Here is a 57,671-nt window from a genome sequence, read left to right as displayed (position 1 = left end):
TCGACGAAGAGTTCTATCGTCATGTCGGCGAGTGGGCCACCTGGCCCGGGTACTCCGATGGTGAACGCGTCGCAGCGGACTTCGCCCATCGATTCGCGACCGATCACATAGGTCTGCGCGAAGACGAGCACTTCTGGGAACGGTGTTGCACCGTCCTGTCGGACGAACTGGTCGTCGATCTGGCGTTGTCGTGCGCGTTGTGGCTGGGTCAGGGACGCGCCCTCCGCGTTCTGGACGTGGGCCAGGCGTGCCGATTGTCGATCTGACCGCCACTGTGCCCGATCGCACCGCCCGGTAGCCTCACCACCATGAACGATCAACAGTGGAATGCGTTCGAGGTCTCGATCTCCGAGTTCGTCGCGGAGGTGACCTTGACAGGGCCGGGTAAGGGCAACGCGATGGGGCCTGATTTCTGGCGCGAACTCCCCGAGATCTGTGCGCAGCTCGATCGTGACGACGACGTGCGCGCGATCGTCCTGACCGGAGCGGGATCTCACTTCTCCTACGGTCTCGACCTTCCGGCGATGGCGGGCGACCTCGGAACGGTGCTCGCCGAAGGCGCCAAAGCGCGTCCGCGGACCGAGTTCCACGACATGGTGCGTCGCATGCAGGGCGCGATCTCGGCCGTGGCCGACTGCCGCAAGCCCGTCGTGGCGGCGGTGTCGGGCTGGTGCATCGGTGGCGGCGTCGACCTGATCAGTGCAGCCGACATCCGGTATGCGGCTGCCGACGCCAAGTTCAGCGTGCGCGAGGTCAAGGTGGCCATGGTCGCCGATGTCGGCAGCTTCGCACGCCTGCCCCAGATCATCGGCGACGGACATCTGCGTGAACTCGCGCTGACCGGCAAGGACATCGACGCCGATCACGCGTTGCGGATCGGACTGGTGAACGATGTCCTACCGGATCGCGACGGCGTGCTGGCCGCGGCGCGAGCGACCGCAGCCGAGATCGCCGCGAATCCGCCGTTGGTGGTGCAGGGCGTGAAGTCGGTGCTCGATCACAGCCGGCGCCCGGCCGTCGACGACAGCCTCCGGTACGTCGCGGCGTGGAACTCTGCCTTCCTGCCGAGCGACGACCTCACCGAAGCCATCAGCGCCGTGTTCGAGAAGCGGCCCCCGGAGTTCCGGGGCGCCTGAGCGCGGAGCCACCGTCCGCCGCGGGTCTCTCCCCGGCGGGCGGTCCCGCACCCGCATCAGACCAGAGCGACCGGCTCGAGCAGGAAGACCGGGATCTCACGCTCTGTTCGTGCGACGTAGAGGTCGAAGTTGGGCCAGACCTCGACCATCCTCGCCCACGCCTTGCCGCGTTCGTCGCCGTCGAGCTCGCGCCACGTCACCGTCTCGTACTGCCCATGATGGCCGACCTCGGCGGTGTCCGCGGAGCGCAGATTGAAGACCCACTGCGGCATACGTGGCCCCCCGAAATACGATCCGGCGATCAGCCAGCCGTTCTCGGTCGGCACCGCCAGCAGGCGGGTCGACCGCACCACCCCACTGCGTCTGCCGGCGACCCGCAGCGTGATGTTCGGCAGTCCACCGATGTCGAGCAAACCGTACTTCTGGCCGGTGATCCGTTGCACCGCACTGTCGACCACGACGATCTGCGGTAGCAGTCGTGGCATCCAACTGATGGAACCGATCTTGATCGCCAACGGCGTGAGGGCGCCCATGCCCCAAGTGTTGCATTCGACCGCCGCTGCTTCACCTCGGCGTGCCGCGCCACACCCATATCCACAGGCCGCGAGACCTGTGGATGGCCGATCTCACATCCGTGCCGGGCGGTGAATGATCGCGGCATGACACATGACAACTCTGCGCGACCCGACATCAGTACCGCCCACGATCCCATCTACACGGCCGTCGACCTCCACCGACGCTGGCGTCTGCTGATGGAGCCGCTCGGCTTCTCCGAAGTCCTGTTGTGGTTCACGTTCATCGACGCCGATCACCTCCAGGCGCCCGCACTGAACCAATTGCCGATTCCCACGAGTCCTGACCCGTTTCTCTCCGACATCCTGATGAGCCGTCTGGCGGAGACACTCGCAGAGATGCCGGATCTGTCCGTCGCCCTGCTGCTGTCCCGGCCGGGCAGCGACGGTGTGACCGATGACGACATGGCCTGGGCACGCGTACTGACCGACGACGCCGTCCGCCATGGCGTGACCCTGCACCCGATCCATCGTGCGAACGACGTGGAGCTGGTCCCGCTGACGGTAGCCACCGACTCGGCTGCCTGACGCGCAGTCGCCGGCCGTTGGAACGGGCCTGCAGGCCGGGTAGCTTGACCCGTGAGTGCCGGTGACCCGACACCGGCACAAAGCCACACGGAGATCGGACGGTCATGGCACGACGTATCCTGCTCGACGGTGGGCAGACCGGGACTCGCGTGCGGATCGTCGGTCAGACGTCGAGCACCGATCACGCCGCGGGACCAATCCGGACCGACCGGCCGGTGGTCCCGCAGATCGCCCGTGCGGCAAGCGAAATACTCGCTGCGGCAGGAAGTTCGGTGGACGAATTGGCGGCAGGCGTCTCAGGGCTCACCCCGGACGCGACGCGCCCGGAGGAGCTTCGAGACGCGGTGGCCGACCTCGGCATCGGTTCGGTCGCGCTGGCCCACGACTCGGTGTCGGCGTACCTCGCGGCCAACGGCCTGTCGCTCGGCGCCGTGACGGCGGTGGGCACCGGTGTCGTCACCCTCGGGGTCGGCCGGTCCGGCACCGCGCGTGTGGACGGCTGGGGCCACCTGGTCGGCGATGCCGGGAGCGCATATTGGATCGGACGGGCAGGTCTCGAGGCGGCCCTGCGCTCCTTCGACGGCCGAGGGCCCGAAACCCGACTCGAGTCGTCGGCGCGCGAACGGTTCGGACCGCTGCCCGAGCTCTACATGGCGTTGCAGGGAGACAGCGATCGGGTGCGTCGTACCGCCGGATTCGCCAAGGCGGTCGACGATGCGGCCCGCGCCGGTGACCAGGTCGCTCTCGCGATCAACGACCGGGCGGCCGCTGAGCTGGCCGCCTCGGTCTCGGCCGCACTGCGCCGCAGCGGGCACCGGCGCGACGAGCAGGCGCGGGTCAGCTGGATGGGTCAGGTGCTGACCCGCAACGAGCAGATCCGAACACGGTTCGTCGAACTGCTCGGCGGCGCAGTGCCGGGTGTCGCCGTCGAGGCGCCGCATGGCGAACCACTCGACGGCGTCGGGCTGCTGCTCGACCTACCGTCGGGACATCCGCTGACCGGCCAGGTGCACCGCGCGTAACGGGGTCCCGGCCGGTCCGCAGGTCTGAGCCCTCAGGACGCGGAACCGAGCGACTCGGTCAGTGTGCCTGCGAGCAACTTGGCGAACTCGGCCGGATCGCCGAGCTCACCTCCCTCGGCGATCACCGCCATTCCATAGATCAATTTCGCTGTCGCAGTGAGGGGCTCGTGGTCGTCGGAGGACCGGAAGGCGTCGTTCAAACCGGCGATCAGCGGATGACCCGCGTTGATCTCGAGGGCCCGCTTCGTCTTCGGTAGCTCCTGCCCCGACGCACGATAGAGCTTCTCCAGCTGCGGCGACATCGAGAACGTGTCGCCGACCAGGCATGCCGCCGACTCCGTGAGCCGGGACGAGATACGAGCCTCGTTGACATCCTCGGAGAGGGTCTCGGCGAGCCAGTCCAGCAGGCCCGAGAACTCCTCGGCCTGCTTTTCCTTGTCCGCCTTGGCTTTTTCGGTGTCGGCGTCGTCGGTCGACGCGGCATCGACATCGTCGAGGTCCACCGCACCCTTGGCGATCGAGGTGAAGGACTTGCCCTCGAACTCCAGACCGCTGGTCACCCACATCTCGTCCACCGGATCGGTCAGCAGGAGGACCTCGATCCCCTTCGCACGAAACGCCTCGATGTGCGGTGAGTTCTCGATCTGCTGGCGGGTCTCGCCCGTCATGTAATAGATGGTGTCCTGCCCACCGCGCAGCCGCGCGACATAGTCGGCCAGCGTGGTGAGATCCTCAGCGGAATCCGTCGACTCGAACGACGACGCCTTGAGGACGGCATCTCGATTGTCGAGGTCGTTGACCAGCCCCTCCTTCCACACCCGGCCGAAGTTCTGCCAGAACGTGCGGTAGTCATCCGGCCGCGAGCCGCGCATGTCGCTGACCGTCGAGATCACTCGCTTGGTGAGTCGGCGACGGATCGCCCTGATCTGGCGGTCCTGCTGCAGGATCTCTCGCGAGACGTTGAGCGACAGGTCGGACGCGTCGACCACGCCCTTCACGAAGCGGAGGTACTCCGGGATGAGCTCCTCGCAGTCGTCCATGATGAAGACGCGCTTGACGTAGAGCTGAACGCCCGAGGTCCGTTCCCGCATGAACAGGTCGAAGGGCGCCTGCGTCGGGATGAAGAGCAGCGCCTGGTACTCGAAGGTGCCCTCCGCCTTCAGCGTGATGACCTCGAGCGGCTCATCCCAGGCGTGACTGACGTGACGGTAGAACTCGTGGTACTCCTGCTCGGTCACCTCGTCGGAGGATTTGGCCCACAACGCCTTCTGCGAGTTGATGGTCTCGCTGACGATCTCGGTGGTCGGCTCGGCCTCGGTGTCGTCGTCACCATCGGTCTCCGGCGCGGGGACCGTCTTCTCCACGTCCATCCGGATCGGCCACGCGATGAAGTCCGAGTAGCGCTTGACGAGCTGACGCAACTTGGCCGGGTCGGTGTAGTCGTACAGATGATCGTCGGTGTCCACCGGCTTCAGCGCGAGGGTCACAGAGGTCCCCTGCGGTGCGTCGACCACCTCGTCGAGCGTGTACGTGCCGTCGCCTGTCGATTCCCATCGGGTCCCGGTGTCCTCGCCGGCGTGACGGGTGACCAGGGTGACCCGGTCGGCGACCATGAAGGTCGAGTAGAAACCGATGCCGAACTGTCCGATCAACTCCTCGGAGGCAGCCGCATCCTTGACCTCGGCCAGCTTGCGCCGGAGCTCGGCGGTGCCGGAGCGAGCGAGCGTGCCGATCAGTCCGATGACGTCGTCGCGCGACATGCCGATGCCGTTGTCGCGCACCGTGAGGGTGCGGGCTTCCCGATCGGCGTCCAACTGAATGTGCAGATCGGAGGTGTCCACCTCGAGGCTCTTGTCCTGGAGCGATTCCAATCGGACCTTGTCGAGCGCGTCGGATGCGTTGGAGATCAGTTCACGTAGGAAGCTGTCCTTGTTCGAGTAGACCGAATGGACCATGAGATCCAGCAGCTGCCGGGTCTCGGCCTGGAACTCGCGAACCTCTGTTTGACCACTCACGATTACCTCCGCGTCAGAGTCATTGTCGGAGCCGCATATTACCGATCAGCCGATTGGCTACTCTGAAGTGGGTCGGCCCACTCACCGGCCGTCCGCACACTGCCGGAAGTCCCGCAACAGGAAGACAGGTGCATGGCTCCTCCTCGTCTGTTGTTCGTGCACGCGCACCCCGACGACGAATCGCTGTGGACCGGCGGCGCCATCGCCCGCCACACTTCCCGAGGGGGCGACGCCGACCTGGTCGTGTGTACCTGGGCCGCGGGCACCGGACGGCACACGGAGTTGGTGGAGGCCGCCCGAACACTCGGACTTCCGCGCCCTCCGATCATGCTCGGTTATGCCGATGACCGCGTGCCCGACTCCGCACCGGATTCCGTGCGATTCTGTTCGGCACCCCTCGACGCCCAGGTACGGACGCTGGTGGAGCACATCCGGCGCCTACGCCCGGACGCCGTCGTCACCTACGACGCGATCGGCGTCTACGGCCACCCCGATCACGTGCACGCACACCGGCTCGCCACCGTGGCGGCCGACGCCGCCGCATCAGGCGGGCTGTACCGATCAGCGGGCGAAGCCTGGCGGGTGCGTTCCATGTACTTCGTGACGATCGCCCAGTGGATGGTCGACGACGTGCAGCACGATCTCTTCGCCGACCTGCCGCCGAAGTATCTGCCGGGCACCCCGGAGGACGATGTCGACCTGGTGCTCGACGTCTCGCAGTGGCGCGACCGCAAGGCGGATGCCATTTTCTGTCATCGAACCGAACTCGACCGCAGCCGGACGATGAAAGCCCTGATGAGCCTCCCGCCCGAGCGGCGCAGCCGCCTGCTGGGGACCGAGTGCTTCCTACGTCGTGACCTCGTCCCCGGTGGCGTCGACCTCGAGTGACCGCACCTGATCAGGTCGCTTCGGGCGCCTCCACGACCCGGATCGGTGACCGCAGCCCGCTGGCACGCTGCACACGACGCGCGACGGCGGCGGCCAGAATCTCCGGAGACCCGACGATACGGACCCGTCGTCGAGCGCGGGTGACAGCGGTGTAGAGCAACTCGCGGGTGAGCAGTTCGGACCCCTCCGGCGGCAGGATGACGGTCACACCGTCGAACTGGCTGCCCTGGCTCCGGTGGATCGTCATCGCATACATCGGCACCGCATCCGCGAGTTGAGTCGGATGCAATGCGAAGATCTGCGCGCCGCGCCGGAACACGACCTTCAGCGCATCGGTGTCCGGCTCCGGGGCAGCAAGGGTTCCCTCGGCACGGCCCGTCCGGACCACCACCCCACTGTCGCCGTTGAACGTGCCCGCCTGCCGGTCGGTCGCGGTGACCAGAATGGGCTGACCGGCCTCGCGTGATGTCGAGTCGAGCGACAGATGCGGTGGGTGGTCCGGGACGTCCGCCAGCCATTCGACGACCCGGTGCGACCATCCCTGGACGCCCCAGACACCCTCCCGGTGTGCACACAGCACCCGGTGCCCGTCGAGGGCGTCGAGCGCACCGTCCGCATCGGCCGCCATCGCGGCGGCGCGCAGGGCGGTTCCCCAGGCCACGACATCGGTACGCACCTCATCGAGGTCATCGGCTGCGACCAGGGTCACGTCCGCGAGGGACGGATCGCCGACCAGGTCGAGAACGGAGTCCGTATCTCCGCGGTTGATGGCCGCGGCCACCCTGGCTATGCCGCCCCCGAACCGGTGCCCCCGACGCAGCGTGACGACACCGCGTTCGACCCGGTCGCGGTCGGAGATCGTCGACATCACGTCCTCGTCGAGAACCCCGCGCGGAATCGGAGTGGGGGCCGCCGCGTCATCACGATCGACGAGATCGGCAAGGACCGCGCCCGCCTCGACCGACGCGAGCTGATGTGGATCGCCGACCAGGATCACCCGGGCGTCCGGGCGCACCGCGTCGAGCAGTTTGCTCATCGCAGTCATCGACAACATCGAGGTCTCGTCCACCACGACGACATCGTGTGGGAGCTTGTTGCCTCTGCCGAACCGTGGAGCCGATCCCGGACGCCAGCCCAGCAACGAGTGCACGGTCACCGCGTGCACCGATCGCGGCGCGGCCTCGTCGGCCGACACCGCCGCCTGCAATTGAGCCGCCGCTCGACCCGTCGGCGCGCAGAGCCCGATTCGGGCACTTCCCCCGGCGAGCCGATCCAACACCGCCAGGATCCTGGCGACCGTGTATGTCTTGCCTGTGCCCGGCCCACCCGCGACCACCAGTGTCCAACTGACGGCAGCCATCTGGGCCGCGATGCGCTGTAGATCCGCGTCGCCGGGATCCGCCGGGCCGAAGACCGCTTCCACAGCCGACGTCACGTCGGACACATCGACATCGGGGCGGGACGCACGGCGTTCGCCCAGCACCGAGCGGATCAGTTCCTCCTGGCGAAAGTACTTCCGCAAGTAGAGCAACGGACCGTCGTCTGAGGTGGCGAGGACCAGCGGCCGCAAGGGTCCGGTCTCGCCACCGCGAACCAGGACACAGTCCACCAACGCTCGTTCCAGCTCGTCGGGCGACGGCAGCACCTCGGCGACGGCAGCGTCGTCGGCGCCGATCTCCGGGACCCGTCCGATGGCCAGGCACGTCGACCCCTGTCGCACAGCCCGCACCGCCAACGCCGTCGCGATCTGCGCGGCGTCGCTCACGTGTCCACCACTCAGCAGCACGAGGCGTCGGGTGACATGGACGTCCGCGGCGTCGAGCACACCCCGGGAGTTCAGGAGTCCCAGCGTGCCATCTCCTGAGGCAACCGTCCGGGGATCGGACGTGGTGCGGACCGGCCGCGACCCCTCTGGGTCCCGTCCGCTCGTTCCGTCGGACTGCGTGATGGTCATGCCGTCCCCTTCGCGAGCAGGTCCGAGAGCTCCTCGACCAACCGGGCCGGGACCTTCCATTCGAAGACACCGCACCCGGGCGGGGTGTCGGGACCGACCATGCCCCGGACGAAGTGGTACTGCACGGGCCCGAGATGTTCTGCGGCGTCGTAGCCGCGCAGTCGCCACCGCAGATATCGATGAAGCGCAACCGAATACAGCAGAGCCTGAAGCGGATAATTGGCGCCCATCATCTCTGCGGCCATCGCATCGCGGTCGAAGTCTTCTGCGGCCAGGTCGCCGGGCCGCAATCTGTTGGTCTTGTAATCGACCACCACGAAGCGGTTGTCGGGGGTGCGCAGCACCGAATCGATGCTCCCGGTGAGGAAACCACGTATCCGTTGCGGTGGCATCTCCCGGAGCCGCGCACCGTAGTCGACGAGGGGGTCGTCGGCGGGGAGGTGACGGTCCATCAGATCGGCTATCGAGGCCATCGCGACGCCGGGCGGAGGCGTCGCCGTCGCCGATTCGGCCGTGAGGGGGAACTCGAAGTCCAGCTCGGCCAACCGGTCGACGGGGCGGACCTGCCAGAGATCGCCGAACCCCAATGGCGTGGTGAGCACGCCCACCAGCGCTGCCGTCAAGCGGTCGACATCGACGTCGACCATCCGAGCCTCGATCGCGGCGGTACAGAGTTCGCGCACGTGCGCGCTGATGTCGGCGGCATCGGTGTCGACGTATTCGAGTACCTCATGGACCAGGGTGCCGAACGCCGCACCGAACGGCATGCCGTTCATCAGAGATGCAGTGCCCTCGACCGGTTGTGCGGTGACCGCAGTGCCGTCCACCGCCTCCGCCGGTTCGTCGGCGATCAGACCGTCCGCCGCCTCGCTACCGGACGCCAGCGCCGGTTGATGGGCGTGATGACCGGCGGCGGCGACGATCGCCGAATACGAAGTGCGACGCCAACTCTGATCGATGGCACGGTCGAACAGGGCAACGGCCAATCCGCTCCGCGGACGCGCGGGTGGGCGCTGTGCCGCGGAGTCGGCGCCGTCGCGGCCCGCCACCTCCACCCGGATGAGGCCATCGGCACCACCGTAGCCGGTGAGTACACGACCACATGTGTCATCGTCAGGGACATCGAAGCTCTCCGGCACGGTCGCGGTATCCGGCTTGCGGCCGAACAGGAGCCGATGCAGTGCCGAGTTCTTCGTGAAGTACGCAGGCGCCCACCAGATCACCACTTGCGACTGCGCACGGGTGAGCGCGACGTACAGCAGGCGTAGCTCTTCACCCGCCGACTCGCTCTCGTGCCGTCGCCACCGCGCCTGATAGCCGGGCGCTTCCTTGCCGCCCACGTCGAGGATGCGGGCGCCCGAATCATCGTGGTAGGTGAAGGTCGCACGGTTGGAATTCCGTGTGCCGTCCCAGGCGAACGGCACGTACACGATCGGGAACTGCAATCCCTTGCTCCGGTGCACCGTCATGATCTGCACGGCCTCGGTGTCTCGGTCGAGCCGTCGGGTCTGGTCCTCGTGCCGCTGCCACCGGGTGGTGTCCGCGATCCGGTCGGCGAGCCATTCGATCAACGCGCTCACACCACACGAAGTCTCCATGACCTCGGCGTTGCACAGGGAAGCCACCTGGAGGAGGTCGGTCAATGCCCGTTCGCCGTCCTCGGCCGCGAGCACCCGCTCGGCAACCCCCATGCGATTCATCAGACGTTGTGACATCGCGGCGAATCCACCCTCGTCGAACACCCGGCCGAGCCCGTGCAGGGTCTCGGCCAATGCGGCGGTGTCGGATCCGTCGTCGGCGGACAGGTCCTCGGGGGCTCGGCCGACCAGTGGGCTGAGTGCGGCCAGCCGGACGAGGTCGGCGCGGGCCGGCTGTTCTATCGCCCGGATCACGGCGAGCCAGTGCCGCGCGGCCGCGGTGTGGAAGACGCTGGTACCGGACCCGATGACCGCTGCCACCCCATGATCCTGCAGATGGCGTTGCAGAGGCTCGATCGTCTTGTTCAGCGTGACGAGCACCGCGATATCGCCGGGTTCGACCGGGCGCACCACCCCGTCGACCTCGATGGCCGTGCCCGAGGCCAGCAACCCGGCGATATCCCGGGCGACATCGGCGATCACGCGGTCCCGCACGGCCCCGACCGCCGCGAACCCGCTGCGTCCGGTGACCGGGAATGCCTTGCGCGGGAACGCCCTCAGCCGGACCGGCGACATCCCGTCGATCCGGCTGCCGGAGCGGTCGGCACTCACCGGACGAACCACGATGTCGCGATGCCCCAGTTCCGCACCGCCGTACAAGCGCCCGAGGGCATCGACCAGATCACCGTCGGAACGGCGGTTCACATCGAGCGCACGAAGGGTGTCGGCCGAACCGACCGCCTGCAGATAACTCAGGACCTCGGCACCGCGGAATCCGTAGATCGACTGCTTGGGGTCACCCACCAGCACAAGCGTGCGATGACCGTGGAAACACCGCCGGACGATCTCCCACTGCTGCGGGTCGGTGTCCTGGAACTCGTCGACCAATACGGCCTCGAAAACCGACCGGATCCGTTCACACGCGGCCGGTCCCACCACCGGGTCGGTGACGATCCGGAACAGGATCATCTGGAGATCGTCGTAGGTGCGTAGACGCGACAACCGCTTGCGGTCTTCGATGATCTGCCGCACGCGGGCCGCGAACCGCACGCGTCGGGTCGCGACCGTCGCCTCGTCTCCGGTTGCACCGCCGAGGTCGTCGACCGTCGGAGCCAGGGCGGCGGCCGGCTGACGAACCGCGTCACGCGCGATCGACCTGGCGTCGGCGAGCGAGATCTCCGGGCGATCGGACCCCGCATACCCGCGGATGTAGGTATCGAGGGCGGCCTCGTCCACGAGATCGTCGACGTCCTCGACGATCTCGTGGACGAGTTCGCGTTCGCCGAGGAATCCCAAGGCGTCGAGCATCCGGTTGCAGAAGGTGTGTGTGGTCGCGATCGTCGATGCGTCGAAGTCCGACAGCGCCCGCACCAGACGCTCCCGACGCACGGTCACCTCGGCGTCGGTGCCGGCACCCAGATGACGAACGAGCGGATCGTCGGCCGTTCGACACCGCGTCGGATCTTGAAGCGCCCGAACGAGTTCGGCGACCCGCTCGCGCATCCGTTCGCGCAACTCCGCGGTTGCCGCACGGCTGAAGGTGACGAGCAGCAACTTGTCGATCGGCACGCCCTCGGCGATGAACCGCGCGCCCAAACCCACGATCGCAAAGGTCTTCCCGGTTCCGGCGCTCGCCTCCAGAACCGTGGTGCCGTCCGGCAACTCAGCCGTCACATCGAATGCGGTCGGTGCCGGCGTCATGTCATCGTCTCGTGATCCATGAGGGGCTCCCACACCCGCCGGGCGAGTCCGGCGAACACCGGATCCCCGACGTCGCCCGGCAGCGGTAGATCGCACCACCGGTGATCGCCCTGGAACACTTCGTCGGTCAGGACACCGAAGTCGACGGCCGCCGTGACGTCCCCGGTGTACGCCAACCGCAGGTACCGGTCCCGTCCGGCACCGAAATCGCCGTCGAAAGCCTTGCGGGCGGCCGGGAGCGCTCGGTCGACGCGGCCAGTTCGACGGTGGTGATCGGCGAAATCCGCGGCCGGGTCCAGCGGCAGCGGCAGCACCCGACGCAAACCCACATCCCGTATGGCGATCAGGTCGACGAGAACGGCAAGCGGGTCGTCGGGAACGGCGAACAACGACCGGGCGACGCCTCCCGACCGCCCGGTCCGGCGGGCCACCACCACGGCGGCCCGCATCGGAGATCCCGACTCGTCGCCGTGGTCCGCCGCGGCGAGGGCCAGGAGCCGTATCCAGGCTCCGAGCCGCTGCTTGGCCCGGAGTTTCGAATAGGTGGCGGTGACCGTGGTACCCGCGAAGATGTCGCCGACGGTGCCGTGGAGCCGGCGACCGTCCGGGAGGGGCACCACCACGTCGGTCGTCTGGGACTGGCCAGATCTGGCAGCGGAGGCGGCGTCGAAAACGGCCTCGACGTCCGCGGAGATGGCTTGCAACTCACGGGTCCCGAATGCGAACGGCGGCAACGTACCACGCCGGAGCTCAGCAGCCTGACAGTCTGCCAGATCGCTCCCGGCGAGCATCCGGGACAGGAACCGGTCGCCGATCCCCCAGCGGTCCAGGGCAGCCAGCTCGACGTCGAGTTGGTCGGCGTGGGGTCGTTCCTCGTCGGGAACCCGCACGCCGAGTCGTTGCCGGACGAATCCTTCGATCGGGTTGGTCAGGAAGCTGACGAGTGTGTCGAGGGCGATGTCGTCGGGTTCCGTCGTCTCCAGTCTGATGTCCGAGATCCGTCGCGCGGTCACCGGCGCGGCCCCCAGGGCACGCGCACCATCGAGGAGCGCTCGGTCGTAGGAGAACGGCCCGTCGACACCGGCGATCGCGCCCGGCACGAAATTGCGCTCGTCGAACCCGTGGAGCGTGTGCAGGCGGGTACAACCGGTCGCGTCGTCGGTGGCGGTACCGGTCGTGAGGGTGTGCACCGCGTCGACGAGCTCGCTCACCACGACGGCAGGCGGAACCCGTTGGCCGGAGACGGGATCGGCGCCCGTGTAGAAGAGCAGGAGGTTCTCCTGCGCGGCGCAGATGGCGTCCAGGAACAGCTGGCGGTCCTCGTCGCGCGGATTCCGCTCGCCCAGCAGGGGCGACCGACCAAGGATGTCGTCGCCGTCCGTGCGCTGCGCCCGCGGGAAAGCGTCGGCATCGACTCCCAGCAGCACGATCACGCGGTGCGGTACCGACCGCATCGGCACCATCGAGCAGACGGTGAGTTCACCGGTTCGGAAGTTGGAGCGGGTCGGCGTGGCGGCCACCAGCCCCGCCATCAGATCCCGGACATCGCCGAGACGCAGCGTCGTCGGCGTGTCATCCCGATCGGCACGCGGGTCGTCGAATGCGGCCGTGATCGATCGGATCGCCTGTGCGCGTTGCCATTCTTCGTCGAAGTCGGTCGCCACCAGGGCGTCGACGATGCCGATCAAGATGTCGACCCACCGCTGCGGGTGGTGGGTGCCGGCCAGATCGTGCAGCGTGGTCGACAGGCGGGTGACGAACTCCGCGAAACGCCCGGCGAGGTCGATCTCGGTGCTCTCCACACCCGCGAGCGGGAGGGCCGTGTCGAGCCACTCGCCGTCGGCCTCCTCGGCGACCGCACCGAGGAGAATGCGGTCGAGGCCGGCCTCGAACGTCCCCTGGCCGAAACCCGACAGCCCGAAGCGCGACCGCTGCGTGTCGTCGATCGCCCACCGGACATTGCTGCCCGTCAACCACTCCCGGACGATCTCGAGGTCGTCGTCTGACAACTCGAAACGCAGCCGGACCGGTGGTCGCCCGAGCAGGTCGAGGACGGCGCCCGCCGAGACACGCCCGGCGGCGAGTTCGACCACGGCAGCCACCACGTCGAGGACGGGATTCGTGTGTCGGAGACCACGATCGGCGAGCCTCACCCGCAACTCGAAGGCGGGGTGTCCCAGACCCGGCTGGCCGAAGGCACCGCGGATGAGAGGCGCGAAGTCCTCCACGTCCGGACACATGACGAGGACGTCACGGGGTTGCAGCGTCGGGTCGTCGGCGAAGAGATGGAGGAGCCGGTCCCGCAGGACCTCGACCTGACGTTCTGGTCCGTGGCAGGAATGTATCTCGACCGAATTGTCGAGGGGAACCACCCCGGCCTCGAGCCGGTCGTCACGGATCCCGGCCTGGAGCGCCGCCAGAACCGTGCCCTGCGCGGTGTCGGAAACCGGCCGATGGTGCAGGACATGATCGGCCGCCGGAGCCACCCGGCGCTGGAGTTCTTGGACGTCACGCGACAGGCTGGCGAGCAGTGGGTGCGCGAGGGCAGGCGGCCGGTGATCGGCACGTCGCGAGCTTGTCGACGGACCGGCCGCGTCGGCCACTGCCGCCCACAGAGCCGGGCCGGGGTGCGGGACGAACAGATGGACGTCGCGGTGGACGGCCAGTGCGCCGAGCACGTACAGCAGCGATTCGGCCACCCGGGTCGGCCCGAACACCGACAGCCGTTCCGGCAGCCCCGTCGCGTCCGCATCCTCGCGCACCACCGCGCAGACGTCGGTCAGCGATTCCGACGGATGCCGCTCCCCGATCTCGGCGCGGACCGCCCGCCAGAAGTCGGGCTGCCAGGCCAGGTCCGCGGGGAGCGCTGCTCCCATGCCGTCGGTGTCGTGGCCCACCGCCCAGGCACTCAGCATCGCCGGACGTTGTCGCCCGTAGTCGTCGAACAACTGCGCGATCTGCCGAGCTGTCGCAAACCGCCGGCCGCGGCGATGTTCATCGGCGCTGTCGCGGCCGTCCGCGCCGACATGCCGCGCGAGCACCGCGAGACGCGGATCGTCGATCATCTCGTCGAGTACCCGCAGCACCGGCCATGTCAGGGCCGCCGGACGCCAGCGTTCGCCCGCAATCGACCGACCCCTCTCGCGTGCCACCGGGGCCAGGCCGGCCCGGGCCAGCCCGTCGTCGATGACACGGTCGGTCAGTACCGCCGGCGACGAGAAGTCGATGTTCGCCGCCACGCCGTCGCCGTCGGGTCCCGATGTGCCCAGGCGCATTGCCAGACGCTGCTGCAGCCAGCGTTCCACCCCGGGCGCCGGCACCGACACGATCTCCGTGGCCATCGGATCCGCGAGCGGGGTACGCAACAGGTCGGCGAGGGCATCGGCGAGCGCATCGGTGCGTTCGGCGCGGTGCAGGTGGAACATGTGTCGCCCTCCAGCCTCCGGTCAGGTTCCGGTCAGGAGCGGACCGGCATCCCGGCGCCGACGACGAGTTGCCCTTCGAGGATCGACCGCACCGTGTCGGGCACCGGGGTCGGCCGACCGGTCTCGGGGTTCACCGAGACCATCGTCGTCTCGGCGACCGCGCACGTCGTCCCGGCCGGATCGACCAGCGTCAGCGACAGTGTGAACGAGGTGTTCCCGATGCGGCTCACACAGGAGCGGACGGTGACCGGGTCGAGCGAGTACTCGAGGACGGCGGTGTACACGATGTCCTGCCGTGCCACCAGGACCGAGAAGCCATCGGGTCGCTCGGGCAGCCATGTCGCGAACGACCGCACCCGGCACTCCTCGAAGATCCGGGCGAACTGCACATTGTTGATGTGATTGTTGATGTCCATGTCGCCGAAGCGCAGCTGGATGGGAACTTCGAGGTATTCGTCGGCCACGATCGCAAACCCTAACGCGTGCCTCCGACGGTGTGCCCGACGGACAGACGTTCGGGCGTCCGAACACGCCCGTGCACTGCGCCCACCGGGCGGCAGCGGGACCGTACACTCTCCGATGGGCAATGCAGGCGAGGGGGAGATCGTGATCCTGGAGACGGTTCGGCTACGGCTACGTCCGGTCGCGATGCACGACGTCGACTCACTGGTCGAGCTGGACAGCGATCCGGCGGTGATGCGCTTTGTCAGCGGAGGGATGCCCACGCCGCGCGAGGAGATCGAGGACTGGGTCTTGCCCCGCGCCCAGGCCGAGCACCGGGCCCACCGGACCGGCATCTGGACCGCCGTGGACCGCACCACATCGGCCTTCCAGGGCTGGTTCGCGCTCCGCACGCCCCGTCACAGCAATCGATCCGAGGTCGAGCTCAGCTACCGTCTCCGCCGCGACGCGTGGGGCCGGGGGCTGGCGACCGAAGCGGCCCACGCGCTGGTCACCATGTCGTTCCAGGAGATCGCCGCCGACCGCGTCTTCGCCAGCACGATGGCGATGAACACCGCGTCGCGGCGTGTGATGGAGAAGGTCGGCATGCGACTGTCGGCCATCCGCATGTCCGAGGACGGCGTGATGTTCCCGACGAGTGGCGGTGAGGTCGAGTACGAACTTCTGCGCAGTCACTGGGAAACACTCACGATGCGCTGGTCAGAGCCCGCCCTGCGGCCCTGGTCGCCGACCGTTCCCGCGGGGTGGACACACCGTCACGCCGGGGTCCCCGACCTGACGGCCTGACGACCTCCCCCGGCCGCGACGCGCCCCGGGGTCCTCATCGCGACCGGACTCCGAAGATTGACTACCGTTGTAGGTGCGCGGCAGCAGCCGACCTCCCAGCGACAGGAGATGTTCTCTGATGAGCAGCCCCACTCCGACCTCGGCGCGACCCCACGTGGTGATCGTCGGCTCCGGCTTCGGCGGACTCTTCGCGGCCCAGCGTCTGGCGAAGTCCGATGTCGACGTCACCCTCATCGCCCGGACCACCCATCACCTTTTCCAGCCGATGCTCTACCAGGTGGCCACCGGCATCGTGTCCGAAGGCGAGATCGCGCCGGCAACCCGCGTGATCCTGCGCAAACAGAAGAACAGCAAGGTGCTGCTCGGTGACGTCTTCGACATCGATCTCGAGGCGAAGACGGTGTCGTCCAGGCTGCTCGAGCGGATCACGGTCACCCCGTTCGACAGCATCATCATCGCGGCAGGCGCAGACCAGTCCTATTTCGGCAACGACCACTTCGCCGAGTACGCGCCGGGCATGAAGACGATCGACCACGCCCTCGAATTGCGCGGACGCATCCTCGGCGCGTTCGAGCAGGCCGAACTGTCCGACGATCCGGAGGAGCGCGCCCGCCTGCTGACCTTCGTCGTCGTGGGGGCCGGCCCGACCGGCGTCGAGCTCGCCGGCCAGATCTCCGAGATGAGCGACAAGACCCTGAAGGGCACCTTCCGCAACATCGACCCGACCGAGGCACGGGTGATCCTGCTCGACGCCGCGCCCGCCGTGTTGCCGCCCTTCGGCGAGAAGCTCGGCAAGAAGGCGGCTCGCCGTCTGGAGAGCATGGGCGTCGAGGTCCAGCTCAACGCCATGGTCGTCGATGTCGACTATGACGGCCTGGTCGTCAAGGACAAGGACGGCACCACCCGCCGGATCGAATCCCAGTGCAAGGTCTGGTCGGCCGGGGTGCAGGCGAGTCCACTCGGCAAGAAGCTCGCCGAGCAGTCCGGCGTCGAGCTCGACCGTGCGGGCCGGGTGAAGGTACTGCCGGATCTGTCCATCCCGGGATTTCCGTACGTGTTCGTGGTCGGCGACATGATGGCGGTCGACGGCGTTCCCGGTGTCGCGCAGGGAGCGATCCAGGGCGGGCGCTACGCGGCGGACGCCATCGTGGCAGGCCTGCGTGGTCAGACGCAGGACCAGCGCAAGCCGTTCAGCTATTACGACAAGGGTTCGATGGCCACGGTGTCGCGATTCAGCGCGGTCATGCAGGTGCCGATCCCGGGCACGAAGAAGACCTTCGAGACGGAGGGCTACTTCGCGTGGCTCGGCTGGCTCGCCCTTCACCTCGTCTATCTGGTGGGCTTCCGCAACCGGCTGAACACCCTCATCAACTGGTTCTTCGCGTTCAGCACGAGGGGCCGGGCGCAGCTCGCCGTCACCGAGCAGCAGGTCTACGCCCGTACCGCGCTGGGCGCCCTGTCCGAGCTGGAGAAGAAGTCGGTTCCGGAGGTCGAGGCGGAGTCCGCAGACGTGGCGGCCGCCCGTGCCGGTGCCGACGGCGATTCCGGCTCCGGGTCCGCCGCCGAGGCCAGCTGACCCCACACCGGACCGAGCCGCGCCTGCGCCGGGCGGTCAGAGGGCGATCGGAACCAGCTCGAGGTCGTCGCACAACGCCCGTGCCCGCGTGGTCGTCGGCGCCAGCGCGGTGGTGAGTGTCGCACCGTTCACGCCCGGCGGCCGGGCGAGTTCGAGCCGGGCCGCGTAGGCGTCGGTGGACACCTCGGCCGGTCGCATGTCGGGGTATCGGAACACGCTGCCGGCGGCCCGATGCCCGGTGGCCGCGGTTCCGCCCAGCATCAGTCGATGACGCAGTACCGGCGCACCACCGATGTCCACGCGCAACGAGCCCTCCCATCGGGCACGGGCCACGTGTTCGGGCAACTCGGTGGCGCGGCCGAGTTGCGCGTGCTCCGCGATGATCACGGTGGCGCCCGGCTGCGCCACGACGCTGGTGGAGCTGCGGTGATCGGCACCGCCGGCGATCACGATCGGCTCGGGATCGAGCAGTAGGCGCCCTCCGTCGGCGACGTCGACCGACCACTCCGACGTCGAATCGACACGGTCTGCCGACGGCAGCGCGATGGTCGCCGCGACGGTTCGCAGGTGCAGCACCGCACCCGCCTCCACCGTCACGCGGACCGTGATGGTGTCCCCGCCGAGCGGCGTCGCAGCGGTGCTGACGAGATGGGCCGACTCGGCCCCGGTCCGACGCAACGCGAGACCGCCCGACGCGCTCACCCGTGGTGAACGGCCACGCCGGGCCACGATCTCGATCTCGGTGTGCACCTGGAACTCAGCCAGCCACGGCGATCTCGGCGAGTTGCGCTCGCACCCACCCCAGGACGTCGGTCGCGGCCGGATCGTCGGTCAGTGAGATCATCGCGGTTGGTCGGCCCTCACGGACCCGCTCGGCGTCGGTTCGCATGACGTCGAGATCAGCGTGGACCTGTTCGGCCAGATCGGTCTTGTTGATCACCAGCAGATCGGAAAACGTCACGCCCGGACCGCCTTTACGTGGCACCTTGTCTCCCCCGGCGACGTCGATGACGAAGATCTGCACGTCGATGAGTCCGGTCGAGAACGTGGCCGTGAGGTTGTCGCCACCCGATTCCACCAGGATCAGATCCAGCGGCGGGTTGGCCGCGACGAGGTCGTCGATCGCGTCGAGGTTGGCAGTGATGTCGTCGCGAATCGCGGTATGCGGGCAGCCGCCGGTCTGCACCGCGGTGATCCGTTCGTCGGAGAGAACCGCGTTGCGCCGCAGGAAATCCGCGTCCTCGGTGGTGTAGATGTCATTCGTCAGCACGGCGACCGACAACTCGTCCCGCAACTGCCGGCACAACGCGGCGACGAGAGCCGTCTTGCCCGAGCCCACCGGCCCGCCCACGCCGATGCGCAACGCCTCTCCTGGTTCGCGGTGGCGGCGCGGCCGGGCGTGGTCGTGGCCGTGTGGTTCTCCGTCGATCAGATGCGGTGGCATGACGTCCTCTCGGTGGTTGTCGTCGTGTTGCAGAAGGTCTGGGTCGGGTGGTCGGAGACGGTGGCGCATCACCACCGTCCGCGTCACGACATGAACAGGGGCATATCGCGACGCTCATGGCGTTCGGCGAATACGTCGAGGGTCGGGTCGGAGAGGTCTGCGAGTCCGATCGCCGCCGCTGCCGCGACCCGCTCACATTCGGCGCCCAGATCGGCGATGATCACCGCGACGTCGGCGGGGTCGAGTGCCAGGAGTCGCTGGCCGGCGGTCGCCGACCCGCTCATCGTCGTGTACGCCAGGATCAACGCGGTGTGGAACCCGGACAATCGGGTCACCCTGCCGATGACCCCGCAGATCACCGGCAGATGGGTCTGGGGCGCATGCGCGGTCCAGTCCTCCTCCGGCCACATGCGCCGTGCCAGCCGTAGCATGCCCCTGCCCTGCGCCAACGAGGCCCGGCGCGCGGCCCCCGACGGTGTCCGGGCATCCGTTTCCCGTTCCGCCGCAGCCACTTCGAGCGTGCCGTCGGTCACGGCCGCGGTGATCGAGGCGGCCACGAGGCCACTCGTCGCGACGCGACGGTGCAGGAATCGCGCGAGACTCTCGGCGTCGACGACGACGCGATCGGCGACGGCCTGCTCGACGCCACCTGAGTGCACGTGGCCACCAACCGGAAGCCGGGAGTCGGCCAACGTGAGCATCATCGCCAGTTGCGAACGCGTTCCGGGGGTCTCGGGTTTCAATTCGTCGTCGCCGATCAGAACAGGAAGTATCGCTGCGCCATGGGCAGTTCGGCGACCGGCTCGGAATCCCACACCTCGCCGTCGACTCGCACGGTGAAGGTGTCGGGCTCCACCGAGATCGTCGGCATCGCCGAGTTGTTCGGCATGTCGGCCTTGCCGATACGCCGGGTGTCGCGGACTGCGACGAGCCTACGGTCGAGTCCGAGGGTCTCTTCGATCCCGGCGTCGAGCCCGCCCTGTGCGACGAAGCTCACCGAGGTGGCCGCGGCGGTCTTGGGCGCCGCGCCGAACATCGGCCGCGGCAACACCGGCTGCGGAGTCGGGATACTCGCGTTGGCGTCACCCATGGCGGCCCACGCAATCGCTCCTCCCTTGATCACCAGATCCGGGCGGACTCCGAAGAACGCCGGGTCCCACAGCACGAGGTCGGCGAGCTTTCCGGTCTCCACCGAGCCCAGCTCGTCGTCGAAGCCGTGGGCGATCGCCGGACAGATCGTGTATTTCGCGATGTATCTGCGTACGCGGTTGTTGTCGGCCGCATCGTCTCCCGGCAACGACCCTCGTTTCGACTTGAGCACGTGGGCGGTCTGCCAGGTACGCAGCACCACTTCGCCGATGCGGCCCATCGCCTGCGAATCCGATCCGATCATCGAAATCGCCCCGAGGTCGTGCAGGAGATCCTCGGCCGCGATCGTCGACGGCCGGATGCGGCTCTCGGCGAACGCGAGGTCCTCCGGCACGGTGGGGTTGAGATGATGGCAGACCATCAACATGTCCAGGTGCTCGTCGAGGGTGTTGACGGTGTGCGGTCGGGTCGGGTTGGTCGAACTGGGCAGTACGTTCGGATGCGCTGCGACAGTGATGATGTCGGGTGCGTGGCCGCCGCCCGCACCCTCTGTGTGGTAGGCGTGGATGCTGCGTCCGGCGATCGCTCCGATCGTCTGCTCGACGAATCCCGCCTCGTTCAGCGTGTCCGAATGCAGTGCGACCTGCACGCCGGTCTCGTCGGCGACCCGCAGGCAGGCGTCAATCGCGGCGGGGGTACTCCCCCAATCCTCGTGCAGCTTGAAACCCGATGCACCCGAACGGATCTGCTCATGCATGGCATCCGCGTTGACGGTATTGCCCTTACCCAGCAGGGCGATGTTCATCGGCCAGTGGTCGGTGGCCGCGAGGATCGACTTCAGGTGCCACGCACCTGGGGTCACGGTGGTGGCCTTGCTCCCCTCGGCCGGGCCGGTACCGCCGCCGACCAGGGTCGTGATGCCGTTGCCGAGTGCCTCGTCCATGATCTGCGGGCAGATGAAATGCACGTGGCAGTCGATCCCACCGGCCGTCAGGATCTTGCCGTTTCCGGCGATGATCTCGGTGGACGGCCCGATCACCAGGTCCGGGTGGACCCCGTCCATCGTGTCGGGGTTACCCGCCTTGCCCATCGCGGTGATCCGGCCGTCACGAATACCCAGATCGGCCTTGATGATCCCCCAATGGTCGACGATCACGACACCGGTGATCACGGTGTCGGGTGCCCCCTGCGCGCGGGTCGCCCGGCTCTGTCCCATCGATTCCCGGATCACCTTGCCGCCACCGAACACGGCCTCGTCGCCGGCTCGTCCCGGTCCGCCGGATCGGTCCTCGGTGACCTCGATCAGCAGGTTGGTGTCCGCCAAGCGGATCCGGTCGCCGGTGGTCGGTCCGAATAGTTGTGCGTAACGGTCGCGGCCGAGCGTCGCCATCAGCGCATCCCTTCGTGACGCCCGTCGGCGGTCTCCTGCGGTCCGAGACGCCCGGGCGCCTCCAGGGAGATGCCGTACACCTCGCGCGTTCCGCCGAGCGGCACGAGCGAGACCGTCATCTCGATCCCCGGTTCGAACCGCACGGCGGTCCCGGCCGGGATGTCGAGGCGACGGCCCCGGGCAGCGGACCGATCGAAGTCGAGCGCCGGATTGGCCTGCGGGAAGTGAACGTGACTCCCGACCTGCACGGGCCGGTCACCGGAGTTGACGACGACCAGGGACACGACGTCGGCACCCTCGTTCAGTTCGATGGTTCCGTCTGCGGCCATCACCTCGCCCGGCACGACAGAAGAGTGCATGTGCGACATCATGATCCTCTCGCGCGGCTAATCGATGGGGTCGTGCACGGTGACCAGCTTGGTCCCGTCGGGAAACGTCGCCTCGACCTGGACGTCGTGCAGCATCTCCGGGACACCGTCCATCACGTCGGCACGTCCGAGCACCTCGCGGCCCGACGTCATCAGTTCGGCGACCGAGCGGCCGTCCCGGGCACCCTCGAGCACGTGGTCGGTGATGATCGCGACGGCCTCGGGATGGTTGAGCCTCAGGCCACGGCCCTGCCGTCGACGTGCGAGCTCCGCGGCATACGAGATGAGCAACCGCTCCTGCTCATGTGGCGACAGTCGCAACGGACCGGATTCCCTCCTGGCGAAACGAATACAGCCGGGACAGCGCACGGTTGGTGCGTCGGCTGCGTGATGTCATCCTGCCACGCCCCGGATCGTGCGGCGCGGCGAGAGAGGCGGCGCCCCGTCAGGACGGCAACGCGCCACCGCTCTCCCGCAGGACGGTCAGCTGATCCGCCGTGCACGACGGTGCGATCTCGGTGATCTCGTCGGCCGTGAACGCCCCCGCGGCGACACCCCGATGCAGGACCGAGGCCAGCGACAGCGCCGTGGCCGGCTCGTCGATCACGTCACCGGACCGTCGGCCCAGATAGGCCCCGAGGCGTCTGGCCGCGGTGGGCATCGCGGAGCGGAAGAAGCCGATGACCGCCGCCCACCGGGTGACCAGATGTCCGGGGTGCATATCCCACCCCTGGTAGAAGCCTCGTTCCAGGGACCGCAGGACGAGAGCATGATGGCGCCGCAGCGCCGACCGGATCTGGTCGGGCGTGCCCACCGGGACCACCTGTGTGGAACCGTCACTGATCCACACCCCGGTCTGCGCGGCGGCGGCCTGCATCACCGCCTTGGCATGATCGGCAACCGGATGTGCCAACGACTGCTGCGCCGAGACGATGCCGCACGCAGCGCTGTAGTCGTAGGTCCCGTAATGCAGTCCGGTGAGTCGCGGCCTCCCGCGATGAATCGCCTCTGCCAGGGTCGCTCGGCCATCTGGCCCGAGCACCGCTTGCGGGATCTCGATCTGCAATTCGAACCGCAACTGCCCCTCGCCGAGACCGTGCGCACGTTCGAAGCCCTCGCACAGCAGGTTGACCGCGTCGACCTGCCGGACGTCACGCAGCTTGGGGATCGTGAAGACGAACCCGTCCGGGATGCCGCCGGCGCCGTCGAGCACGAGTTCCAGCGTGCGTAATCCGCGGTCGCGCTCTCGATCGCCGAGCCCCTTCGCGCGGACACCCGCACTACGGGGCGCATGGGGCCGCATCTGTGTCCACGCGGCGAGGATCTCGCCGGCTCGTCGGGCATCCGCGTCCTCGACGGAGTCGGGACGCCATCCGTAACCGTCCTCGAGGTCGATCCGGAGGTCTTCGATAGGATTGTCCTGCAGTCGTTTTCGCGCCAGATCCGCGACCACTGTGTCGCCGCCTGCCAAGTCGACGACGATGTCGCGCGTGCCCTCGGCGATCTCGCCGGCCCGCTCCCCCCACGACGCGGGCGTGTCGACGACGACATCTGCGGCACCGAGGTAGACGGTGTGGACCGGTTGAGCCACCAGACGGTCACCGGGAAACCACGAGGCCAGATCCTCGTCGACCGGGCGCAGGATCTCCTCGAGACGATGCCGCACGTCGGCCGGCAGCCGCTGATCGGTCATGCGCCCGCCGGGATGCCGGGAACCTCGACCCCTTCCGGGAGTTCGATGTTCTGTAGTCGCACCTGCGAGGTGGCCACGAGGCGACCCTGATCGTCGGTCATGGTCACCCGCCAGAGCTGTTGACGACGTCCACGGTGGATCGGCGACGACTCGACGGTGACCACCCCCGAACTCACCGACTTGATGAAGTCGGTGTTGTTGTTGACACCAACCGCGGTACCCCCGATGCCGGTGGCCTGCAGCCAGGTGAACGCGCTGACACTTGCCACGCTCTCGGCGACCGCGCAGTAGACACCGCCGTGCACGATCCCGAACGGCTGGTGATGCTTGTCGCCGAGTTCGAGCACGCCGACGACGCGGTCGCGCGCGACCTCCTCCAGACGAAGGCCCAGCGAGGTGTCGAAACCGCGGCCGAAGGTGTTCTTGATCAACTGTTCGTTCTCAGCGCTCATACCCAAGAGATTCGCACGAGACGACCGTGCGGGCGCGGGAAGGTCTCGTCCACGAGCCGCCGTCTGCCGTGACCGCACGGAGCACGATCCGGGCCCGAGGAACCGATAGGCCCCACGCTGCGTTGACAGCGTGGGGCCTATCGCGGCGTGGACCGGGGGTCTCTGCAGCCCTCAGGACTCTCGCTCGGTCCGACGTGAGACTCAATGTAGGGTAGCCTTACCAATGTTGTCAAGGGGTTGAGCGAAACGGGTGTGACCAGGCACGGACACACAGGTGACGTCCCAGTGGGCGGACAGGAGAAGCCGAAGTAAAATGAGAAGAATGAACGGACTGGGCGACCTCGAGCGCGCCGTCATGGACACCCTGTGGTCAAGCCCGACGCCGCAGACGGTTCGACAGGTACACGAGTCGCTCTCTCGTGATCGTTCGCTGGCGTATACCACCGTGATGACCGTGCTCCAGCGTCTCGCCAAGAAGAACCTGGTCACCCAGATCCGCGACGATCGTGCGCACAAGTACCAGCCGACGCACCCGCGGGAGGACCTGGTGGCGAGCCTCATGGTCGACGCACTGTCGGAGGCGGAAGCCCCCGGATCGCGACATGCGGCCCTCGTCTCCTTCGTCGGCCGGGTCGGGGCCGATGAGGCCGCGGCCCTGCGGCACGCGCTCGATGAACTCGAAGCTGTCCGAGGAACCGGGAAAACAGGATAGATTCGGCCACACGCCACAGCGACTCCACACAGCCCACGCAAGGACCGTTCCGATGACTGCGCTCTTCTTCGGCATCCTGACCCTGGTGCTCGTCGGCCCCGCCGCGGAGGCTCTGTCCCGCGCGTCCTGGCCGGTCAAGGCACCTCGGGCAGCGATGACGCTGTGGCAGGCCATCGCACTGGCCGGCGTGTTGTCCGCGTTCAGCTGCGGCCTCGCCATCGCCGCGAATCTGCTGACCCCGGGACCGGACGGCGCCCCGACGACGAACCCGTTCGACGAGATCGACCGACTCGGCCTGCCGTTGTGGCTGACCCTCGTGGGCGTCTTCGCCCTGACCCTGATGGTCGGCGCGCGACTGATGTACACCGTCATCCGGGTCGGCGTCCGCACACGTGCCCGGCGGTACGCCCATCGCCAGCTGATCGACATCCTGGATCGCTGCGATCGCAGCGACGCGTCCCATCCCCTGTTCGCCAGCGACGTCCGCATGATCGACGTCGAGCAGCCGCTCGCCTACTGCCTGCCCGGCCTGCGGCAGCGCGTGGTCGTCAGCGAAGGAGTCGTCGCGCGACTCTCCCGCGATGAGCTGACCGCAGTCCTGACCCATGAGCGTGCGCATCTGCGCGCACGCCACGACCTCGTGCTCGAGGCCTTCATCGCCGTACACGAGGCCTTCCCCGTGTCGTGCGGAGCAGCTCCGCGCTCGGGGCGGTGGAGCTGCTGGTGGAGGCGCTCGCCGACGACCAGGCTGTGCGTGCCACTGCCCCCACCACGCTCGGACGCGCACTCGTCGCGTGCGCCGACGCCGTGGCACCACGCGGCGCTATGGCGGTGGGCGGCCCCACGACCCTGGCCAGGATCCAGCGGCTCCGCGACGAACGGCCCACCCGACTGCTCGCGATGTCGGCCTACACCGCCGCCGCGGCGATCCTGGTTGTTCCGACACTGGCGGTGGCGATCCCATGGCTCACCGAACTGAGCCGACTGATCGCGACCGCGTGAGTCACACCACCCTCCCGCTCGTGGCGCGATCCCGGAGGCAATAGGCTTGAGGCCATGACAACTGCCGCTGAATCCAATCGGCCCGCCAGCCCCGATTCCTCCAACTCGGCCAAGGCACAGATCGGTGTCACCGGTCTGGCCGTCATGGGTTCCAACATCGCCCGCAACTTCGCCCACCACGGCTACACGGTCGCGCTGCACAACCGCAGCATCGCCAAGACCGATGCCCTGATCTCCGAACACGGCTCGGAGGGATCGTTCATCCGGACCGAGTCCATGGAGGAGTTCGTCGCCGCACTCGAGCGACCGCGCCGGGTCCTGATCATGGTGAAAGCCGGTGACCCCACCGACGCCGTCATCGAGGAGCTGGCCGGCCTCATGGAAGAGGGCGACATCATCATCGACGGCGGCAACTCCCTCTACACCGACACCATCCGCCGCGAGGCCGCGATGTCCGAGCGTGGACTCAACTTCGTCGGCGCCGGGATCTCCGGTGGTGAGGAGGGCGCGCTCAACGGCCCGTCGATCATGCCGGGCGGACCCGTCGAGTCCTACAAGTCCTTGGGGCCGATGCTCGAATCGATCTCGGCACAGGTCGACGGCGAACCGTGCTGCACCCACATCGGCCCCGACGGCAGCGGCCATTTCGTCAAGATGGTCCACAACGGCATCGAATACGCCGACATGCAGCTGATCGGCGAGGCCTACGACCTCATGCGCAAGGCGCTCGACATGCCGGTCTCCGACATCGCCGACGTCTTCCGCGAGTGGAACTCCGGTGACCTCGACAGCTACCTGGTGGAGATCACCGCAGAAGTGCTCTCGCAAAACGATGCAGAGACGGGCAAGCCCCTCGTCGACGTGATCGTCGATGCCGCCGGCCAGAAGGGCACCGGGCGCTGGACCGTCAAATCTGCTCTCGACCTGGGTATCCCGACCACCGGCATCGCCGAGGCCGTCTTCGCCCGCGCGCTGTCGAGTGCCACCGACCAGCGCAAGCAGGCTCACGGCCTCGAAGCGGGGACCCTGGCTGCGGCGCCGACCGATACCAAGACATTCATCGACGACATCAACAAGGCGCTCTATGCCTCCAAGGTCGTCGCCTACGCGCAGGGGTTCGACCAGATCGCCGCCGGCAGCGCCGAGTACGGCTGGGATGTCCACCCCGGTGACCTCGCGACCATCTGGCGCGGTGGGTGCATCATCCGCGCCAAGTTCCTCAACCGCATCCGCGACGCGTATGCCGAGAACCCGGAGCTGCCGAGCCTGCTGCTCGCGCCCTATTTCCGGAATGCGGTCGAGAATGCGGTGGACAGCTGGCGCCGGGTCGTCTCGACGGCGACCCTGATGGGCATCCCGGTGCCCGCGTTCGCCTCCTCGCTGTCGTACTACGACGCGTTGCGTGCCGAACGTCTGCCGGCTGCACTGACCCAGGGCCTGCGCGACTTCTTCGGTGCGCACACCTACCAGCGCGTCGACAAGCCCGGCACCTTCCACACACTGTGGAGCGGTGACCGGACCGAAGTGTCGGAATAGAATCGGCCGGGGGCGAAGGGAGTCCGCAACCAACCGTGCGATTTGTCGAGGGCCATCGGCCCACCCACGACCTGACCTACGACGATCTGTTCATCGTCCCGAACCGGTCTGATGTCGCTTCGCGATTCGACGTGGACATCTCGACCGTCGACGGGAGCGGCACGACGATCCCGATCGTGGTCGCCAACATGACGGCGGTCGCGGGCAAGAGGATGGCCGAGACCGTGGCCCGACGTGGCGGATTGGTGGTGTTGCCGCAGGATCTCCCGATCCCCGCGGTCGCCGAATCGATCGCGTACGTCAAGTCCCGGCACCTGGTCGCCGACACCCCCGTCACGCTGACCGCCGACGACTCGGTGTCCGATGCGCTCGCGCTGATCCCCAAACGGGCGCACGGCGCGGCGGTCGTCGTCGAGGACGGCCGACCCATCGGCGTCGTCACCGAAAAGCGTTGCCGCGACGTCGATCGCTTCGCCCGCGTGCGCGAGGTTCTCGATCCGGACATCGTCACGCTCCCGGTCGACACCGCGTCCCGTGACGTCTTCGATCGGCTCGACGACCAGCATCTCGGTCTTGCCGTTCTCGTCGACGACGAGGGCAGGCTCGCCGGTGTGCTGTCGCGGGTCGGCGCGCTCCGTCATGGCGTGTACCAGCCGAATGTCGATGCCGACGGCAGGCTGCGGATCGCAGCCGCCGTCGGTATCAACGGTGACGTGGTCGGCAAGGCCAAGGCGCTGGCGGCAGCGGGTGCGGATCTGCTCGTGATCGACACGGCGCACGGACACCAGGAGAAGATGCTCACCGCCCTGGAAGCCGTCGCCCAGTCGGACCCGGGCGTGCCGATCGCCGCCGGCAACGTCGTGTCGGCGCAGGGAGCCACCGATCTCATCGACGCCGGTGCGTCGATCATCAAGGTCGGCGTCGGACCGGGCGCGATGTGCACCACGAGGATGATGACCGGGGTGGGCCGTCCCCAGTTCTCCGCGGTCGCCGAATGTGCCGAGGTGGCCGGACGGCACGGCGCCCACGTGTGGGCCGACGGCGGGGTCCGCCACCCCCGCGACGTCGCACTGGCGCTCGCGGCGGGGGCCTCGAACGTGATGATCGGGTCATGGTTCGCCGGCACGTACGAGTCACCCGGCGACCTGCAGGAAGATTCGGTCGGGCCGTACAAGGTCAGTTTCGGCATGGCCTCCAAGCGGGCCGTCGCCGCCCGGTCGGCCAAGGACGGCGCCTATGATCGTGCGCGCAAGTCGCTGTTCGAGGAAGGCATCTCGAGCTCCAGGATTCGCCTCGACCCCGAGCATCCCAGCGTGGAGGACCTGATCGACCAGATCTGTTCGGGAGTGCGCAGCACCGCCACGTACACCGGCGCGCGGACCCTCGCCGAGCTACACGAAAAGGTGGTTCTCGGAATCCAGTCCGCCGCCGGATTCGCCGAGGGACGCCCGCTTCCCGGCGGGTGGTGAGGGTGGAGACAGCCCTCCTCGTCGCGGGCCTCGTCGGCTTCGTCGCACTCACCCTCGGCACGGCGTTGTTCGTCGCGGCGGAGTTCTCGCTCACGGCGCTCGAACGTTCCACCATCTCCGACGATGTCGCCACCAACGGAGATCGGCGATCTCGACTGGTCCAGCGCGCACACTCGACCTTGTCCTTCCAGTTGTCCGGTGCGCAACTCGGGATCACCATCACGACGTTGATCACCGGCTACATCGCCGAGCCGGTGTTGGCACGGATCTTCACCCCGGCCCTGACCGGGGTGGGTGTGAGTGACTCCGTGGCGTCCGGGATCTCGCTGGCCCTGGCGCTGATCATCGCCACCTCGCTGTCGATGGTGTTGGGCGAACTGATCCCGAAGAACCTGGCCATCGCCCGATCGCTCGCCGTCGCCCGCGCGACGTCGGGCCCGATGACCGTGTTCTCGGCAGCCTTTCGATGGGCCATCAACGGACTCAACGGTTCGGCCAACTGGATCGTGCGCCGCCTCGGCATCGAACCGGCCGAAGAACTGCGGTCGGCCCGATCCCCCCAGGAACTCGTGTCGCTGGTGCGTAATTCGGCCCGTCAGGGCTCGATCGACGAGGACACCGCGGCACTCGTCGACCGTTCGCTCAAGTTCGGTGAGCTCAGTGCCGAGGATCTGATGACCCCGCGGGTGACGGTCGACTGCCTCGACCGCGAGGACACCATCCGCGACCTGGTGATGGCGTCGTCGCGCACCGGACACTCTCGCTTTCCGGTCGTGATCGACGGTGACCTCGACGATCTGGTGGGCGTCGTGCACATCAAACAGGCCTTCACCGTCCCACCTGAACAGGCGGCCGAGACGACGGTCGCGTCCATCGCGCGGCCGGTTCCCCGCGTCCCGAACAGCCTCGACGGCGACGCACTGATGGAACGCATCCGCGCCGACGGCATGGAACTGTGCGTGGTGATCGACGAGTACGGCGGCACCGCCGGCATCGTCACGACCGAGGACCTGATCGAGGAGATCCTCGGCGACGTGACCGATGAGCACGACCACGAACGCGCCGACGTCGCCGTCGACGGCGACGGGTTCCTGTGCTCCGGGTTGCTCCGCATCGACGAGCTGACCGAAGCCACCGGATACCGGGCACCCGAAGGCTCCTACGACACCCTGGGCGGACTGGTGATGTTCTGCCTCGGACGGATACCCGAGGTCGGCGATGCGGTCGATCTACCCAGCCGGTCCATGACCCGCGACGACGACGAGGACGATGAAGTCGAGCCGCTGCCGGGTGCCGAGGTCACGTGGCGGGCGACCGTGACGCAGATGGACGGCCGCCGAATCGATGTCGTCTCGTTGCGCCCGGTCCACGACGACCTCGCCGCCGGCAGCGACGCAACCCATCGGGGCACGACGTGAACGACATCTGGGCGGTTCTCCTCACGCTGGTGCTGCTCGGCGGCAACGCGTTCTTCGTCGGCGCCGAGTTCTCGCTCATCTCCGCGCGCCGCGACCGCCTCGAAGCACTCGACGACAGCGGGAAGAAGCGCGCCCGGACGGTGATCCGGGCCGGTGAGCGGCTGTCGCTGATGTTGGCCGGTGCCCAACTGGGCATCACCATCTGTTCGATCCTCCTGGGCCGGGTCGGCGAGCCCGCGGTGGCGCATCTGATCGAGAAACCCCTTCACCTCGCTCACGTGCCCGAAGCCCTGCTCCACCCGATCTCGTTCGCCGTCGCTCTGTCGCTCGTGGTGGTCCTGCACATCCTCATCGGCGAGATGGTGCCCAAGAACATCGCGCTGGCCGGCCCGGAGAAGTCGGCGATGCTGCTCGTCCCCGCGCACCTCGCATTCATCCGGATGGTGCGCCCGCTGATCGCGTTCTACAACTGGCTGGCCAACTCGGCGCTGCGCCTGATGCGTGTGCAACCCAAGGACGAACTCGACTCGGCGGTCTCCACCGGCGAACTGGCGCAGATGCTCGGCGAGTCGAAGCAGGAGGGTCTCATCGACGCCGAGGAGCACGCGCGGCTGACCCGAGCGCTGCAATCGGTGAGCCGCACCGTGAGCGAGGTGATGATCCCCCTCGAACAGATGCACAGCGTCGGCGTCGAGGTCGACTCCGAGACCGGCGGCGCCGGGCCGACGCTCGGGCGGTGGAGCACGCGGTCAGCGACACCGGGTTCTCGCGTTTCCCGGTGCGCGGTCCCGACGGGACGTTCACCGGCTATCTCCACCTCAAGGACGTGCTCGACGAGATACTCGACGAGCGGATCGGTCCGGACACGATCATCGGCATCGACAAGATCCGTCCACTGCCGGTGATCGCATCGACCACCCCGCTGGACGAGGCGACCGCGGCGCTGCGACGCACCAGCGCCCACATCGGTGCGGTGGTCGACGACTCCGGCCGAACAGTCGGCATCGTGGCCCTCGCCGATCTCGTCGAGGAGTTCGTCGGCAACGTCCGTGACGAAACCCATCGGGTGTGACGCGGTGACGTCGACCGAGATCCAGCCCTCCACGGGCCCGCGGCTGACCTCGACGGAGTGGCGCGCCGTGCGCGACGACCATCGTGCCGAGGTCGACGAGCTCATCGGACCGTATCTACGGGCTCGCAAGAACGGTGTGAAACACCCCGTCATCGACTTCCTGTTCACCTACTACTCATCGCGTCCCGCCCACGTCACCAGATGGCACCCGGGTTTCGGCGTGCTCCTCGAGGACGCAGACGAGTTCGACGGGCTGCGCGGTTACCGTCGCGTCGGTGACACGGTGACCGTCGACCCGCGTTTTCTCCGTGACCGGGCAGGCGCCGTCGGGGCCACCGCGGCCCTCCTGCGCGCGACCGCCTCCCGTCCTGCACGCCTCGGCTGCTTCGGCCTGCACGAATGGGCGATGGTCTACCGCACCACCGAGACCCGTCACGACGCGCCACTGCGTCTCGGCCATGCGGGTACCGACGCCGTCGTGGAAGAGATGCCGCTGCGCTGTACGCATTTCGACGCATTCCGCTTCTTCACGCCGGCGGCACGGCCCCGCAACGAGGCCGAACTGTCCCGAGACCGGCAGGAGCGCGACGAGCAACCCGGATGTCTACACACGGCGATGGACCTCTACCGCGCGTGTTTCACGCTGGCACCGCTGATCGGCTCCGAGCACACGCTCGCATGCTTCGGACTGGCGCTACGCGCTCGCGAGCTCGACATGCGTGCAAGCCCGTACGACCTCACCGACCTCGGCTACGACCCCGTTCCGGTCGAGACCCCGGCCGGCCGCGCCCAGTACGTGCGTGAGCAGTCGGCCATCGCCGAGGAAGCCGCGGGGTTGCGCGCCGCGCTCATAGACCGCTGCAGCGACCTACTCGCACTTGCGGACCCATTGTGAGCTCCGTCAACTGACCGCTCATCGGTCTCGGACCTGCCCGGATACCCGGTGTCGCGGCAGATTACCGGCGAGTAGCATGAACGTGTCGATTTACCGCTGGAGAAAGGCTGTCATGTCTGACCGGATCAACGTCAACGGGCTGCAGGTCGCGTCTGTCCTGCACGACTTCATCAACAACGAGGCGTTGCCCGGCACCGGTGTAGACCCCGACGCCTTCTGGACAGGTGCTGCCACGGTGATCACCGACCTGGCGCCCCGCAACCGTGAACTCCTGGCGGTCCGGGACGAACTGCAGTCGAAGATCGATCAGTGGCATCGCGATCACCCCGCGACGGCGGGCGAGCTGGACTTCGACGCCTACAAGTCGTTCCTCACCGAGATCGGTTACCTCGTCGATCAGCCCGCCGATTTCCAGATCGGTACCGAGAACGTCGACCGAGAGATCGCCGAAACCGCCGGCCCACAGCTGGTGGTCCCGATCCTCAACGCGCGCTTCGCACTCAACGCATCCAACGCCCGCTGGGGTTCGCTGTACGACGCTCTGTACGGCACCGACGCCATCCCCGAGACCGATGGCGCCGAGAAAGGGTCGTCGTACAACAAGGTCCGCGGCGACAAGGTCATCGCGTATGCGAAGGACTTCCTGGACAAGGCGGTCCCACTCGAGCAGTGCAGCTACACCGACGTGACGAAGTTCGCGGTCGTCGACGCCGCTGTGCAGGTCACCCTCGCCGACGGCAAGACCTCCTCCCTGGCGGATCCGTCGGCGTTCGCGGGCTACCGCGGCGAGCCCGGCGCCCCGACGTCGATCCTGTTGCGCAACAACGGTCTCTACCTCGACATCGAGATCGATCCGTCGTCGCCGATCGGGCAGACCGACCCGGCTGGCGTCAAGGACGTCGTGGTCGAGTCCGCGATCACCACCATCATGGACTTCGAGGACTCGGTCGCCGCCGTCGACGCCGACGACAAGGTGCTCGGTTACCGGAACTGGTTGGGACTCAACAAGGGTGACCTCGCCGAAGAGGTCGCGAAGGGCGGCACCACCTTCACCCGGGTGCTCAACGGAAACCGTGATTACCATGCCCCCGACGGTTCGACATTCGACCTGCACGGCCGCTCTCTGCTCTTTGTCCGCAACGTCGGACACCTCATGACCAACAGCGCCATCCTCGACGCCGACGGCAACGAGGTCCCCGAAGGCATCCTCGACGGACTGTTCACCTCGCTGATCGGCATCCACGGCATGAGCGGCGCCGGGAGCGAAGCGAACGGGCCGAAGGGTTCGGTGGCGCAAGGGCACCAGAACTCCCGCACCGGATCGATCTACATCGTGAAGCCCAAGATGCACGGTCCCGACGAGGTCGCGTTCACCGTCGAGCTGTTCGACCGTGTCGAAAAGGTGCTCGGTCTCCCGGAGAACACCCTCAAGGTCGGCATCATGGATGAGGAACGCCGCACCACGGTGAACCTCAAGGCCTGCATCAAGGCCGCCCAGGACCGGGTCGTGTTCATCAACACCGGGTTCCTCGATCGCACCGGCGACGAGATCCACACCTCGATGGAGGCCGGGGCGATGATCCGCAAGGGTGAGATGAAGCAGCAGACCTGGATCAAGGCCTACGAGGACTTCAACGTCGACACCGGATTGCACGCCGGACTGCAGCACAAGGCACAGATCGGCAAGGGCATGTGGGCCATGCCCGATCTGATGCACGACATGCTGGAGCAGAAGATCGGCCATCCGAAGGCCGGCGCCACCACCGCATGGGTGCCGTCGCCCACCGCCGCGACATTGCACGCGCTGCACTACCACCTCGTCGACGTCTTCGAGCGCCAGGACGAGATCGCCAAGCGGGATCCCGCGTCGGTCGACGACATCCTGACGATCCCGCTCGCGCCGACCACCGACTGGTCGGAGGACGAGAAGAAGGAAGAACTGGACAACAACTGCCAGTCCATCCTCGGCTATGTGGTCCGCTGGATCGATCAGGGCGTCGGCTGCTCCAAGGTGCCCGACATCCACGACATCGCATTGATGGAAGACCGTGCGACCCTTCGGATCTCGAGCCAACTGCTGGCCAACTGGCTGCACCACGGCATCGTGACCGAAGCCGACATCGTGGCCTCGCTCGAGCGGATGGCCCCGGTGGTCGACCGGCAGAACGCCGGGGATGCCACATATCGCCCCCTGGCACCCGACTTCGGGTCCAACATCGCCTTCCAGGCGGCCAAGGAACTGATCCTCGACGGTGCGAAGCAGCCGAGTGGCTACACCGAGCCGATCCTGCATCGCAAGCGGCGCGAGTTCAAGGCCGCAAACGCCTGACCGGCAGGCTGCCGAGCGTCCGCGCAGCCCCCGCCATGGTGTCAGCACTGCGATCTCCGCTATCGTCGTCCGTTGTCACCCCGGTCAAACCTGACCGGGGTCGGCGTCGGCCCGACGAGCGGAAGGCAGGGGGGCTTGGCACACCATCGAAGTACTGACGGTCGCGCGGGGGTACGCGGTCGCGGTGTCAGTCGTGGCCTCGTCGGTTCCCTGCTGTCCATCATCCTGGTCGCCGCTCTCGTCCTGCTCTGGACTCAGCTCGGCGATCGGATCGACCGACAGGGCGATCAGGCCGCGGCGAACTGCGTCGAGGGCACGACGAAGGTCCCGGTGATCGTCGATCCGGACATCGCCGGCCCGTTGAAATCACTCGCGCAGGACTATGCCAAGACGCGGCCGGTGGTCCGGGACCACTGCGTGAGCATCGAGGTCCGGCCGGCCGATGCCAAGGTCACCCTCGACGGCCTGGCCGGCACCTGGGACCCGGCGGCACTGGGCGCCTATCCGGCCGCGTGGGTACCACAATCGTCGATCTGGACCGCCGACCTGTCGGCCGCCAAACCCGACGCGATCGACGGCAAACCCGCATCGCTGGTGACCTCTCCCGTCGTCCTCGCCACGGCACCCGCACTGGCCAAGGCCCTCGACGGCGAACTCGACTGGCGGCAATTGCCCACCCTGCAGAAGCGAAGCGGAAGTCTGGGCGACTACGGCCTGGGCAGTTGGGGATCGATACGCCTCGCGATGCCCACCGGCGCGCAGTCCGATGCCACCGCACTGTCGGCGCAGGCCGTCGCCATGCAGGTGACGCGGACGACCGGGGCGCTCACCGAGCAGGATGCGAGCTCCCCGCGCGTGGCGTCGAGTGTCGATGCGATGCTGACGGGTGCGCCGCAGTCACCGGACGGCACCGCCGCCGGCGCGGCCAGGGCGATCGCCGACGCCGACGACCCCGCGAACTCCGAGATCCACGCGGTCCCGATCACCGAGCAGGCGCTGTTCCAGCTGACCCGCGCGGACTCCTCGGCACGACTGTCCGAAGTGGTGCCGGGTGGGCCGACCCCCATCGCCGACTATCCGATCGTCCGCATGGCAGGTTCCCAGGTTGCGCCGGAGCAGACCGATGCGGTGTCCGAGTTCTTCGAGTTCGTCAGCAAGCCGGACCAGCTCGGCAAACTCACCGCACTCGGATTCCGTGGCGACGCCCCGATGCCGGAGCCGAACGCGACGGTGACGTTTCCGATCACCGACAATCCCATGCCGACCCCGAGAACGCCGCCACCGTCACCATCAATCGTCTGGTCTACGGTCCCGACAGCGGGCCCGGGGCCGGCGGGAACTGAATCAGCTCCGGGGCGACTCCCCGGTCTCAGCTGCTGAACGCCTCGATCGGCGGGCAGCTGCACATGAGATTCCGGTCGCCGAAGGCGTTGTCGATCCGCCGCACGGCGGGCCATACCTTCGCCCGCGCGCCGGCCGACGGAAGTCCCAGCGGGTAGACCGCGAGTTCCCGCGAGTACGGGTGATCCCACTCCCCGACCAACGCCTCGGCGGTGTGCGGGGCGCCCCGCAGCGGATTGTCGTCGACAGGCCATTCTCCGGAGCCCACCAGGTCGATCTCACCGCGGATGGCGATCATCGCCTCACAGAACGCGTCGAGTTCGTCGAGATTCTCGCTCTCAGTGGGTTCCACCATCAATGTCCCGGCGACCGGGAAGCTCATCGTCGGTGCGTGGAAACCGTAGTCGGCCAGGCGCTTCGCCACGTCATCGACCGTCACGCCGGTGGCCTTGGTGAGCGGACGCAGGTCGAGGATGCACTCGTGCGCGACGAAGCCGCCGTCGATGCCACCCGTCGACCCGGTCGCCTCGCCGGTGTAGAGCACCGGGAAGTGATCGCCGAGCCGCCGTGCGATGTAGTTCGCGGAGGCGATGGCGGTGAGCGTCGCGCGACGCAGCCCGTCGGCACCCATCATCGCGATGTAGGCATAGGTGATGGGCAGGATCGACGCCGAGCCATACGGCGCCGCGGAGATCGTGCCGTCTGCGGGCAGGTCGTCGGCCAGCGGATGCCCCGGCAGGAACGGCGCGAGATGCTCGCGGACCGCAACCGGTCCGACGCCCGGGCCGCCACCGCCATGCGGGATACAGAAGGTCTTGTGCAGGTTCAGGTGACTCACGTCGCCGCCGAAGCGCCCGGGGCGCGCCACCCCCACCAGGGCGTTCAGATTCGCGCCGTCGACGTAGACCTGCCCGCCCGCATCATGGACCGCTGCGCAGATGTCCTCGATGTCGTGTTCGAAGACGCCGTGCGTGGAGGGATAGGTGATCATGATCGCCGCCAGGGCGTCGCGGTGCGTGTCGATCTTGGCCCGAAGGTCGTCGACGTCGACATCACCGTTCTCCCGGCATGCCACCACCACCACGCGCAGCCCCGCCATCACCGCGGACGCGGCGTTGGTGCCGTGGGCACTCGACGGGATCAGACAGACCGTGCGCGCGGCGTCGCCACGACTGCGGTGATAGCGGCGGATCGCGAGCAGACCCGCGTACTCCCCCTGGGAACCGGCGTTCGGTTGCACACTGACCCGGTCATAGCCGGTGATGGCGACCAGCCAGTCCTCGAGCGTCGTGATGAGTTCACGGATCCCCAGGGTGTCCGACGCGGGAGCGAACGGGTGCAGTCTCGCGAAACCGGGCCAGGTGATGGGCTCCATCTCGGCGGTCGCATTGAGTTTCATGGTGCACGACCCCAACGGGATCATGCTGCGGTCGAGGGCGATGTCCTTGTCCGACAACCCTCGTAGATAGCGCAGCATCGCGGTCTCGGTGCGATACCGGTTGAACGCGGGATGTGTCAGGTAGTCGCTCCGGCGGTTCTCGATCGGCTGCGAGAACCCCTTGGGGCTGACCCCGTCGGCACTGAATGCGCGCAGGACCGCTGCGAGGTCGGCGTCCGATGTGGTCTCGTCACAAGCGATGCCGACAGTATCGGCATCTATCCGTCGCAGGTTGATGTTGCCGTCGCGCTTGGCGTTGGCGATCACCGTGTCGGACTGACCGGGCGCCCGCACCACGACGGTGTCGAAGAACGACGCGTGCTCGACCGCGATTCCCGCCGCGGTCAGGCTGTCGGCCAGGAAGGTCGCGGCGGCATGCACTCGGCGTGCAATCGCCCGCAGTCCCTCGGCACCGTGATACGACGCGTACATGGCGGCCACCACGGCAAGAAGCACCTGCGCCGTGCAGATGTTGCTGGTCGCCTTTTCGCGGCGGATGTGCTGCTCACGCGTCTGCAGTGCGAGGCGGTACGCGAGGTTGCCGTCGGCGTCCTTGGAGACACCGACGAGCCGGCCGGGCAGCTGGCGTGCGTGCGCCGCGTGCACCGACAGATAACCTGCGTGCGGGCCGCCGAAACCCATCGGCACGCCGAATCGCTGCGTGGTTCCGAAACACACGTCGGCACCCTGTTCGCCCGGCGGCGTGATGAGGGTCAGCGCGAGCAGATCCGCGCCCACCGAGAACAGGGCGCCCCGCTCATGAGCGGCCGCGATGACCGGCGCCATGTCGATGATGCGGCCGGAGGCACCGGGCACCTGGGCGACGACACCGAAGAACTCACCCTCCGGCAGTCCACAACCCGGCAGATCCGGGTGCAACGATGCCTCTACGACCTCGATACCGAGAGGCTCGGCCCGCGTGTCGAGCACGGCACGGGTCTGCGGGAAGAGGTCCGCGTCCACCACCAGCCTCGGCGACCGCGATTTGCCTGCCCTCCGCATCAACGTCATCGCCTCGGCCGCCGCCGTCGCCTCGTCGAGCATCGAGGCGCCCGCGACCTCCATCGCGGTCAGGTCGGCCACCATCGTCTGGAAGTTCAGGAGCGCCTCCAGCCGTCCCTGGCTGATCTCGGGCTGATACGGCGTGTACGCCGTGTACCAGGCAGGGTTCTCCAGCACGTTCCGAAGGATGACGGGCGGCGTGTACGTGTCGTGATAACCCAATCCGATCATCGAACGCGCGACAACGTTGCGCGCGGCGAGCTCACCGAGCCGTTCCGCGACACCATGTTCGTCGAGGGCCTCGGGCAGCGTGTCCAGCCCGTTGGCGGAGGGATCGTCGGCGATCACCGCAGGAACCACCTGGCGGGCGAGCTCATCGAGCGAAGAGACACCGATCTCGGCGAGCAGACGACTCGTCTCGTCGGCGTCCGGGCCGATGTGACGGTCGACGAAAGCGGCCAGATGGGCAGTGGGATCTGCGGGCATGACAGGTCAACCTCTCGGCGGTCTGCGGCCCTCCCCCTCTGTCATATCCGGAATCCGCAGCACGGATGCCAGACGCCTGAGAGATTCGGACGTCCCGGCGCACCGGAACGACCTTTCACCGTGGGCGGGCCCGGGTCTCCCCGGGTCACTTTCCAGAGACGCCGTCAACACCACGGTCCTGGGTGCCTGAGAGTTTGACGAGGAGGTGTTGCTCCTTCGGCGGCCACCCCAACCCGATCGGTGGCGCTCTCCCGTGACGTCGCGACGCCCAGCCAGTATACGTTGCCGTGCTGTCCTCGCAGCTCGGCCGGGCCGCCCGGGCCGTGGTTCAGCCGGTTCGACGGGTCCGATTCTTACGACGCGCCGCCAACTCGTCTTCGGGAGCGGTCTCGGTCACGCCGCCATCGGCTCGCTCACCCGGGAAATCGGCGATGGTGCCGGTCAATTCGCGCATCGCCCCGCTCACCGCGATACCGAAGACGCCCTGTCCGCCCTGCAGCAGGTCGACGACCTCTTCGGCAGAGGTGCATTCGTAGACGGTCGTCCCATCGGAGAAGAGAGTGATACGCGCGAGATCCTCGACGCCCCGCTTGCGGAGATGGTCGACGGCCACGCGGATGTTCTGCAGGGAGATCCCGGTGTCGAGAAGACGCTTGACGATCTTCAGGACCAGGATGTCCTTGAACGAGTACAACCGCTGACTACCCGAACCGGCGGCGCCTCTGATCGACGGCACCACCAGTGAGGTCCGTGCCCAGTAGTCCAGCTGCCGGTAGGTGATGCCGGCGATCTGGCACGCGCTCGGCACCCGATAGCCGACCAACTCGTCGGGCACGGTGTCGTTCGGGAAAAGGCCCGGGGCGATGTCTTCCAGGCTGCCCTGGGTCGCCGGGGAGGTGCGGGCGTTCTCCGCGGCACCATCCGGTGCCGCATCCGTCGGTGACGTCACTCCGTCGTCGAACGGCTTATCGCCCACTGCAGACTCCCTCGTAACGTCTGGACCGACTCGACAGGCTCCGAACCTCGAAGAGCGGCCTCGAGGACTGCTTCAACAGTACGCGCCTGACAGACGATCGTTCTCCGTCCCCGCCGAAAACGGGCAACGTGTGAACGGTAGGTCGGGCACGAGCCGCAAATCAACGCGACGCGCGGTAGAACCTCGACCTCAACTTGAGATCGAGCAAACGGTGACCCCGCAGTGTCCGTTCTGTGACCAAGAGGGAGTCACGTGCCGCCGCTTGCCTTGAAATCATCCGGCGAGACGTTGTCGAGGAATTCCTTGAACTTCTCCACCTCGTCTTCTTTCGCATCGCCCGGTTCGCCGTCGGAGCCGGTCTCGTCCGGGATCAGCAAACCGGCCTCGGTCAGCACCTCCTCGTCGGCGACGATCGGCACACCGGCCCGCATCGCCACCGCGATCGAATCCGATGGACGCGCCGAGACCCGGAGGTCATCCTCGAAGACCATCTCCGCGTAGAAGGTGCCTTCTTGCATGTCCACGATTCGAACCTCTTTCAAGGTCCGGCCGAACTCGGTGATCAGGTTGACGATCAGATCGTGCGTCAGCGGCCTCGGCGGTTCGATACCCTTCTGCTGCAAGGCAATCGAGGCCGCTTCGCTCTGCCCGATCCAGATCGGCAGATAGCGTTCGCCCTCGACCTCGCGCAGCAGTAGGACCGGCTGGCTCTGTGGCGGCTCGACCCGAATGCCCACGACTCGCATTTCGCCCATCTAGCACCCGCTTCCTCGTGATCGCCAGGACAATGCTCGACGGCCCCGTTCGCCGCGGCCCCGGGCCGTATGTCGATGTCAACGACGCTACACCGCGACGCGCCGACGCGACGGCACTCGCCGGCCGATCAGTCCAGGACGCCTCTGACGGCAGCCTTGACCAACTGCGTGTGCAGGGTCACCGACAGCGCCGCGATCTCCCGAGCAAGTTCTTCGGCCCGATCCCGAGCACCCGTGCCCTTGCCCTTGGCGATCGGATTCGCGATCTGCGCAACCAATCCCGCCTCGCGGTCCGCGGAGACCTTGAAGGCCCGCAGATGACGCGTCTCCACGCCGTAGTTCGCCAGCGCGGCAGCCGCCTCGACCAGACGCACCGCATCCTCGTCGAAGAACCCCGCAGGACCCGCGGTGAGCAGCCCGTTGCGCAGCAACTCCGTCACGAAGGCGGAGTCGACACCGGTGCGCTCGATCAGGGTCTCCCGCGAGACCCGCCCGCCGCGCGAGCCGAAATCGGTCGCAGGTGCGACCGCATTGCGGGCGGCCGACAACAGCCTGGTGCCCCCGGCACCCGCGCCACCGTCACCACGATCGATCGCCTCGAGCTGTTCCTTGATCACCTTGAGCGGCAGATACCGGTCACGCTGGGCCGTCAGGACAAACCTGAGCCGCTCACAGTCGTCGGTACTGAACCGGCGATAGCCCGAGGGTGCCCGCTCAGGCGTGATCAGCCCCTCGGATTCCAGGAAACGGATCTTCGAGATCGTGACATCCGGGAAATCATCACGCAGCAGCGCCAGGACAGAGCCGATCGACATCGACCCTTCTCCGTGTCGACCCGCCGACGACGCGGTCATGGGGTCAGGCGCCCGCTTGGCCGTCGCGCGGACCGCTGAGGAAGACCAGTCGGAACTTGCCGATCTGCACCTCGTCCCCATTGCTGAGCTGCGCGGTGTCGACGGGTTCCCGGTTCACGTAGGTGCCGTTCAGGCTGCCCACGTCCACGACCTGGAATTCGTTGTCGCCAAGGCGGAACTCCGCGTGCCGGCGACTGACCGTCACGTCGTCGAGGAAGATGTCGCTGTCCGGATGCCGACCGGCCGACGTGGTCGCCTGGTCGAGCAGGAATCGCGAACCCGCATTGGGGCCACGCTTGACGACAAGCAACGCCGTGCCGGGCGAGAGCCTCTCCACCCCGGTATCGGCAGGTTCACTCGAGGCGGTCGTTCCGGAATCGAGTTCGGAGATGAACTCCTCCCGGAAAACCGAGGTGGTTTCCACCGGTGCCTCAAGATCCTTGTCGTTTTCGCTCACCACTTCTCCTTCGTCTGTCTCGGTGCCCGTAGGCGTCGTCGCGCCCACACCTACCAGCCCCGAACGGCCACGCGAACCGCGTGACCGGGCTTTCGATGTCGATGCATCTTGTTCTGCCTTCGAACGTCCGGCTCGCCGCGATCATCGGCACTCGAACCGGTTCTGCTGCAGTAAACCGTACCGTGTTGCGGCCGCCACACGGGCGGTCGAGTCGACCAGGACAACGCTGATGATAGTCCCAGCAGGCAGATCCGCCGGCCGCTCACGGTCCGTGTTGTCGGCTCGGTAACCCGAACCGACCACGATCAGCTGTCGGTGACGGCGCGGTAACCGTCTGCGTCCAGGGTCTCCGCCAGTGCCGCGTCGAGGGCGGCCTCGTCGGGCAGCGTGATCTCGACGAGCCAGCCCGAACCGTACGGATCGGAGTTCACCAGCTCGGGAGCGGACTCCAGTTCGGCGTTGACGGCTGACACCGTTCCGTCGAGCGGCCCATAGATGTCCGAGACGCTCTTGGTGGACTCCACTTCGGCGAAGGACTCTCCTTTCTCGACGGCGTCGTCGGCCGCGGGCAACTGGACGAACACGACGTCGCCGAGCGCATCCTGCGCGAAGTCGGTGATCCCCACCCGCACGCTCGTGGGGCCGGTCCGCTCCACCCATTCGTGTTCGGCCGTGTAGCGCAGGGCCGGCGGCACATTGGTCTCGGTCACTGTCGCACCTTTCTTGTCGGAGGCGACGAAAAACATCGAACTACTTCAAACGGAGGACACTAGGTCATCGCGCGCCGCGGTGTGGGCCAGGCTGCTGGATTGCGGCCGATGCGTCCGTCACCTCGTCCTGGGCATCCGGCGGACGACCAGCACCGTCTGATAGGCGTACAGCAGGAAAGACCACAGATAGAGCCCGACGCCCCAGACCATGAATGCCCAGCCGATCGGGTAGCAGATCGTCCCGACGACCGAGTCCAACTGCCCGGCGAGCAGCCACGGGAACGCACTCATCAACGCGAAGGTGGCCGCCTTTCCGATATAGAGCACCGGCAAGGCGACGAGGCCGCGTGATCTCAGCAGCGGCGCCGTCGCGAACAACGCGACGTCACGAGCGATGACGATCCCGATCAGCCACCACGGCAGGAACTCGCGGAGGCCGAACGCGATGGGAATGATCACGATGTACAGCCGGTCCGCTGCGGGATCGAGGAGCGCGCCGATCCGCGAGGACTGGTTGAGCCATCGGGCGAGTTTGCCGTCGGCCCAGTCCGAGAATCCGGAGAACATCAAGACGGCGAACGCCCAACCATCTGCCTTCTGGAACAGCAGCAACCACACGAACACCGGGATCAGCGCCAGTCGCAGCACGCTGAGCGCGTTGGGTACCGTCATCACCCGATCCGACCCGTCGCTCCGCTGGTCCGACGGTTCCACCGGATCGGGCTCGTCCGGCGCCTCCGAACGTTCGGCGGAGATCACCGGAAGATGCCGATGATGCCCTGGAGGGCTTTCGCTCCGCCCGACGAGAACAGGTTGTCGTGCACCATGTACGTCCACGTGGTGGTCGAACGATGCAGGTCCGCGGTACCGAGATCGACGCCCTCGTCGGTGATGGTCGCCTCCCGGAACGTCGTGCGCGCGTTCTCGACGGCCTCCCGCGGCAAGGTCGAGAAGGCGTCGAGGATCAGCTTGTGGAACTCGTCGAGCGGGCTCTCCTTACCCAGCGAGCGCAGATGGATGCTCGCGCGGACATCGGACACGAAGGCCAGGTGATCGGCCCATGCACGGTCCAGATGGAAGAGCATGATCTCGCGGGCCACCTGCGCAAGGACCTCTTTCCGCACGGGTTCGGTGACCGGTGCGGGCGTCCTCACGCCTTCGGTTGCCGACGCCGACGCAGCATCGGCGTCGGTCGAGTCGGCGGTTTCCGAGTCGGTCTCATCCGATTCGGCCGCGGCATCGGACGTCGCCGGCACAGCCGTCCCGGTCAGCTCCGCATACCGCGCGGGTTCTTCGGCGGCCAGTTCGTCGAGTGCCACGTCGCTGGTCAGGAGTTCCATCCGACGCTTGACGACGATGTCGCGCTGCTGGTTGACCAACGTGTTGTACCGCCACGTGTTGGCATGCAGCTCCAACATCACACCCTCGGCGATGCGCTGGGCCTGCTCGATCAGGTCGATGCCCTTGGCACCCATCGAGCCGTCCTCGGCCTGCGACACCGGATCACGTTTGAACGCGAGGTTCTTGGTCACCACCGGATCTTCGAGGCTGGAGAAGAAGACCGATCGGCCCGGATCTCCCTGGCGCCCCGCGCGGCCCGAAGCTGGTTGTCGAGTCGTTCGGTGTCGTGGCGCCCGGTGCCGACGACACACAGGCCGCCGAGCGCCACGATGTCGTCTCTCGCCGACTCGTCGTCGGCAGACCCGCCGAGCCGGATGTCGGTGCCGCGCCCGGCCATCTGCGTCGAGACCGTCACCGCGTCACGGGCGCCCGCCTCGGCGATGATCTTCGCCTCCTCCGCGTCGTTCTTGGCGTTCAGCACCACCGACGAGACGCCCGCCTTGTCGAGGAAGTACGCGAGCTCTTCGGATTCCGCGACGTCATGGGTGCCGACGAGGATCGGCTGTCCGGTCTCGTGGACCTCTTTGATGTACTCGACGATCGCCTCGACCTTGTTGGCCTTGGTGTCGTAGACACGGTCGGCCTCGTCGATGCGGATGTTCGGCGTGTTGGGCGGGATCTGCGACACCAGCAGGTCGTAGAACTGACGGAACTGCTCACCCGCGGCGAGCGCGGTGCCGGTCATCCCGCAGACCCTCGGATAGCGACCGATGAGCGCCTGAACGGTCATCGTGTCGATCACCTCGCCTGAATCCGTCTGGCTGAGTCCCTCTTTGATCTCCACCGCGGCCTGGACTCCGTCCGGCCAGCGCTGCAACTGCGCCACCCGTCCGCGCGAGGCGTTGATCAGGTGTACCCCGCCGTCGCGGACGATGTAGTGGATGTCGCGCTCGAGCAGGTACTGCGCGTGCATGGCGACGTTGACGTGGACGAGCGTGGTACCGACGTGGTCTTGGTCGTAGAGATTGATGCCGCCGAGTTCTTCCTCGACGAACGCCGCGCCGTCGTCGGTGAGGGTGACGTTGCGGCCCTCGGTGTCGATCTCATAATGCTTGTTCTTCATCCGGGCGACGACGTCGTGGATCGCCCGATCGGGGACCTGGGTCTCGGTGGAACCCGCAAGTACCAACGGCACCAATGCCTCGTCGACCAGAACCGAGTCGGCCTCGTCGATGATCGCGACGTCCGGTGTCGGCGAGACGAGATCGTCCTGCGACAGCGCCAGCTGATCGCGGAGCACGTCGAAGCCGACCTCGTTGACCGACCCATAGGTGACATCTGCGGCATACGCGGCCTTGCGTTCGGCGCGGTCCGAATTCTCCGACACCGACTTCGCGACGATGCCGAAGGCGGCGAACAACGGCCCCATCCACTCGGCGTCACGGGTGGCGAGGTAATCGTTGACCGAGATCACGTGGACGTGGTGTCCCTGCAGGACATGCCCGATCGCACCGATCGCACCTGCCAGGGTCTTGCCCTCACCGGTCGCCATCTCGACGATGTCGCCCTCGAGCAGACGCAGGGCACCCTGTAGCTGGACGTCGAACGGACGCATACCGAGCGTCCGGTCCGCGGCCTCTCGGACGAGCGCCAGGAATCGCGCACGATCGTCAGGGTTGGCGCCGATGTCGAGTTTCTCCGCCTCACCGGCGAACGCGTCGTCGTCGAGTCCATCAGCCCATGAGGTGTGTTTGTCCGCATCCTTGATCAACGCGACGGACTTCGACTGATTGCGTGACGACTGGGAGCCCAGAAGTCGCCACATGCTGTTCGTCAGCTTTCCCACCGAAACACTTCTCCTGACTCGCGCCTGTCGGGCATGCATGTGCACTGGTCGCGGCACCGTTCTCGCGGCACGGACGTCAGACTCCGGTCCTGCCTGAATCGACCACGATGCCCCGAGGTCGCCGTCCACGGTACGCGTCGCCGATCCTGCCACCGCGGCGAACCACCTGCGCTGTGCGCCCCTCTACCCCTACCCGAGACGTGTTCCACCCGTTGCGTCGCTCGGCTAGGTTTGGAACAAGGATCCCGTCCCAGGAGCAGTGGCCATGAATCCGATCGATCATCCCACCGAACGACGTGAGCCGAAGGCCGGAAAATGCGGTTCGGCGCGACCTCACCCCTCGGGTGCCCGGCCGACTCTGGTGGCGGTGCTCGCCACCGTGCTGCTGGCGGCCATGGTCTCGTTCCTCGGGATCGGTTCTGCGGTGGCAGCGCCTGCGCCCGCGCCGATGCCCCGCCCGCTCCCCGACACGCTGCCCGGCACGCTCGTCGGCAAGACGTATACGTCTGTGGCGGTGGTCGGCGGAGCCATCCCGGGTGGCGGACCGATGACCGTCCATTTCGAACGACCTGACCGGATCGCGCTGGGCGCCGGTTGCAACAGGCACCTCGGAACCGCGACCATCACCAGCGACCACGTGCGGATCAGCACACTCGTGTCGACGAGGATGGCCTGCACCGGGCCACGCGCGGGTGCCGATCGGTGGTTGACCACCTTCGCCTCGGTGCCCCTCACCTGGCGAGCCGTCGGTCCGGTGCTTGCCCTCACGAGCCCCCGGCAGACAGTTGTGCTCGTCGAACAGTCCGCCCTGCCACGGTGACCTCCCCGTCAGACGGGTCAGCTGCCCACGCCACCGACACGAAGGTAGCCATGCCATCGACCGCTCCAGCTGTGGTGACCGTGACCGGCGCCGCGGGACATATCGGTTACGCCGCCCTGTTCCGGATCGCCGCGGGCGCCATGCTCGGCCACCGGCAGCCGGTCCGGCTCCGTCTGCTCGAACTGCCCGCGTCGGTTCCGGCCGCGGTCGGTACCGCCATGGAACTCGACGATGGCGCCTTCGACCTGCTGACGTCGGTTGACATCTTCGACGATGCACGGGCCGCCTTCGACGGCGCTGATCACGCGTTGCTCATCGGCGCCCGGCCGCGCGGTAAAGGCATGGAACGTGCCGACCTCCTCCATGCCAACGCCGCGATCTTCGCCGAGCAGGGTGCGATTCTGAACGATGTTGCCGCCGAGGATCTCCGGGTTCTCGTCGTGGGAAATCCGGCCAACACGAACGCGGCCATCGCCGCTGCGCACGCCCCGGACATCCCCTCCGAGAGGTTCACCGCCCTCACCCGTCTCGACCACAACCGGGCACTGGCCCAGCTGTCGCATCACACCCGGTGCCCGGTCCGCGAGATCAGCCGGGTCTCGGTGTGGGGCAATCACTCGGCAACGCAGTATCCCGACATCTTCCATGCTCGCGTCGGTGATCGCAGCGGCGCCGAGATCGCCGACGATCGCACCTGGCTGGTCGAGGATTTCATCCCCACCGTTGCCAGACGTGGCACCGCGATCATCGAGACCCGGGGCGCCTCGTCGGCGGCGTCGGCCGCCAACGCCGCCATCGACCATGTCCACGACTGGGTGTTCGGGACGCCCGAGGGCGACTGGACGTCGGCAGCGCTCCCCTCGCCCGGCGTGTACGGCGTGCCATCGGGACTCGTCTGTTCGTTCCCCGTCAGATCCGTCGACGGCCGCTGGCAGATCGTCGACGGGCTCGACATCAACGAATTCTCGCGAACCCGCATCGACACATCGGTCGCCGAACTCGCCGACGAGATCGCCGCGGTCGGCGATCTCCTGCCCGCCTGAGTCCGACCGGCGTTGCGCCGGACAGCTCGTCCGTGGGGCGGTTGGTCTGCGGCACAACGACCACCGGACCACGGTTAAGCTCCTTCCATGGCGAAGAAGGCGAAAGACCGTGAACGTCCCCCAAAGATCTCCGGCGAGGTCTACGACGCCGAACTCTTCCGCCTGCAGACCGAACTGGTCAAGCTCCAGGAATGGGTTCGCAGCAGCGGTACCCGCGTCGTCGTGATCTTCGAGGGGCGCGACGCCGCGGGTAAGGGCGGCACCATCAAGCGGATCACCGAGTATCTCAGTCCCCGGGTGACCCGGGTGGCCGCGCTGCCGGCACCCACCGATCGCGAACGCGGCCAGTGGTACTACCAGCGGTATGTTGCGCATCTCCCGGCGCCGGGTGAGATCGTGTTGTTCGATCGTTCCTGGTACAACCGGGCCGGGGTGGAGAAGGTGATGGGATTCTGCACGCCTGCCGAACACACCAGATTCCTGCGCCAGACGCCGATCTTCGAGCAGATGTTGATCGACGACGGAATCCTCTTGCGCAAGTACTGGTTCTCGGTCTCCGACGACGAACAGCTCAAGCGATTCCGTTCCCGTCTGAACGACCCTGTCCGCCAATGGAAACTCAGTCCGATGGACCTCGAGGCAGTCTACCGCTGGGAGGATTACTCCCGGGCCAAGGACGAGATGATGGTCCACACCGACACCGCCATCAGCCCGTGGTACGTCGTCGAATCCGACGTCAAGAAGCACGCGCGTCTCAACATGATCTCGCATCTCCTGTCCACCATCGACTACGAGGACGTTCCGCGACCCACGGTCGAGCTCCCGAAGAAGGCCATCGACTCCGGCAATTACCGGCGTCCGCCCAGATCGCTGTCGAAATACGTGCCCGACCATGTCGCGACACTGATGGGCGGCGATCACTGAGGCACACAGATTCCGCCGCTGCGGCAGGTGGGTAACATTCCCCGGGTGCAGCTGCCCGGTCTTCCCTCGGCCCTCCGCGCCCGCTTCCACATCGGAGCCGACGACGAGAACGGTGCGGACGAGATCATCTATCTCGTCGCACCGTCCGGCCATCCCAACTACGGCGACGAGTTGATCGCACTCGCGTGGCTGGAGAACCTGGCCCGGACACGCCCGAATGCCGTGGTCGTGCTCGACTGTCACAGTCCGGGACAGACCTCTCTGCTGCTGCGGGGCGTCCATCCCGGGGCGGTCTTCGTCGACACGCTGTGGCAGTTGACGGCATACGCCTCCGACGTCACGCGGACCGAGGGACCCGATCCCGCGACTCCCTGGTCATGGGTGGCCAAGGCTGCCACCACATTCGGCCCCGCTCCCCGACTGGCCGAAGGTGTCGACATGTTCCGCCGGGCCTCGTCGGTCCATCTGCTCGGCGGAGGATACCTCAATAAGGTCTGGCCACAGCATGTCTCGTTACTCGCCGCCATCGCCGAACTCAGCCGGGTCACCGGCGCCCCGGCCCATGCTACCGGCCAGGGGCTCATCCCCCTGCTCGACGAGCCGGCATGGTCGGTGCTGACGGATTCGGCCAGGGAGTTCACGGTGTTCGACGTCCGCGACGAGGCATCGGCAGAAGCTCTGGCCGGTATCGCGTCCCGACGCCACACCGGCGACGATGCTTGGCTTGCGGTCGGCGAAGACGTCGGGATCGACGATGTCTCCCACGGGGATGACCCCCCGCGCTCACCTCGCCGGGCCGACGGCGTCACGCTGTGTCTGCAAGCCGATCTCACCGACGATTTCGTGGCGTTCGGGTCCACCGGCGTCGACGCGCTGACCCGCTTCGTCCGTGCCACCCTCGATTCGTGGCAGGTCCCTGCCGAGGCGATCACCGTGGTCGAGGGGATACCCGGTGGCGATCTGGAGGTCGCCACACGACTCGGCGACCGACTCGACGGCGCCACCACAGTGCCGTTCATCGATGTGTGGCGCAGAGGATTGACGGTCGGTCGGGGTGACGCATGGATCAGCACCAGATTCCACCCCCACCTGGTCGCGGCAGCGGCAGGCGACCCAGGTGTCGCGCTGGTCATCCGCCCGGACTACTACGCGACAAAGCACGAATCGCTGGCCGCCGCGGGCTCGCGCTGGACCGTGGTCACCGACGCGGAGACGATTCCCGACCGGCCGACGGCGGGCGGCTTCCCACCGGACGCGCGAGATCGGGCGGTCGCGTTGAAAAAAGCTCTGGCGCAGAGGATCTATCCGCACCGGGGTCGCCGGTCGGGAGATCTTCGCACTCGTCGGTAGTATGGTCCGACAATGTGGATCGGTTTTGCGGAGTTCGATTACCTCCTCGGTGATGTGCACTCACTGAAGCACAAGCGGTCGATCGTGCGACCCATCGTCGCCGAGATCCGCAGGCGATTCTCGGTGTCCGCGTCCGAGGTCGGACACCTCGACGCCCACCGTCGTGCGGTGATCGGGGTGGCCGTGGTGGCACCCGACCGTATGCACGTGATGGACGTCCTCGACGAGATCGAACGATGTGCCGCGAGTCGACCCGAGGTGGAGTTGCTGTCGGTGCGACGACGTGTCATCGCATCCACCGACGTCTGAGCGCCCGCACGTCAGTCGAACACACCGGCCGCCCGTGCGGCACGCGCATATGCCTGCGCCAGCGATGCGACGTTCTCGTGAGCGTTCAAACCGCTCGGGTTGGGTACCACCCACACCGCCGCCCCGTCCCACGTCTCGCCTTGCGGTCCCGCGACTGCACGCGGCACGCCGAACGCCGACCTGTATGCGGTGATCCCCGCGACGGCGACGACCGAGGGGGCCACCCTTCGCACCGTGGTACGTAGGCGCCGACCGCCGGCCCGCAGCTCGTCCGCAGACAGTTCGGCCGCGGTCGCCGTGGCACGATCCACCACGTTGGTGATCCCGATACCTCTGCGGCACAGCAGGTCTTGGTCGTCGTCGGACATCCCCGCCGACGCGTCGATCAGTCGGTCCACGATGCCGGCCCGATAGAGGGCCGGATAGAACCGGTTGCCGGGTCGTGCGAAATGTGCCCCGACCGCCGCCGTCCACAGTCCTGGATTGATACCGACGAACAGCATCCGGCAGTTCGTGCCGATCAGGTCGGGGACCGTCACTCCTCGACAGGCGAGCAACTCCTCGCGGGTGAATCCCATGCGTTCCGACTCCCCGACGATCAGAGGTCGGTCGCCGACCGGCCACCGGACCCGTGACAGCGTCTGCCGTCCCGGTCGGCGAGGGCCATTCGGCCGGAGCCGGCCATCCGCCGCTCGACGATCCAGGCCGGCTCGGACGATGGGGTGACCCACGGGATCGGGTCGATCGTGTCGACGATGATCATTTCCATGCAGACGGCCACTGCACCAGGCTAGTCCGGCTACCCGTCGATCAGGGACGGCATGCGCTCATCCGGTTTACACTCTCGCTGATGGCCCGGCTCACGTATTCGGTACTGGGCGGCCTCGGCGCGCAGATCGATTCCGAGACCGTCGAACTCGGCACGCGCAAGCAGCGCGCCGTGCTCGCGCAGCTGATCCTCGCCGACGGCCCGGTCAGCACCGATCGCCTCATCGACGGCCTCTGGGGGCGGCGCCCCCCGACCGCGCGGAAGTCTCGGTACAGGCCTACGTCTCCGGACTGCGCAAGGTGCTGGAGCCGAGCCGGAAACCCCGCACACCCTCGACGGTCCTGGTGACCCGCGGCCACGGATACGCCCTGGTGGCACAGGGCGACGACGTCGACATGCGGTACCTCGTCGGCCGGATCGCGCACGCGCACAGTCTCCACCGCCGGGCCGATTCCGCGGCGGCCGCCGAGACCCTGCGGGACGCACTCGCCCGGTACCGTCCCCTGCTGCCGGAATTCGAGGGACTGGCATTCCGGGACGAGGCGGCCGCCGACCTCGAACGTACGATCGCCGAGGCACAGGAATTCTCCTACGAGGTCCGTCTCGCACTCGGGGAGCACCGATCCCTGGTGACCGAACTCGAACAGGCGGTCCGACGCTCACCCCTCGACGAAGGTCTGTGGGTGTTGCTGGCCACCGCGCGATATCGGCTCGGCCGGCAGTCGGACGCCCTGGCCGCCCTAGCCGACGCGCGCCGCATCCTTGCCGACGAGGTCGGTGTGGACCCCGGTCCCCGGCTACGGGAGCTCGAACGCGACATCCTCGACCACGCGCCGGCACTGGACCCACCAGGAGATCCGGTCACACCGATACGGCCTGCGGCTCCGCTTCCGGCGCGAGAGCGCGGCACCGACCCCGTCGAGTCCCTGATCGGACGCACCGACGAACTGGCCGTACTCCATCGCGCCGTACTCGCTTCGCTGCACGGCCCGGGCGGGATCGTCGTGGTGGAGGGCGAACCGGGTGCCGGCAAGACGGCGCTGCTCGAGGCCGCTGCCCGACGGGCGATCGCGGCCGCCGACCTCACGGTGCTCTCGGGTCGCTGCATCGAGGACGCAGCGGCACCGTCGATGTGGCCATGGGTCCAGGTGCTCGGAGCCGTCCTCCCCGAACTCGACCGCGACCGCCGGGCGGAACTGCTCGACAGCGATCTCGGCCGAATGGTCACCCAGGGCGAGACGGTGATACCCCCGCCACGCGAAATGCCCGACGCGACAGCCAGATTCCGCTTCTACGATCAAGCCGCGGACCTGCTCGAGGGCGTTGCGCGGTCGCACCTGTTGATCATCGTCCTCGACGACCTCCAGTGGGCCGACGGAGCGTCGCTCGAACTCCTCACCCACATGGCCACCCGACGCGCGCCCGGCGTTACCTTCTTCGCATCGGTGCGCACGTCACCGAGGCGCAACGCGGTCACCAACTCGCTCGCCACGCTCGCGCGGCTCCCCGAACACCGCCGACTCGAGGTCGGGCCACTGTCCGCCGACGAGATCTCCGAGATGGTGCGCCGAGAGACCCGGGAATGGCCTGCCGCCGGCACCGTCGCCTCGATCGCGACGCGGACGGGCGGCAACGCCTTCTTCGTGCGTGAGCTGTCCCGGATTCTGGCCGATCGCGGCAGCATCGGCGACGGCGCGGTACCCGCGGGGGTTCGCGACGTCGTGCGGGAACGGATGCGGCCGCTGCCCGAGTCCACCACCACGATCCTCGATGCGGCCGCCGTGATCGGCCGTCGGGTGGACATCGCGGTTCTCGCCGCGGCCACGGACCGGACCGTGGACATGGCCCTGGACGCGCTCGATCCCGCCGTGGTCGCCGGCGTGGTCGACGTCGACCCTGCCGATCCGTTCGTCGTCACATTCGACCATGACCTGGTCCGCGAGACGATCCTCCACGACATCCCGGCGACCAGGGCCTATCGGCTGCACCTGTCGGTGGCCGACCACCTCGAGACGAGCGGGCAGACTGCCCGCCTGGCAAATCATCTGTGGGCGGCCGGCCCCCTCGCCGATCGGGTCCGGACCGCCCGTGCCATCCTCTCCGCCGCCCGAATCGCCTTGCGCAGCTTCAGCTTCGAAACCGCTGAACGGCAGTTGGCCGACGCCGCAGGTCTCGCTCGGGCGGCCGGTGACCAGCATCTGGAACTCGACGCCGTCACCGCCCTGCTCGCCACCCATGTCGCCCGCAACGGCTACTTCGCCGCGGATGCCGAGCTCCTCCGCCGCGCCCGCGAGCTCGGTGAGGCCTCGCGGGACGCGGCAATGCTCGCACATCTCGATTACGCACGATTCGCCGCGCAGTCGCAGCTCGCCGACACCCGGAAGGCCAGGCTCGTCGCGGACGACCTCCGGACACGGGCGCAGCGGTCCGATGATCCGGTCGTCCGCCACCTCGGTATGCAGGCCGCGGGGATCGACCTGTTCGACCGGGGGCACATCGGTGAATCGTTTCGGGTACTCGAGAACTTTCGCACCGATCGACTCGCGTGTCGATGGACTGCAGAGCGATCAGATGATGATCGCTCGTGGCTTCCGTGCGCTGGCCACCACACTGCATGTCGATCCCCACGCCGGACGCCTCGTTTTCGACGAGATCGAGACGGTTCCCGACGAACCGACCACGTATCTGGGGACCGCCATCTTCGCCATGACTGCTGCCGCCCTCGCCGGCGACATCGACTGGGCACGCGACGCGGGTGAGCGACTCGCCTCCGCTCCCGTCCACAGCGCGCTCGAGTATCTACGCAGTGGCGGTGAACGGCTGTATTGGTGGGCTCGCGTCCTCGGCGGAGACCCCGGCGCGATCGATCGCATCGACGAGCTCCCGCCGACGCCGCACACGCGACGGACGGGATCGGGGATGTGGTTCGCCCTCCATGCCGAGGCACTCGTCGCGGCGAGCCGTCTCGACGACGTCCCGGCACTGCTCGAGCACGCCGAGACCTTCGCCCAGACCACCGGGCAGCGGTATCCCGACGCACATCGACTCCTCGTGTGTGCCGAGTATCAGCACGCCGCCGACCACCCGGCCCCCGCGGTCCAGGACACCCTCAGGGAGGCGCGTCGGGTCGCCGCGACACAGGAGGCGACGACTCTGATCACCCGCATCGACGCGTTCGCCACCGACCACGGCTATCTCCCCGCACGTCGCTGACCTGGCACGTAACTCGCCGGGCGGCGGCCGTACGCGGAAATCCAAGCCGGTTCCAAGTGGCCTTCAAGCACCACCGGCGAGAGTTCTTCACATCCGGTACGCCGGACCCGACCACGCCGGTATTGCCGGCACACAGTGAGGAACCATCCATGACCATCCAGACAACCGTCTCTTCCCGGACCGACGATTCGGATCTGACCATTCGCCCCCGCGCCTCGGTGATCGCCGACCTCGCCGACCGGATCTCCGGTGCCGTCCACGGGCCCGGCGACCCGGCCTACGATGCAGCCAGGAGCGGCTTCAATCTGCTGGCGGACCACCGGCCCGCGGTGATTGCCGTGCCGGTCAACCGTTTCGACGTCGCCGAGGCCGTGCGGTTCGCGGCCGCAGAAGGACTTCGGGTCGCCATCCAGGCCACCGGCCACGGTCCGGGAGCGTCGGCCGACGGTGCGTTGCTGATCAACACCTCCGAGATGACCGAGGTCAGCATCGATCCCATCGGGAGGACGGCCACGGTCAGCGCCGGCGCCAAATGGGCTCCCGTCCTCGAACAGGCACAGCGCCACGGTCTGGCCCCGTTGCTCGGATCGACCACCGATGTCGGAGTGGTCGGTTACACACTCGGCGGCGGCTTCGGGTGGCTCGGACGCAAGTACGGACTGGCCTCCGACACCGTGCGATCATTCGATCTCGTGACGCCGGACGGGAATCCGCTCCGGGTCAGTGCCACCAGTCATCCAGACATCTTCTGGGCACTCAAGGGCGGCGGCGCCGGCAGCATCGGAGTGGTCACGGATGTGGTGATCGATCTGTATCCGGTCACCACGGTCTACGCCGGAAATCTGCTCTACCCCGCCGCGGACGCCCCGCAGATCATGCGCAGATTCGCGCAGTGGGCACCGGAACAGGCCGAGGACCTGACGTCGGCCGTCACCCTGATGAACTTCCCGCCCCTCGACATCGTGCCGGAACCGTTCCGCGGCAAGAGTTTCACCATGATTCGCGGATGCTGGGCAGGTGATCCGGCAATCGGCAAAGCCGTCATCGACGAATGGCGGGACTGGAAGACACCCGAGGTCGACATGTGGGACGAGATGCCGTTCGCCGCCGCGGACGCGATCAGCATGGATCCGACCGATCCGGTGCCCGCGATGGTGACCACCGAGTGGCTCGACGACCTGAGCGATGAGGCCGCCGACATCCTGACATCCCATGTGCATCCCGGGCAGGGTGCCGTTCCGCTCATCCTGTTCGCCGAGATCCGTCACGCAGGCGGCGCGGTGGCGCGCGGGGCGGCGGCATCGCCGAATGACCGCGGCCGCAACGGGACCTTCTTGCTGGAGATCGCCTCGATCGTGCCCGACCCGCAACTCGCACTTGCCGTCGAATCCGCCTTACGCCTGACCCGGGAGGCGTTGGCTCCGTTCGTGACCGGCGCGGCATACGTGAACTTCCTGGAGGGCGCGGAGAAGTCGGAACGTTCGGCGACCGCCTTCAGCGACGGGAACCGCCGCCGGCTGGCCGCGATCAAGGCGGCGCTCGACCCGGAGAACCGTTTCTGCCACGGTGTCGCCCTCGTCTGACGACCCTCCGTGTGGCTTGATGGTGATATGACGTCAATGCCTGCTCCGATTCCCGTGATCGTCGTCGATGCGGCGAATGTCGTCGGATCGGTCCCCGACGGGTGGTGGCGGGACCGGCGCGGAGCGACCGAACGGCTCCGCGACCGGCTGGCGGGGATCGGAGCCACCGGGATCGTCGACGTCGAGGGCCCGGTCGAGGTGGTGATGATCGTCGAAGGCCAGGCCCGGCAGGTGACGTCGTCGCCGACGGTCACCACGATCTCGGCAGCCGGCTCAGGTGACGACCGCATCGTCGAGTTCGTCGCCGACCACGCCGACCGGCGCCGGATCGTGGTGACGGCCGATCGGGAACTGCGTCGGCGGGTACAGTCGCTCGGCGCCGAAACCGTCGGACCGTCCGCACTCGCGTCCGGAGGAGCCCGCTAGGAAGCCGATCTCGTATCTCGCGCCGGGCCGTCAGCGGCTCGGAATCGCCTCAGGCGGTGCAACCCGGTCACCCGCATCCTGCCGGTGATCCTGACCTTTCCCGTCGAGCTGACCTTTCCCGTCACCCTGATCTTGCCCATGCGTCGCCGTCCCATCCGCCATCGGCCGGCCGGCATCGACCTCCGAGACCGACCGCTGCCGCCGAGAGTACGCACATCTCGACCCGGCCTACACCGAGAATCGCTCGGGTAGCATCGGGATCGAGGGGGCGCAGACGGGGGCCGACGGAGAGGACGACGATGGCTCGCTTCGCACTTCCGACTCTGAATGATCTGCATGCGTTGGGAACTGAACACGAGAACGCGATCAGTATCTACGCGCAGACCTCCCCGGCGCCGGATGAGCGGGAGACGAGTTATCTCAACGCGAAGAGCGCGTTCGACCGTGCGATCAGACATCTGCGCGACACCGGTATCCGGCACGGCACCGAACAGGCCCTGCGCGACCGATGGGAAACGGTGCGTACCGATGAAGCGTGGGCCCATCTGTCCCGATCACTGGCCGTCTTCGTGGCCGACGATCTGACCGAGATCTTCGTGCTGCCCAATCAGCTGGAGAACCAGCTGCAAGTGGGCACGTACTTCGACGTCGGGCAATTGGTCCGGCCCGTCACCACGCCCCAGTCGGCATATGCCCTCACGCTCTCCACCAACGGCTGGAACCTATGGGAGGCGACCCCGACGAGCGTGGCGACCGAGATGACAGTCGCGGCCGGTCACGGAGCTGACGCCGCCGACGCGACAAATCGCGCGACGATTCGCGACCGCGCGCATGTTCGGCGGCTGGTCGGCGACGAGGGAAAGAAAGCGCTCCTGGAGACCTATGCGAAACGCGTGGCCGAAGCCGTGCGCGACGAATTGGGCGCTGTCGACCGCAACGCCGAACGTCCTCTTTTCCTCTTCGCAACCGACCCCCTGCTGGATCTCTACCAGATCGCCGACCACACACGGCGCATCATCCCGGTCCACGGCAGTCCCGACGAGTTGCGCGCCGACGAGATCGACGGGGCGATCCGACGACAGCTCTCGACGATCAACTCCGAGTACAACAACGCGGTGGTGAACCGGATCGCCGACGGCACCGCCCGTGGGCTGGTGGCGACCGATCTGGCCGAGATCAGCCGTGCGACAACGGCCGGGGCGGTGGCGACGCTGGTCTACGACTTCACCGTCGATGTGACGGGCACGATCGACGACGCCACCGGTGACATCACACGCACCGACGGCGGCTACGACCTGCTGTCGCGTCTCGCCGTATCCGTCCTGGATCACGGCGGGCAGGCCATCGCCGTCCGCAGCGACGAGATCGACGCGAACATCTGGAACGGGGTTGCGGTGGCAGGTCTTCGGTTCCCGTTGTCGTGACATCGGTCTCGTCCGAGCGTCGATCGGCCATCT

The 57,671-nt window shown here is 67.5% G+C and carries 47 protein-coding genes, 4 pseudogenes and 1 riboswitch (1 of these 52 only partly in view); of the genes and pseudogenes, 27 read left to right on the top strand and 24 right to left on the bottom strand.

The window, feature by feature from the left end:
• Both GTV32_RS03465 and GTV32_RS03460 read left to right on the top strand, forming a co-directional pair.
• Positions 1-266: the 3' portion of a carboxymuconolactone decarboxylase family protein gene (locus GTV32_RS03465; RefSeq protein WP_161058951.1), read on the top strand. It extends 208 nt beyond the left edge of the window; only the last 266 of its 474 coding nucleotides appear in the window; its start codon lies off the left edge, out of view; it ends in the stop codon at positions 264-266.
• Positions 267-308: 42 nt separating this feature from the next.
• Complete coding sequence (locus tag GTV32_RS03460) at positions 309-1,136, top strand: crotonase/enoyl-CoA hydratase family protein (protein ID WP_161058950.1); 828 nt, start codon at positions 309-311, stop codon at positions 1,134-1,136.
• Between the two features lie 56 nt (positions 1,137-1,192).
• Here the strand turns inward: GTV32_RS03460 and GTV32_RS03455 are convergent, their stop codons facing one another.
• Positions 1,193-1,669 carry a nitroreductase family deazaflavin-dependent oxidoreductase gene (locus GTV32_RS03455; protein ID WP_161058949.1) on the bottom strand — a complete coding sequence of 159 codons (477 nt, stop codon included), beginning with the start codon at positions 1,667-1,669 and terminating at the stop codon, positions 1,193-1,195.
• A gap of 126 nt (positions 1,670-1,795) precedes the next feature.
• On the opposite strand from GTV32_RS03455, the gene GTV32_RS03450 reads away from it, so the two are divergent.
• Both GTV32_RS03450 and GTV32_RS03445 read left to right on the top strand, forming a co-directional pair.
• On the top strand, positions 1,796-2,236 hold the full coding sequence (locus GTV32_RS03450) for a hypothetical protein (protein ID WP_161058948.1): 441 nt from the start codon (positions 1,796-1,798) through the stop codon (positions 2,234-2,236).
• Positions 2,237-2,340: 104 nt separating this feature from the next.
• Complete coding sequence (locus GTV32_RS03445) at positions 2,341-3,258, top strand: BadF/BadG/BcrA/BcrD ATPase family protein (RefSeq protein WP_161058947.1); 918 nt, start codon at positions 2,341-2,343, stop codon at positions 3,256-3,258.
• 32 nt (positions 3,259-3,290) lie between these two features.
• On the opposite strand, the gene htpG is transcribed toward GTV32_RS03445, so the two are convergent.
• Complete coding sequence (htpG, locus tag GTV32_RS03440; RefSeq protein ID WP_161058946.1) at positions 3,291-5,273, bottom strand: molecular chaperone HtpG; 1,983 nt, start codon at positions 5,271-5,273, stop codon at positions 3,291-3,293.
• A 132-nt stretch (positions 5,274-5,405) separates the two neighbouring features.
• Between htpG and GTV32_RS03435 the strand changes: the two genes are divergently transcribed.
• On the top strand, positions 5,406-6,161 hold the full coding sequence (locus GTV32_RS03435; protein WP_161058945.1) for a PIG-L family deacetylase: 756 nt from the start codon (positions 5,406-5,408) through the stop codon (positions 6,159-6,161).
• A 10-nt stretch (positions 6,162-6,171) separates the two neighbouring features.
• Here GTV32_RS03435 and recD read toward each other — a convergent pair whose 3' ends face one another.
• The 4 genes from recD to GTV32_RS03415 are packed head-to-tail and all read right to left on the bottom strand — an operon-like array spanning position 6,172 to position 15,342.
• Positions 6,172-8,115, bottom strand: coding sequence for an exodeoxyribonuclease V subunit alpha (gene recD, locus GTV32_RS03430; RefSeq protein ID WP_161058944.1), 1,944 nt, complete (start codon positions 8,113-8,115; stop codon positions 6,172-6,174).
• On the bottom strand, positions 8,112-11,453 hold the full coding sequence (locus GTV32_RS03425; protein WP_161058943.1) for a UvrD-helicase domain-containing protein: 3,342 nt from the start codon (positions 11,451-11,453) through the stop codon (positions 8,112-8,114). The genes recD and GTV32_RS03425 overlap by 4 nt, the downstream gene beginning before the upstream one ends.
• Positions 11,450-14,878: an exodeoxyribonuclease V subunit gamma gene (recC, locus tag GTV32_RS03420; protein ID WP_161058942.1), complete on the bottom strand. Its 3,429-nt coding sequence runs from the start codon at positions 14,876-14,878 to the stop codon at positions 11,450-11,452. Before recC ends, GTV32_RS03425 begins: the two co-directional genes overlap by 4 nt.
• 32 nt (positions 14,879-14,910) lie before the next feature.
• Positions 14,911-15,342 (bottom strand): thioesterase family protein, encoded by a 432-nt coding sequence (locus GTV32_RS03415; protein WP_343287197.1) that lies wholly within the window; start codon positions 15,340-15,342, stop codon positions 14,911-14,913.
• A gap of 142 nt (positions 15,343-15,484) precedes the next feature.
• Here GTV32_RS03415 and GTV32_RS03410 point away from each other — a divergent pair, with 142 nt between their 5' ends.
• Both GTV32_RS03410 and GTV32_RS03405 read left to right on the top strand, forming a co-directional pair.
• On the top strand, positions 15,485-16,126 hold the full coding sequence (locus GTV32_RS03410; protein ID WP_161062310.1) for a GNAT family N-acetyltransferase: 642 nt from the start codon (positions 15,485-15,487) through the stop codon (positions 16,124-16,126).
• A 118-nt stretch (positions 16,127-16,244) separates the two neighbouring features.
• Positions 16,245-17,702, top strand: coding sequence for an NAD(P)/FAD-dependent oxidoreductase (locus GTV32_RS03405; protein WP_161058941.1), 1,458 nt, complete (start codon positions 16,245-16,247; stop codon positions 17,700-17,702).
• 36 nt (positions 17,703-17,738) lie between these two features.
• On the opposite strand, the gene GTV32_RS03400 is transcribed toward GTV32_RS03405, so the two are convergent.
• The 8 genes from GTV32_RS03400 to GTV32_RS03365 form a co-directional block, all read right to left on the bottom strand.
• Entirely contained in the window at positions 17,739-18,452 is a 714-nt protein-coding gene (locus GTV32_RS03400) for an urease accessory protein UreD (protein ID WP_161058940.1), read from the bottom strand.
• Between the two features lie 7 nt (positions 18,453-18,459).
• Positions 18,460-19,146, bottom strand: a complete 687-nt coding sequence (gene ureG, locus GTV32_RS03395) for an urease accessory protein UreG (RefSeq protein ID WP_161058939.1) — start codon at positions 19,144-19,146, stop codon at positions 18,460-18,462.
• 83 nt (positions 19,147-19,229) lie between these two features.
• Positions 19,230-19,850 (bottom strand): urease accessory UreF family protein, encoded by a 621-nt coding sequence (locus GTV32_RS03390; RefSeq protein WP_161058938.1) that lies wholly within the window; start codon positions 19,848-19,850, stop codon positions 19,230-19,232.
• A gap of 53 nt (positions 19,851-19,903) precedes the next feature.
• A complete protein-coding gene (locus GTV32_RS03385; protein WP_161058937.1) occupies positions 19,904-21,625 on the bottom strand; it encodes an urease subunit alpha in 1,722 nt (573 codons plus the stop codon).
• Complete coding sequence (locus GTV32_RS03380) at positions 21,625-21,993, bottom strand: urease subunit beta (RefSeq protein ID WP_161058936.1); 369 nt, start codon at positions 21,991-21,993, stop codon at positions 21,625-21,627. The genes GTV32_RS03385 and GTV32_RS03380 overlap by 1 nt, the downstream gene beginning before the upstream one ends.
• Positions 21,994-22,011: 18 nt before the next feature.
• Entirely contained in the window at positions 22,012-22,314 is a 303-nt protein-coding gene (locus GTV32_RS03375) for an urease subunit gamma (protein WP_161058935.1), read from the bottom strand.
• Positions 22,315-22,438: 124 nt separating this feature from the next.
• Positions 22,439-23,686, bottom strand: coding sequence for an aldolase (locus GTV32_RS03370; RefSeq protein ID WP_161058934.1), 1,248 nt, complete (start codon positions 23,684-23,686; stop codon positions 22,439-22,441).
• Positions 23,683-24,138 (bottom strand): PaaI family thioesterase, encoded by a 456-nt coding sequence (locus GTV32_RS03365; protein ID WP_161058933.1) that lies wholly within the window; start codon positions 24,136-24,138, stop codon positions 23,683-23,685. The genes GTV32_RS03370 and GTV32_RS03365 overlap by 4 nt, the downstream gene beginning before the upstream one ends.
• Positions 24,139-24,451: 313 nt before the next feature.
• Between GTV32_RS03365 and GTV32_RS03360 the strand changes: the two genes are divergently transcribed.
• From GTV32_RS03360 to GTV32_RS03320, 9 genes and pseudogenes are all read left to right on the top strand, one after another.
• Positions 24,452-24,850 carry a BlaI/MecI/CopY family transcriptional regulator gene (locus GTV32_RS03360; protein WP_161058932.1) on the top strand — a complete coding sequence of 133 codons (399 nt, stop codon included), beginning with the start codon at positions 24,452-24,454 and terminating at the stop codon, positions 24,848-24,850.
• 52 nt (positions 24,851-24,902) lie between these two features.
• Positions 24,903-25,852: pseudogene (locus GTV32_RS03355) on the top strand (M56 family metallopeptidase).
• A gap of 54 nt (positions 25,853-25,906) precedes the next feature.
• Complete coding sequence (gndA, locus tag GTV32_RS03350; RefSeq protein WP_161058931.1) at positions 25,907-27,388, top strand: NADP-dependent phosphogluconate dehydrogenase; 1,482 nt, start codon at positions 25,907-25,909, stop codon at positions 27,386-27,388.
• A 35-nt stretch (positions 27,389-27,423) separates the two neighbouring features.
• Positions 27,424-28,857 (top strand): GuaB1 family IMP dehydrogenase-related protein, encoded by a 1,434-nt coding sequence (locus GTV32_RS03345; RefSeq protein WP_161058930.1) that lies wholly within the window; start codon positions 27,424-27,426, stop codon positions 28,855-28,857.
• 2 nt (positions 28,858-28,859) lie between these two features.
• On the top strand, positions 28,860-30,275 hold the full coding sequence (locus tag GTV32_RS03340; RefSeq protein WP_161058929.1) for a hemolysin family protein: 1,416 nt from the start codon (positions 28,860-28,862) through the stop codon (positions 30,273-30,275).
• Positions 30,272-31,347, top strand: a pseudogene (locus GTV32_RS03335) (hemolysin family protein). Before GTV32_RS03340 ends, GTV32_RS03335 begins: the two are co-directional and overlap by 4 nt.
• A gap of 4 nt (positions 31,348-31,351) precedes the next feature.
• A complete protein-coding gene (locus tag GTV32_RS03330; RefSeq protein ID WP_343287196.1) occupies positions 31,352-32,242 on the top strand; it encodes a 3-methyladenine DNA glycosylase in 891 nt (296 codons plus the stop codon).
• Between the two features lie 112 nt (positions 32,243-32,354).
• A complete protein-coding gene (locus GTV32_RS03325; RefSeq protein ID WP_161058927.1) occupies positions 32,355-34,571 on the top strand; it encodes a malate synthase G in 2,217 nt (738 codons plus the stop codon).
• Positions 34,572-34,706: 135 nt separating this feature from the next.
• A pseudogene (locus GTV32_RS03320) lies at positions 34,707-35,914 on the top strand (hypothetical protein).
• 26 nt (positions 35,915-35,940) lie between these two features.
• Here GTV32_RS03320 and gcvP read toward each other — a convergent pair.
• The 8 genes and pseudogenes from gcvP to secA2 all read right to left on the bottom strand — a co-directional run bounded on the left by gcvP (position 35,941) and on the right by secA2 (position 45,777).
• A complete protein-coding gene (gcvP, locus tag GTV32_RS03315; RefSeq protein ID WP_161058926.1) occupies positions 35,941-38,838 on the bottom strand; it encodes an aminomethyl-transferring glycine dehydrogenase in 2,898 nt (965 codons plus the stop codon).
• Positions 38,839-39,001: 163 nt separating this feature from the next.
• A riboswitch (glycine riboswitch) is annotated at positions 39,002-39,102 on the bottom strand.
• Between the two features lie 64 nt (positions 39,103-39,166).
• Positions 39,167-39,814, bottom strand: coding sequence for a MerR family transcriptional regulator (locus GTV32_RS03310; RefSeq protein WP_161058925.1), 648 nt, complete (start codon positions 39,812-39,814; stop codon positions 39,167-39,169).
• Between the two features lie 248 nt (positions 39,815-40,062).
• The gene (locus GTV32_RS03305) at positions 40,063-40,569 is read right to left on the bottom strand and encodes a bifunctional nuclease family protein (RefSeq protein WP_161058924.1); all 507 of its coding nucleotides are present in this window, start codon (positions 40,567-40,569) and stop codon (positions 40,063-40,065) included.
• A 128-nt stretch (positions 40,570-40,697) separates the two neighbouring features.
• Positions 40,698-41,384 carry a MerR family transcriptional regulator gene (locus tag GTV32_RS03300; protein ID WP_161058923.1) on the bottom strand — a complete coding sequence of 229 codons (687 nt, stop codon included), beginning with the start codon at positions 41,382-41,384 and terminating at the stop codon, positions 40,698-40,700.
• 43 nt (positions 41,385-41,427) lie between these two features.
• Positions 41,428-41,883, bottom strand: a complete 456-nt coding sequence (garA, locus tag GTV32_RS03295) for a glycogen accumulation regulator GarA (protein WP_161058922.1) — start codon at positions 41,881-41,883, stop codon at positions 41,428-41,430.
• A gap of 302 nt (positions 41,884-42,185) precedes the next feature.
• Entirely contained in the window at positions 42,186-42,590 is a 405-nt protein-coding gene (gene gcvH, locus GTV32_RS03290) for a glycine cleavage system protein GcvH (protein ID WP_161058921.1), read from the bottom strand.
• A 117-nt stretch (positions 42,591-42,707) separates the two neighbouring features.
• Entirely contained in the window at positions 42,708-43,262 is a 555-nt protein-coding gene (locus GTV32_RS03285; protein ID WP_161058920.1) for a CDP-alcohol phosphatidyltransferase family protein, read from the bottom strand.
• A gap of 83 nt (positions 43,263-43,345) precedes the next feature.
• Positions 43,346-45,777: pseudogene (secA2, locus tag GTV32_RS03280) on the bottom strand (accessory Sec system translocase SecA2).
• A 265-nt stretch (positions 45,778-46,042) separates the two neighbouring features.
• On the opposite strand from secA2, the gene GTV32_RS03275 reads away from it, so the two are divergent.
• The 5 genes from GTV32_RS03275 (at position 46,043) to GTV32_RS03255 (ending at position 50,223) form a co-directional block, all read left to right on the top strand.
• Entirely contained in the window at positions 46,043-46,597 is a 555-nt protein-coding gene (locus GTV32_RS03275) for an META domain-containing protein (RefSeq protein ID WP_237421474.1), read from the top strand.
• A gap of 50 nt (positions 46,598-46,647) precedes the next feature.
• Entirely contained in the window at positions 46,648-47,640 is a 993-nt protein-coding gene (locus tag GTV32_RS03270; RefSeq protein ID WP_161058919.1) for a malate dehydrogenase, read from the top strand.
• Positions 47,641-47,727: 87 nt separating this feature from the next.
• Positions 47,728-48,564 (top strand): polyphosphate kinase 2, encoded by an 837-nt coding sequence (ppk2, locus tag GTV32_RS03265; RefSeq protein WP_161058918.1) that lies wholly within the window; start codon positions 47,728-47,730, stop codon positions 48,562-48,564.
• Between the two features lie 45 nt (positions 48,565-48,609).
• Positions 48,610-49,914 carry a polysaccharide pyruvyl transferase family protein gene (locus GTV32_RS03260; protein ID WP_343287195.1) on the top strand — a complete coding sequence of 435 codons (1,305 nt, stop codon included), beginning with the start codon at positions 48,610-48,612 and terminating at the stop codon, positions 49,912-49,914.
• Between the two features lie 12 nt (positions 49,915-49,926).
• Positions 49,927-50,223 (top strand): DUF503 domain-containing protein, encoded by a 297-nt coding sequence (locus GTV32_RS03255; protein WP_161058917.1) that lies wholly within the window; start codon positions 49,927-49,929, stop codon positions 50,221-50,223.
• An 11-nt stretch (positions 50,224-50,234) separates the two neighbouring features.
• Here the strand turns inward: GTV32_RS03255 and GTV32_RS03250 are convergent, their stop codons facing one another.
• Both GTV32_RS03250 and GTV32_RS03245 read right to left on the bottom strand, forming a co-directional pair.
• Entirely contained in the window at positions 50,235-50,801 is a 567-nt protein-coding gene (locus GTV32_RS03250) for a mismatch-specific DNA-glycosylase (protein ID WP_161058916.1), read from the bottom strand.
• Between the two features lie 20 nt (positions 50,802-50,821).
• Positions 50,822-51,004, bottom strand: coding sequence for a hypothetical protein (locus GTV32_RS03245; protein WP_161058915.1), 183 nt, complete (start codon positions 51,002-51,004; stop codon positions 50,822-50,824).
• Positions 51,005-51,073: 69 nt separating this feature from the next.
• Here GTV32_RS03245 and GTV32_RS23300 point away from each other — a divergent pair, with 69 nt between their 5' ends.
• The 6 genes from GTV32_RS23300 to GTV32_RS03225 all read left to right on the top strand — a co-directional run bounded on the left by GTV32_RS23300 (position 51,074) and on the right by GTV32_RS03225 (position 57,638).
• Positions 51,074-51,340 (top strand): hypothetical protein, encoded by a 267-nt coding sequence (locus tag GTV32_RS23300; RefSeq protein WP_237421473.1) that lies wholly within the window; start codon positions 51,074-51,076, stop codon positions 51,338-51,340.
• Positions 51,337-53,751 carry a BTAD domain-containing putative transcriptional regulator gene (locus GTV32_RS03240; protein WP_343287194.1) on the top strand — a complete coding sequence of 805 codons (2,415 nt, stop codon included), beginning with the start codon at positions 51,337-51,339 and terminating at the stop codon, positions 53,749-53,751. The genes GTV32_RS23300 and GTV32_RS03240 overlap by 4 nt, the downstream gene beginning before the upstream one ends.
• Positions 53,699-54,205 (top strand): hypothetical protein, encoded by a 507-nt coding sequence (locus GTV32_RS23295; protein WP_237421472.1) that lies wholly within the window; start codon positions 53,699-53,701, stop codon positions 54,203-54,205. Before GTV32_RS03240 ends, GTV32_RS23295 begins: the two co-directional genes overlap by 53 nt.
• A 149-nt stretch (positions 54,206-54,354) precedes the next feature.
• Positions 54,355-55,788 (top strand): FAD-binding oxidoreductase, encoded by a 1,434-nt coding sequence (locus GTV32_RS03235; RefSeq protein ID WP_161058914.1) that lies wholly within the window; start codon positions 54,355-54,357, stop codon positions 55,786-55,788.
• A gap of 27 nt (positions 55,789-55,815) precedes the next feature.
• Positions 55,816-56,214 carry a hypothetical protein gene (locus tag GTV32_RS03230; RefSeq protein ID WP_202421585.1) on the top strand — a complete coding sequence of 133 codons (399 nt, stop codon included), beginning with the start codon at positions 55,816-55,818 and terminating at the stop codon, positions 56,212-56,214.
• Positions 56,215-56,513: 299 nt separating this feature from the next.
• A complete protein-coding gene (locus GTV32_RS03225) occupies positions 56,514-57,638 on the top strand; it encodes a hypothetical protein (RefSeq protein ID WP_161058912.1) in 1,125 nt (374 codons plus the stop codon).
• Positions 57,639-57,671: the final 33 nt, after the last annotated feature.

The sequence above is a fragment of the Gordonia sp. SID5947 genome (genome assembly GCF_009862785.1).
In the GTDB taxonomy this organism is placed as follows: Bacteria; Actinomycetota; Actinomycetes; order Mycobacteriales; family Mycobacteriaceae; genus Gordonia.
The sequence above is the reverse complement of the archived record's forward strand: the minus strand, read 5'-3'. Positions and strand labels throughout refer to the sequence as shown.

Coding starts and splice junctions, on each gene's coding strand:
- GTV32_RS03270 (WP_161058919.1), top strand. CDS start 46,648: ATGCCATCGACCGCTCCAGCTGTGGTGACCGTGACCGGCGCCGCGGGA.
- GTV32_RS03250 (WP_161058916.1), bottom strand. CDS start 50,801: ATGGGATTCACCCGCGAGGAGTTGCTCGCCTGTCGAGGAGTGACGGTC.
- GTV32_RS23295 (WP_237421472.1), top strand. CDS start 53,699: ATGACTGCTGCCGCCCTCGCCGGCGACATCGACTGGGCACGCGACGCG.
- GTV32_RS03460 (WP_161058950.1), top strand. CDS start 309: ATGAACGATCAACAGTGGAATGCGTTCGAGGTCTCGATCTCCGAGTTC.
- gndA (WP_161058931.1), top strand. CDS start 25,907: ATGACAACTGCCGCTGAATCCAATCGGCCCGCCAGCCCCGATTCCTCC.
- GTV32_RS03300 (WP_161058923.1), bottom strand. CDS start 41,384: ATGTCGATCGGCTCTGTCCTGGCGCTGCTGCGTGATGATTTCCCGGAT.
- GTV32_RS03285 (WP_161058920.1), bottom strand. CDS start 43,262: ATGACGGTACCCAACGCGCTCAGCGTGCTGCGACTGGCGCTGATCCCG.
- GTV32_RS23300 (WP_237421473.1), top strand. CDS start 51,074: ATGGCCCGGCTCACGTATTCGGTACTGGGCGGCCTCGGCGCGCAGATC.
- GTV32_RS03230 (WP_202421585.1), top strand. CDS start 55,816: ATGACGTCAATGCCTGCTCCGATTCCCGTGATCGTCGTCGATGCGGCG.
- GTV32_RS03445 (WP_161058947.1), top strand. CDS start 2,341: ATGGCACGACGTATCCTGCTCGACGGTGGGCAGACCGGGACTCGCGTG.
- GTV32_RS03365 (WP_161058933.1), bottom strand. CDS start 24,138: ATGAGCGCTGAGAACGAACAGTTGATCAAGAACACCTTCGGCCGCGGT.
- gcvP (WP_161058926.1), bottom strand. CDS start 38,838: ATGCCCGCAGATCCCACTGCCCATCTGGCCGCTTTCGTCGACCGTCAC.
- GTV32_RS03380 (WP_161058936.1), bottom strand. CDS start 21,993: ATGTCGCACATGCACTCTTCTGTCGTGCCGGGCGAGGTGATGGCCGCA.
- ppk2 (WP_161058918.1), top strand. CDS start 47,728: ATGGCGAAGAAGGCGAAAGACCGTGAACGTCCCCCAAAGATCTCCGGC.
- GTV32_RS03405 (WP_161058941.1), top strand. CDS start 16,245: ATGAGCAGCCCCACTCCGACCTCGGCGCGACCCCACGTGGTGATCGTC.
- GTV32_RS03370 (WP_161058934.1), bottom strand. CDS start 23,686: ATGACCGATCAGCGGCTGCCGGCCGACGTGCGGCATCGTCTCGAGGAG.
- recC (WP_161058942.1), bottom strand. CDS start 14,878: ATGTTCCACCTGCACCGCGCCGAACGCACCGATGCGCTCGCCGATGCC.
- ureG (WP_161058939.1), bottom strand. CDS start 19,146: ATGCCACCGCATCTGATCGACGGAGAACCACACGGCCACGACCACGCC.
- GTV32_RS03390 (WP_161058938.1), bottom strand. CDS start 19,850: ATGATGCTCACGTTGGCCGACTCCCGGCTTCCGGTTGGTGGCCACGTG.
- recD (WP_161058944.1), bottom strand. CDS start 8,115: ATGACCATCACGCAGTCCGACGGAACGAGCGGACGGGACCCAGAGGGG.
- GTV32_RS03325 (WP_161058927.1), top strand. CDS start 32,355: ATGTCTGACCGGATCAACGTCAACGGGCTGCAGGTCGCGTCTGTCCTG.
- GTV32_RS03225 (WP_161058912.1), top strand. CDS start 56,514: ATGGCTCGCTTCGCACTTCCGACTCTGAATGATCTGCATGCGTTGGGA.
- GTV32_RS03255 (WP_161058917.1), top strand. CDS start 49,927: ATGTGGATCGGTTTTGCGGAGTTCGATTACCTCCTCGGTGATGTGCAC.
- GTV32_RS03235 (WP_161058914.1), top strand. CDS start 54,355: ATGACCATCCAGACAACCGTCTCTTCCCGGACCGACGATTCGGATCTG.
- GTV32_RS03455 (WP_161058949.1), bottom strand. CDS start 1,669: ATGGGCGCCCTCACGCCGTTGGCGATCAAGATCGGTTCCATCAGTTGG.
- GTV32_RS03385 (WP_161058937.1), bottom strand. CDS start 21,625: ATGGCGACGCTCGGCCGCGACCGTTACGCACAACTATTCGGACCGACC.
- GTV32_RS03275 (WP_237421474.1), top strand. CDS start 46,043: ATGAATCCGATCGATCATCCCACCGAACGACGTGAGCCGAAGGCCGGA.
- GTV32_RS03450 (WP_161058948.1), top strand. CDS start 1,796: ATGACACATGACAACTCTGCGCGACCCGACATCAGTACCGCCCACGAT.
- GTV32_RS03435 (WP_161058945.1), top strand. CDS start 5,406: ATGGCTCCTCCTCGTCTGTTGTTCGTGCACGCGCACCCCGACGACGAA.
- GTV32_RS03425 (WP_161058943.1), bottom strand. CDS start 11,453: ATGACGCCGGCACCGACCGCATTCGATGTGACGGCTGAGTTGCCGGAC.
- GTV32_RS03305 (WP_161058924.1), bottom strand. CDS start 40,569: ATGGGCGAAATGCGAGTCGTGGGCATTCGGGTCGAGCCGCCACAGAGC.
- GTV32_RS03360 (WP_161058932.1), top strand. CDS start 24,452: ATGAGAAGAATGAACGGACTGGGCGACCTCGAGCGCGCCGTCATGGAC.